This window comes from Eubacterium oxidoreducens (genome assembly GCF_900104415.1).
Lineage (GTDB): Bacteria > Bacillota > Clostridia > Lachnospirales > Lachnospiraceae > Eubacterium_C > Eubacterium_C oxidoreducens.
This window is the reverse complement of the sequence record NZ_FMXR01000015.1, coordinates 57,672-99,271: the sequence shown is the minus strand read 5'-3', so window position 1 is coordinate 99,271 and position 41,600 is coordinate 57,672. Positions and strand designations below refer to the sequence as shown.

Annotated in this window: 40 protein-coding genes and 2 pseudogenes (1 of these 42 only partly in view); 38 read left to right on the top strand and 4 right to left on the bottom strand. The window is 38.5% G+C overall.

What is annotated here, in order from left to right; translation table 11 throughout:
• Window positions 1–743 precede the first annotated feature (743 nt).
• The 12 genes and pseudogenes from BLS20_RS10505 to BLS20_RS10460 all read left to right on the top strand — a co-directional run bounded on the left by BLS20_RS10505 (window position 744) and on the right by BLS20_RS10460 (window position 7,913).
• On the top strand, window positions 744–2,021 hold the full coding sequence (locus BLS20_RS10505) for an AAA family ATPase (protein ID WP_090174328.1): 1,278 nt from the start codon (window positions 744–746) through the stop codon (window positions 2,019–2,021).
• Complete coding sequence (locus tag BLS20_RS14045) at window positions 2,012–2,332, top strand: RloB domain-containing protein (RefSeq protein ID WP_090174327.1); 321 nt, start codon at window positions 2,012–2,014, stop codon at window positions 2,330–2,332. Before BLS20_RS10505 ends, BLS20_RS14045 begins: the two co-directional genes overlap by 10 nt.
• Before the next feature lie 14 nt (window positions 2,333–2,346).
• The gene (locus BLS20_RS14040; protein ID WP_090174326.1) at window positions 2,347–2,649 is read left to right on the top strand and encodes an RloB domain-containing protein; all 303 of its coding nucleotides are present in this window, start codon (window positions 2,347–2,349) and stop codon (window positions 2,647–2,649) included.
• Between the two features lie 11 nt (window positions 2,650–2,660).
• A pseudogene (locus tag BLS20_RS10490) lies at window positions 2,661–2,756 on the top strand (DNA cytosine methyltransferase); the annotation flags it as partial.
• A gap of 116 nt (window positions 2,757–2,872) precedes the next feature.
• The gene (locus BLS20_RS10485; protein ID WP_090174325.1) at window positions 2,873–3,055 is read left to right on the top strand and encodes a hypothetical protein; all 183 of its coding nucleotides are present in this window, start codon (window positions 2,873–2,875) and stop codon (window positions 3,053–3,055) included.
• Window positions 3,056–3,115: 60 nt separating this feature from the next.
• Window positions 3,116–3,625, top strand: coding sequence for a YkgJ family cysteine cluster protein (locus BLS20_RS10480; RefSeq protein WP_090174324.1), 510 nt, complete (start codon window positions 3,116–3,118; stop codon window positions 3,623–3,625).
• Between the two features lie 51 nt (window positions 3,626–3,676).
• Window positions 3,677–5,356 carry an SWIM zinc finger family protein gene (locus BLS20_RS10475; protein ID WP_176762376.1) on the top strand — a complete coding sequence of 560 codons (1,680 nt, stop codon included), beginning with the start codon at window positions 3,677–3,679 and terminating at the stop codon, window positions 5,354–5,356.
• Between the two features lie 14 nt (window positions 5,357–5,370).
• The gene (locus BLS20_RS13800; protein ID WP_176762375.1) at window positions 5,371–5,526 is read left to right on the top strand and encodes a hypothetical protein; all 156 of its coding nucleotides are present in this window, start codon (window positions 5,371–5,373) and stop codon (window positions 5,524–5,526) included.
• Window positions 5,526–5,678, top strand: coding sequence for a hypothetical protein (locus tag BLS20_RS13795; RefSeq protein ID WP_176762374.1), 153 nt, complete (start codon window positions 5,526–5,528; stop codon window positions 5,676–5,678). The genes BLS20_RS13800 and BLS20_RS13795 overlap by 1 nt, the downstream gene beginning before the upstream one ends.
• A 35-nt stretch (window positions 5,679–5,713) precedes the next feature.
• Window positions 5,714–5,866, top strand: coding sequence for a hypothetical protein (locus BLS20_RS13790; RefSeq protein ID WP_176762373.1), 153 nt, complete (start codon window positions 5,714–5,716; stop codon window positions 5,864–5,866).
• A 435-nt stretch (window positions 5,867–6,301) separates the two neighbouring features.
• On the top strand, window positions 6,302–6,919 hold the full coding sequence (locus BLS20_RS10465) for a hypothetical protein (protein ID WP_090174321.1): 618 nt from the start codon (window positions 6,302–6,304) through the stop codon (window positions 6,917–6,919).
• Complete coding sequence (locus BLS20_RS10460; protein ID WP_090174320.1) at window positions 6,906–7,913, top strand: virulence RhuM family protein; 1,008 nt, start codon at window positions 6,906–6,908, stop codon at window positions 7,911–7,913. The genes BLS20_RS10465 and BLS20_RS10460 overlap by 14 nt, the downstream gene beginning before the upstream one ends.
• A gap of 393 nt (window positions 7,914–8,306) precedes the next feature.
• Here the strand turns inward: BLS20_RS10460 and BLS20_RS10455 are convergent, their stop codons facing one another.
• Window positions 8,307–10,355 (bottom strand): AAA family ATPase, encoded by a 2,049-nt coding sequence (locus tag BLS20_RS10455; RefSeq protein WP_090174319.1) that lies wholly within the window; start codon window positions 10,353–10,355, stop codon window positions 8,307–8,309.
• Between the two features lie 246 nt (window positions 10,356–10,601).
• On the opposite strand from BLS20_RS10455, the gene BLS20_RS10450 reads away from it, so the two are divergent.
• The 7 genes from BLS20_RS10450 to BLS20_RS10420 all read left to right on the top strand — a co-directional run bounded on the left by BLS20_RS10450 (window position 10,602) and on the right by BLS20_RS10420 (window position 17,944).
• A complete protein-coding gene (locus BLS20_RS10450; RefSeq protein ID WP_090174318.1) occupies window positions 10,602–11,669 on the top strand; it encodes a restriction endonuclease in 1,068 nt (355 codons plus the stop codon).
• 41 nt (window positions 11,670–11,710) lie between these two features.
• On the top strand, window positions 11,711–12,694 hold the full coding sequence (locus BLS20_RS10445) for a helix-turn-helix transcriptional regulator (RefSeq protein WP_090174317.1): 984 nt from the start codon (window positions 11,711–11,713) through the stop codon (window positions 12,692–12,694).
• Between the two features lie 220 nt (window positions 12,695–12,914).
• Window positions 12,915–13,568, top strand: coding sequence for a DUF6088 family protein (locus tag BLS20_RS10440; RefSeq protein ID WP_090174316.1), 654 nt, complete (start codon window positions 12,915–12,917; stop codon window positions 13,566–13,568).
• Window positions 13,569–13,804: 236 nt separating this feature from the next.
• Entirely contained in the window at window positions 13,805–14,860 is a 1,056-nt protein-coding gene (locus BLS20_RS10435; protein WP_090174315.1) for a Fic family protein, read from the top strand.
• Window positions 14,861–14,948: 88 nt separating this feature from the next.
• Window positions 14,949–15,476, top strand: coding sequence for a transposase (locus BLS20_RS10430; protein WP_479723612.1), 528 nt, complete (start codon window positions 14,949–14,951; stop codon window positions 15,474–15,476).
• A 554-nt stretch (window positions 15,477–16,030) separates the two neighbouring features.
• Window positions 16,031–17,293: an AAA family ATPase gene (locus tag BLS20_RS10425; RefSeq protein ID WP_090174314.1), complete on the top strand. Its 1,263-nt coding sequence runs from the start codon at window positions 16,031–16,033 to the stop codon at window positions 17,291–17,293.
• Window positions 17,294–17,296: 3 nt separating this feature from the next.
• Window positions 17,297–17,944 (top strand): RloB family protein, encoded by a 648-nt coding sequence (locus tag BLS20_RS10420; RefSeq protein WP_090174313.1) that lies wholly within the window; start codon window positions 17,297–17,299, stop codon window positions 17,942–17,944.
• Between the two features lie 196 nt (window positions 17,945–18,140).
• On the opposite strand, the pseudogene BLS20_RS10415 reads toward BLS20_RS10420, so the two are convergent.
• Together BLS20_RS10415 and BLS20_RS14035 are read right to left on the bottom strand one after the other, a co-directional pair.
• Window positions 18,141–18,377 (bottom strand): annotated as a pseudogene (locus BLS20_RS10415) (transposase); the annotation flags it as partial.
• A gap of 268 nt (window positions 18,378–18,645) precedes the next feature.
• The gene (locus tag BLS20_RS14035) at window positions 18,646–18,768 is read right to left on the bottom strand and encodes a hypothetical protein (RefSeq protein WP_278286167.1); all 123 of its coding nucleotides are present in this window, start codon (window positions 18,766–18,768) and stop codon (window positions 18,646–18,648) included.
• Between the two features lie 189 nt (window positions 18,769–18,957).
• On the opposite strand from BLS20_RS14035, the gene BLS20_RS10410 reads away from it, so the two are divergent.
• The 11 genes from BLS20_RS10410 (at window position 18,958) to BLS20_RS10355 (ending at window position 27,572) form a co-directional block, all read left to right on the top strand.
• Complete coding sequence (locus BLS20_RS10410) at window positions 18,958–19,209, top strand: nucleotide-binding protein (RefSeq protein ID WP_278286166.1); 252 nt, start codon at window positions 18,958–18,960, stop codon at window positions 19,207–19,209.
• Window positions 19,210–19,653: 444 nt separating this feature from the next.
• Window positions 19,654–20,754: a redox-regulated ATPase YchF gene (gene ychF, locus BLS20_RS10400; protein WP_090174311.1), complete on the top strand. Its 1,101-nt coding sequence runs from the start codon at window positions 19,654–19,656 to the stop codon at window positions 20,752–20,754.
• Between the two features lie 117 nt (window positions 20,755–20,871).
• The gene (rplS, locus tag BLS20_RS10395; protein WP_090174310.1) at window positions 20,872–21,222 is read left to right on the top strand and encodes a 50S ribosomal protein L19; all 351 of its coding nucleotides are present in this window, start codon (window positions 20,872–20,874) and stop codon (window positions 21,220–21,222) included.
• Window positions 21,223–21,345: 123 nt separating this feature from the next.
• A complete protein-coding gene (lepB, locus tag BLS20_RS10390; RefSeq protein WP_090174309.1) occupies window positions 21,346–21,933 on the top strand; it encodes a signal peptidase I in 588 nt (195 codons plus the stop codon).
• A gap of 13 nt (window positions 21,934–21,946) precedes the next feature.
• The gene (gene ylqF, locus BLS20_RS10385) at window positions 21,947–22,810 is read left to right on the top strand and encodes a ribosome biogenesis GTPase YlqF (protein WP_090174308.1); all 864 of its coding nucleotides are present in this window, start codon (window positions 21,947–21,949) and stop codon (window positions 22,808–22,810) included.
• Complete coding sequence (locus tag BLS20_RS10380) at window positions 22,803–23,558, top strand: ribonuclease HII (protein WP_090174331.1); 756 nt, start codon at window positions 22,803–22,805, stop codon at window positions 23,556–23,558. The genes ylqF and BLS20_RS10380 overlap by 8 nt, the downstream gene beginning before the upstream one ends.
• Before the next feature lie 23 nt (window positions 23,559–23,581).
• Window positions 23,582–25,471: a flagellar hook-length control protein FliK gene (locus BLS20_RS10375; protein ID WP_176762372.1), complete on the top strand. Its 1,890-nt coding sequence runs from the start codon at window positions 23,582–23,584 to the stop codon at window positions 25,469–25,471.
• 6 nt (window positions 25,472–25,477) lie between these two features.
• Entirely contained in the window at window positions 25,478–25,762 is a 285-nt protein-coding gene (locus tag BLS20_RS10370; RefSeq protein WP_090174306.1) for an EscU/YscU/HrcU family type III secretion system export apparatus switch protein, read from the top strand.
• Between the two features lie 22 nt (window positions 25,763–25,784).
• Complete coding sequence (locus BLS20_RS10365) at window positions 25,785–26,141, top strand: YraN family protein (RefSeq protein ID WP_090174305.1); 357 nt, start codon at window positions 25,785–25,787, stop codon at window positions 26,139–26,141.
• Between the two features lie 11 nt (window positions 26,142–26,152).
• Window positions 26,153–26,965 (top strand): peptidoglycan editing factor PgeF, encoded by an 813-nt coding sequence (gene pgeF, locus BLS20_RS10360; RefSeq protein ID WP_090174304.1) that lies wholly within the window; start codon window positions 26,153–26,155, stop codon window positions 26,963–26,965.
• Window positions 26,966–27,110: 145 nt separating this feature from the next.
• Window positions 27,111–27,572 carry a hypothetical protein gene (locus tag BLS20_RS10355; RefSeq protein ID WP_090174303.1) on the top strand — a complete coding sequence of 154 codons (462 nt, stop codon included), beginning with the start codon at window positions 27,111–27,113 and terminating at the stop codon, window positions 27,570–27,572.
• 107 nt (window positions 27,573–27,679) lie between these two features.
• Here BLS20_RS10355 and BLS20_RS10350 read toward each other — a convergent pair whose 3' ends face one another.
• Window positions 27,680–29,320, bottom strand: a complete 1,641-nt coding sequence (locus BLS20_RS10350; RefSeq protein WP_090174302.1) for an ABC-F family ATP-binding cassette domain-containing protein — start codon at window positions 29,318–29,320, stop codon at window positions 27,680–27,682.
• A 328-nt stretch (window positions 29,321–29,648) separates the two neighbouring features.
• On the opposite strand from BLS20_RS10350, the gene nifJ reads away from it, so the two are divergent.
• The 8 genes from nifJ to BLS20_RS10310 form a co-directional block, all read left to right on the top strand.
• Window positions 29,649–33,161, top strand: a complete 3,513-nt coding sequence (gene nifJ, locus BLS20_RS10345; RefSeq protein WP_090174301.1) for a pyruvate:ferredoxin (flavodoxin) oxidoreductase — start codon at window positions 29,649–29,651, stop codon at window positions 33,159–33,161.
• 102 nt (window positions 33,162–33,263) lie between these two features.
• On the top strand, window positions 33,264–34,589 hold the full coding sequence (locus BLS20_RS10340; protein ID WP_090174300.1) for a DUF512 domain-containing protein: 1,326 nt from the start codon (window positions 33,264–33,266) through the stop codon (window positions 34,587–34,589).
• 47 nt (window positions 34,590–34,636) lie between these two features.
• A complete protein-coding gene (gene der, locus BLS20_RS10335; RefSeq protein WP_090174299.1) occupies window positions 34,637–35,959 on the top strand; it encodes a ribosome biogenesis GTPase Der in 1,323 nt (440 codons plus the stop codon).
• Between the two features lie 2 nt (window positions 35,960–35,961).
• Window positions 35,962–36,621, top strand: a complete 660-nt coding sequence (plsY, locus tag BLS20_RS10330; protein ID WP_090174298.1) for a glycerol-3-phosphate 1-O-acyltransferase PlsY — start codon at window positions 35,962–35,964, stop codon at window positions 36,619–36,621.
• A 2-nt stretch (window positions 36,622–36,623) separates the two neighbouring features.
• Entirely contained in the window at window positions 36,624–37,640 is a 1,017-nt protein-coding gene (locus tag BLS20_RS10325) for an NAD(P)H-dependent glycerol-3-phosphate dehydrogenase (RefSeq protein WP_090174297.1), read from the top strand.
• A gap of 168 nt (window positions 37,641–37,808) precedes the next feature.
• Window positions 37,809–39,584 carry an EAL domain-containing protein gene (locus BLS20_RS10320; RefSeq protein ID WP_090174296.1) on the top strand — a complete coding sequence of 592 codons (1,776 nt, stop codon included), beginning with the start codon at window positions 37,809–37,811 and terminating at the stop codon, window positions 39,582–39,584.
• A 135-nt stretch (window positions 39,585–39,719) separates the two neighbouring features.
• Window positions 39,720–40,157 (top strand): dUTP diphosphatase, encoded by a 438-nt coding sequence (locus tag BLS20_RS10315; RefSeq protein ID WP_090174295.1) that lies wholly within the window; start codon window positions 39,720–39,722, stop codon window positions 40,155–40,157.
• A 20-nt stretch (window positions 40,158–40,177) separates the two neighbouring features.
• Window positions 40,178–41,600 carry the 5' portion of a DNA gyrase/topoisomerase IV subunit B gene (locus BLS20_RS10310; protein WP_090174294.1) on the top strand. The gene runs 500 nt beyond the window's last position, so only the first 1,423 of its 1,923 coding nucleotides appear in the window; the start codon lies at window positions 40,178–40,180; the stop codon falls past the right edge of the window.

Here is a 41,600-nt window from a genome sequence, read left to right as displayed (position 1 = left end):
ACACTTGTTGATAATCTCACCTACAGTTGTTTTTGATACATCGGTAGCTTCAGCAATCTCACGGTATGTAAGATGCATTTCCTTCAAGCGAAGGATTTCTGTAATTATCATTGGTTCTAGACACCTCATTTCATTACCTCCTTAGAATGTATATACATACATTCTAAGAAAGCGATTTTAAGATGTCATCTTGTCCGGATAATTTAGGAACGTTGTCCGTAAGTTATAGGAATGCTTGTCCGGATATTTTAAGAATGTTTGTCCGAGTGTTATAAGAATGCTGTCCGGATGTTGCAAGAATCATCAAGAACAATTTAATACTCAATTAAGTGCCTTGGAAATTATTAGGATAAATTTGGAAAAACCGTATTTGATATTTAAAAAGGCATCCTTTTCAAAAGAATCGGATGAAGAGCATGAGAAAATTGATTTTTCTTTTGAAAAGAAGGGTAGAGGTTGCAATGAATTTTCCAAATCCGATTATTTGCTGAGAAAATTGGTTTTAGTGACTTTCGTTACTAATAATCACCATCTTCGGAACTGGTTAAGTCGATTCGCTATTGTGATGGATTGTTTGACGGGGGATGAAGATGTTTTTTTATTGATAAATATTTTTGCTAACAACCGAATTCGAGGATGAAATGCTGAAAAATGGCAAAAATAGACAAAAAAGATGATTTGACATTGAAAACTCGCAACAACATGTTATAATATTGGTGTGTTTCAAATAAAGGAGGATTATTATGTTATTACAGTTTTCAGTGGAAAATTTTAGATCTTTCAAGGAAAGAACTGTTTTATCATTAGAGGGTTCGTCAGATAAAAATTTACCAAATAATGTGGTTGGATTTGATAAGGGTAAAATATTAAAAGTGGCAGTGGTTTTTGGCGCAAATGCAGCAGGGAAAAGTAATTTGTTTTTAGCATTAGCTGCAGCAATTATTACTGTAAAAAGATCGGATGCCAGACAGGTTGGAGAACCATTATTTTCAATTGTACCATATTTGTTTGATAATAAATCTGCGAATAAACCCACTTCTTTTGAATTCGTTTTTGTTGCGGAAGGGAAAAAATATGTTTATGGATATTCAGCTACTAATCAAAAAATATGTACTGAGTATTTATACGTATATAACTCTTCACGTCCTACAACTATTTTTGAAAGAGATGAGTCTGCTGAGGAAAAATATACATTTACAAATCAGGGGATAAAAGCAAAATTGAAACCTCTTACCGAGAGAAATACGGAAAATAAATTATTTCTTGCAACCGCAACGGCATGGAATGCAGAAGAAACCAAAATCCCTATGATGTGGATTGCAAATTCTATAAATACCTATGATTCAAATTATGAGAATGCATTAAATATTATAGGAGATATGTTTGAAAATGATACAGACAATTCACTAAGAAGATTTACAAATAATATTCTTAAGGAAGCTGATATAAATATTTGTGATTATGAGTTAGAAAGTAGAGATGTTCCTCTTGAAGGTATTCCATCAATTTTATTAGCCAAGCAACATGGTACAGTACCCGAAATACTAGGTAAAGAGTATAAAATAACTGCAAAACATATTATTGAAGATGAAAAAGGAAATAAAACCATATTTCCTTTGGGTATGCAGCTAGAGTCACTTGGAACTCAAAAGTTATTTTTCATGAGTCCAATTATAAAAAAGGCATTTGAGACAGGTGAGACGGTATTTATTGATGAATTTGATAAGAGTATACATCCAATGCTTGTTTGCTATTTAGTAGGATTGTTTAATAATCCAGAAGTAAATATGAAAAATGCACAATTGATCATTTCTACGCATGCCATGTCCTTGTTAAATCTTAATGACTTAAGACGAGATCAGATTTATTTTGTAGAAAAGGATCGAAAAACTGGAGTTTCTGAATTATATTCATTAGATGAATTTTCACCAAGAACAAGAGAAGATGTTAGAAAAGCATATTTGCTTGGAAGATATGGTTCTGTTCCAGACTTGGGAATGGGGGATGGACTATGGGATTAAATAAACATGGTTATACTCCTAAAAAACGTAATTCAAATAGTCGAAAACGAAAAAAGATTATTTTCATAGCCACTGAAGGTAAAAATAAAACTGAGAAGCTATATTTTAAAAAGTTTAATAGCGACAAGGTTCAGATTATATTTTCAAAAGGTGGAGCAACAGATCCTGTTAATATGGTGTCAGAATTATTGTCTGAGTGTAAAGAAAGAGGATTTGATTCTAAGGCTGGAGATGTGGCATATTGTGTTCTGGACTCGGATTTTGATGCTAATAAGAATAATCAATTGGCATTAGCTGAAAAAAAGCTGTAAAGAACAATTTGTCTATGATTGTTTCTGGACCTTGTTTTGAAATATGGTTTCTTTGCCATTATGGATATTCTACTAAGGTGTTTAGTAAAAACGAAGATGTAATCAATGAATTAAAAATGAAATTACCAGAATATGATAAGAATAAGGAAGATATGTATGAGTTACTTCAAAAAAAGCAGGATGAGGCTATTGTGAATGCAAAGAAGTTAGAAAAATATAATATGCAATGTGGAAAGATTCCGCATACGGTAGAATTTATGCCAAGTACAGATGTGTATCGTATTATCGAAACTATTAGAGAAGTAGAAAATGTATAGAGATGGAGGCTTGCTTCCGTGATGAAGGATATACAGTTGAGTGGCGTGTTATTAATGCTGCTGAATATGGATGTCAGCAGAGACGACGTAGAACATTCATCTTTGCATATTAGGCTTACAATAGCTAGTGCAGCTCCTTTTAGAGTTCGTGCTTTGATACATATTATAAATTAGGCTAGTTTTATGTAGATGTGAAAAATATTTGTGGGAGAATATATTTGCCATGGGGAAAAAGAAAAATAATATTTCAAATTCATATATAGAATCGGATGAGACATTTGCATTTGTTACAGGATATACAGAATGTGGATTTGCCTATGGTGTTACGTGGGAAGAGATAGGAGGCAAAGCAGGTATCCACGAAATAGATAGAGATGGTACGAAAGAAGATTTGCCATTTGATTAATGGATAAAATGTAAGCTGACTGGCTCAATATATACGTATTATTTAAAGGAGAAGAATACCATGATAACACCAGATAAGGTTCAGCAGGCAGCCGAATTAAAGGAAGAAGAGAACTATAGGTTCCGTACATTTTTAAAAGGCCATGCGGATGAGGAAAAATTGGATAAACAGTTCCTTGAGTTACATAATGAATTGTTTTCAGATTATGATTGCAGTAAATGTCGAAACTGCTGCAGGCTGTATAAAGGGAGTATACCAGCTGAGGATATTGAGAATGATGCGAGACATCTGGGAATATCAGAAGAACAGTTTATTGATTTTTTCTTAGAAAAGGATGAATATGGACTAGAGTATCAAACGAAGCATAAGCCTTGCGATTTCTTGAATGGGGATGGTGAGTGTAAGCTCGGAGAATGTAGACCGGAAAACTGTAAGAATTATCCATATACCAATCAACCGGAAAGATTACATAGCTTACTTGGATTTTTAGATATCATATCAATCTGCCCTGTTGCTTACGAAATATTTGAGAGATTAAAAAAGGAGTATGGTTTTAGGACAAAAAAATAAGTATTTGTACTTGAAATCTTGAGGGACAGGGCAGGAAAAAATATGAATTGGATGAATTTATTTGAAAACCATATATTAAACCGGGGTATGATGTATTGCGAAGACGGTAAAGTAATTGATTTTGAAGTCTTAGAGAATAGGATTGAGGCTGAGGTTGCTGGAAGTGATTATTATCACGTGTCTATTGATTTAGACGGAGAGGATATCATAGATATGACATGTGATTGTCCATATGCTGCAAAAGGGTATAATTGCAAGCATATGGCAGCAGTGCTTTGCGAATATGAGGGATATTTAGAGAGGAATGAGGATGAAGAGGAAAATGCTATATCTCCTATGTATACTTTGAGACAAGAAGTAGAGGCGTTGGTAGATAAAATTCCTGAGCAAGATGCCAAAGAACTATTGGTTCATCTTTTAATAAACGATGATGGCTTGAAAAATCGGTTGCAGTTAAAGTATGACTTTAAAATGACAGCGCAGCTAATGGCAGAATTGAAAAAGGAAATAAAGTCTATTTTATATCAATATAGTGGACGAGGCGGCTTTATCGATTGGAATAATGCATACGGTTTTTGTTGTGATTTAGGTCGATTTTTGGATGATAAAATACCCTTTTTGATGGAACATGGTTGTTATTTGCAGGCTTTTGAGTTGGTGAATATTGTTTTTTATGAAGTCGCAAATGCTGATATGGATGACTCGGATGGTGGGGCAGGAATGGTGGCTCAAACCTGTTATGATTATTGGAAAAGCTTGACATTAAATGCTCCAGAAGAGGAGGTATTAGCTATTAAAAAGTGGTTTCTAGTGAATAAGGAAACTGACTATGTAGTTGATTATATGCAGGAATATATTGATGAATTTTATGAACAGTTTTTCCTCTCGGAAGATGAAATCAAAGAGCGGATGGAAATCTTGGATGATATTATCCAAGAGCATAAAATGCAGAATGATGCTGGAGCTATTTATTCAGTAAGATATGGGTATCAGGATGTAGTACTGTTAAGGTTAGAATATATGAGACAACTACATTTGTCCGACGAAGAAATCTTGGAATTTAGAACCCAACATAGACATTTTTCTAGCGTGAGAGAGTTGGAGCTTGAAGAAGCACTTGAGGCTAATAATCAGCCTTTGGCATTGCAAATATTAGAAGAAAGTAAAAGGCTGGATAAGGACTGTGCAAAGAAGGTTAAGAGATATAGTGAACAACTTATTTCTTTATATGAAGAACTGAGAGATGAGGACAAATATACCAAAGAGCTGATTTTTCAGCTTCTTCACTGCTATCAGACAGATTTGACATATTATAATAAGTTGAAGAAGTGTATTGGCTCAAAAACAGAATGGAATAAGTTTATAGACTCGATATTGGAAGCAAGTGATAATATTTATTTTATATGTGATATATTAGCTCAGGAAAATAAATATGAGAAGCTTATGAAGATTGTGGAAGAAAAAAATAATGTAGCTTTGCTCGACAAATATGAGAAACAAATGAGGAAGGAGTTCCCAGAGAGAGTTATTCGTGTTTATGCTAATTATATTATACATGAAATGGAGCGAGCTAGTAGCCGTGGACGATATAGGGAGCTAGTACAATATCTTAGAAAGCTTGCTAAATGTGAAAATGGAAAAAGTGAGGCTGATAGAATCGTTCAAAAATGGAGAGTGGAGTACAAGCGCAGGACTGCGCTGATGGATGAATTAAGGAAAGTGGGATATTAGTGCTGGGAGTCAAAATGAGAGTTAAAGTTAAGCCAATTCAACCAACACCTGCTTTGTCTGGAATAGATGCAAAGAGAATTATTGCTGAAGTAAAGAAAGTCCCTTCTAAGGAGGCAATCGACAGGAATAAAAGAATGCTTGAAAAAGTTAGAAAGGCGATGAGTAAGTAATGCGTTACCTTACAGAAGATAAAGCAGATGAACTTTTAGATGCTGTGAAGATATTGCCTATATCTGATGAAGCGGTTGGTGATATCTCACAGTATTTTTTGACTCTGGAGAGGCAGAGGAATATGCATCATTTATACGAGATGATGCCTTAGCACTGGATGAATTGTGTGTTTTTAAAACCTATGTGATGGTTCATAGAAAAACAAATGAGCTTGTTGGTTTATTTACACTATCAGCAGATACAGTTCGCCTGACTGCTGATAAGAAAAGTGGAATCGAATTAGAAAATGTACAATTTATGTCGTTGCCAGCAATAAAAGTTGGAAAGCTTGCAATTTAACAAGAAACTAAGCTGTGAAGCACGGATTTTTGCATAAAGGAATTGTGTACCTTTATGCGTATCCTGTTACTTACTTTTTTAGTGAAGTAACGGATTATCCGCACATTGTTGGCAATTTGCAGATTTTTGACAGAATGCTGTATTTATGGGGCTTCAGAGTTACGAAGCTTCGTTTCGGAATATTCGTGAAGGGGTGTTTTGTGAACATTATGAAATGAAGTGGTCCAACGAGTGGTCGCCATGTGGTGGACAAGGTCGTTGAATAGCTGCGGAATACTGATTTTACAAAGAATTCTGGTTGTGCGAAGCTTCGTAAATTACCAAGAATTGACCAGGAGAGCTGTCCGGTCTGTAAGAATAAAAACTTGCAAATAGGGATAAATGATTGTATCATAAAGCTGAAATAAATGATTTCAGATTTGTGAGGTGAACCAAATGGTATATGATTATATAATTGAAAATTACAAAAATGGTGAGCCGATATTTTTGACTGAGTTGCCAGGCGATTCAAAAGATTATCTTCGTCAGGAGATGAAGAAGCTTGTGGATGAAGGTAAGTTGGAACGTTTATATAATGGTGTATATTTCTTGTCTTATGTTACAATTCTTGGAACAAAAGGAAAGGTTTCAGTAGATAAATATATCGAGAAGAAGTATCTTGGCTTAGAAGAAAAAGTGGAAGGCTATATAACGGGATTACAGCTTGCAAATAAATATGGATTTACAACGCAAAATCCTTCTTGTTATGAAGTTTGTAGTAATGTAGCATCTACCAAACAGCGTAAGCAGGAGATAGATGGAAATACTATTGTTGTATATAAACCGGTCGCAGAGGTGACGTCTAAAAATAAATCAGCATTACAGTTTTTGGATTTGATGTCTGTGATTGACAAGTATAGTGAGATTTCCGGACAAGAATTAACTTCAAAGTTAAAAGATTTTGTTAACTCAGTAGATGTAGATTTTTCGGTTGTAAAAGAATACCTATCATTATATCCGGATAAAGTTTATAGAAATATCTATGAAGGAGGCTTGATGAATGAACTTGTATAAAGACGATAAAGGTGAAGTTATTATATATCAGACTGAAGATGGGTTAAGTAAGCTAGAAGTTAATCTTAAAAATGAGACTGTGTGGTTATCTATAGATCAGATGGCGGAATTGTTTCAGCGTGACAAATCAACTATTTCAAGACATATTAAAAATGTATTTGAAGAAGGGGAATTGATTCGGGACTCAGTTGTTGCAAATTTTGCAACAACTGCCAGTGATGGTAAAACATACAATGTCGATTTCTACAATCTCGATGTGATTATATCTGTTGGTTATAGAGTAAAATCTCAACGTGGTACCCAATTCCGTATATGGGCGAATTCTGTTCTGAAGGAGTATATCATCAAAGGTTTTGCCATGGATGATGAGCGCTTAAAAGGCAATGGTGGTGGAAATTACTGGAAAGAGCTCTTGGATAGAATTAGAGATATCCGTTCGTCAGAAAAAGTTCTTTACAGACAGGTCTTGGATTTGTATGCAACTAGTGTAGATTATAATCCAAGAAGTGATGAGTCAATACAGTTCTTTAAAATTGTTCAAAATAAATTACATTATGCAGCCCATGGTCATACAGCAGCAGAGGTAATATATGAAAGAGTAGATGCAGAGAAGCCATTTATGGGACTTACCTCATTTGCCGGAGAATTGCCTGCACTTAAGGATATAGGAATTGCAAAGAACTATCTAAAGGAAGATGAATTGAAAATTCTTAATAATCTTGTCTCAGGTTACTTCGACTTGGCTGAAATTAATGCTATTGAGCATAAGCCTATGTATATGAGTGATTATGTAGAACAACTTGACTCGGTTCTTTCGTCTGGAAATAGAAAACTGCTTGATGGACCAGGTAATGTTAGTCACGCGGAGGCAATTGAAAAGGCTAAGAATGAATATCGAAAATACCAAGAGATTACACTTTCACCTGTGGAAGAGGAGTATTTGAATACCATAAAGGACGTAGCAAAAACAGCTAAAAAGAACGCACGGAAATAAACATGTTAATGTTTGACTTATGACTCAGGAACCCCGAAAAGTGAAACTAGATGTTATATCAAAATGAGCCCTAATACTTGAATGAAGTGACACTTAGCCTTAAGTGCCTTGATTAATATAAAACAAACCCGTCCGGGAATGTCAATGACAGAGAAGATTACTCTGGTGATTGACGTGCCTGAGCGGGTTTGTTACGTCTAGGAATCGAAGTTCGATAGTGTTTTCATAAAAATGGATGTATCTGATATAAAAGTCGATAAAACACTATATTTACTGGATAGGGAGAAAACTGATGCATTGTCTGTTTTTAAGGATCCGGTCATAATATCAGCTTCGGTAGCAAGCCGACGACCTATGATTGCTTCCAGGGACGTAAACGACGTCCCTCCACGCTCAGAATCCAATCCGCTTAGCAGGTTTAGCATATTGCTTTGTTGCATTAACATCGAAATCGGCTGCTATGAGCGTACTGAGGGATTTCTTGTTGATGCGTTTACCAGCTGAATCTCTGATAATCCTGTCAGATTGTCGAAGCATAGCTTGTTCAAGAAGGTTTCTTGCAAATCTTCCGTTACCAAACTCTGCATTCTTGCAGGCATTTGCGAAAATATCCAGACACTTCTCCTGAGTGTCATCATCGAGCGGAGAGAATCCTTTTTCTTTTACCATGAGCATAAGGATGTCCAATAGTGCTTTTTCGTTATAATCAGGAAAATTCAGATGAAAGGCGATTCGGCTTCTTAGACCTTCGTTCTTTTGCAGGAAGTTTTCCATTTTTTCAGGGTAACCGGCAAAAATAACAATTACATCTTCCCTGTGGTTTTCCATCTCTTGCACTATGGTGTTGATTGCCTCGTCACCAAAACTGTTAGAATCATCCACTAAAGAGTATGCTTCATCGATAAAGAGAATCCCTCCCTGAGCCTCTCTGAATTTTCTTCGAACTGTTTTTGCGGTCCAACCGACATATTTAGCGATTAAATCAGCCCTTCCGCACTCGACGAGATTACCGGATTCTAATACTTCCTCTTTCTTTAGAATCTGTGCCAGTAATCTAGCTACCGTGGTTTTAGCACTTCCGGGATTGCCAGTAAATATCATATGCCGAGAGGAACCATAGGTATCCAACCCCATTTTGCTACGTGCTTTTTGTACCTTGGCAGCATTTATTATCTGATCCACGATGCTCTTTATTTCTGTTAAACCGACCATGTTTTGGAGCTCTTCATAAGGAAAGTCAGATGCTTTCTTAAAATCAATAGAGACCTTTTCGCAATTCCGATATGACTGATAAATTTTGCTTTTGAGTCCATTGCTGAACCATTTGTTATAGGTTTCATAAACTTCGGAAGCAGTGTAATCCTTTTTCTTCGGTAAAGCCTTCTCCAATTCTTCCGCGGTCGCATCAAACATAGACTTTTTGGTTAATGCTTTTAAGTATTCCAGGGCTCTTTTCCTATCTCCGCGACCTTCTTTGATCTCAATGATATGCAGATCTTCCTGCATTGTTGCAATCATAGGCTTTGAAAAACCGGGCTTTTCAGTTATTTCAACGAAAACAAATAGGGTATTTAGCTGGCATCTGTTGATTTGTTCCTCAAAATACTGAATAACCTGGTGATAGGAAGAGGCATATACCCCGTGATCAGCATCAGAGCCGGTCATCTCTATTGCAATAGTGGCTCCGCGGCTTGAACTGATTAGATGTTCAAGATCAGTTTCGTGATGGCATCCTTCTTCTATATTGCATATATAATTTGCACGGGTTCCCAGTAACCTTTCATTAGACCGTAATGATCTGACCAGTAGTTTTAGCATATCTTTGGCAGCCTCAACATTTGCTGCGGCAATCTTATAATGCACGGGATGACCATAGAATTTTCTTTCATTCCTGTCAGCGTATATTCTCGCGAGCTCATCAAGAAAACTTTGGTCGGCCATCATCATAGTAGCGTTTTCAAAAGCTTCCTCCTTGATCAGAGGCGTTGTGTCATACATATATTCCTGAACACTGTATTGATAATTATCGAAGTAATCAAATTCCAGGTCGTTGTAAAGATATCCGCGATTGCAAAACCCCATTTTGTCAGCACTTCTAATGAAGCTTATAAATTCTTTTACGCTGATTTCTCTAGAATTGCTAACCGACACTTTTGTGATAGAGTAGTTCTCAGCAAAATGATTCCGGATCCAATCTTCGCATTCCTTCACAGAAACTTTATCCTGGTTGCAGACCATGATAACTTCCAATGTCCCCTTTCTTCCCGCAACTATTTGTACTGAAAGATTTCCGTCAAGGCCACATTCTGCACCAAGCCGATCATTTGCATCAGCAATGATCTCTTTCAGCTTTTTCTCATCTACTACCGGGTTTAGAGTGTCTTTGTCATCCTTTTTTGTTTTTCCTGAACAGTATTTCAAGGTTGTGTTATATATAATCATAAGCTTCCTCCTGATGTGATAACATTTGATTATCGTTTGATTATCGGGGTTTGATTATCGGTTCGTAAGAGGATGATAGCGCATGTATATGAACAAAATAATGCACATAAAATTGGATACGTCCCCAAAGCTGTGATTGATGTATAGTTGTAGCGGAAGTATAATGAAAATGTACATAATAATGCACCCCAACACTGGTAATCTGTAATCAGCAAGGGCAAATCTATCTGAAAGGAGTAGAGCAAAATGGAGAAACGATATTGGTTACATAGGATTTCATATAAAATGGAGGTTTCGTATCCACTTCTTGACATGGGATACTTATCTATTGGCTTTTCGGATTTCCTTCATAACGCGGATTTCTTAGGAAAAATGATTGGACAAACGGAAAACAAGTGGGAAACGTTTGAACAGGAAAACAAATTGCTTTGGGGAGATAAGCTTTATAGAACCAGATATAATCTGTGGCGATTTTTGTGTGACTTTTCAGAAAATGATTATGTGGTAGTTCCTTCTGGGGGAACATTTTCAGTATATAAAGTGGATGGAAAACCTCAATTTGTAGGTTCTGTAGTAGGAGAAGGTATCAAAGACTGGAACGGGAAAAAAGTGGTTGCCGGTGGAGAAGGTAATCGATACATTCTTGATGAAGAGGGCAAGGTTATAGATCTGGGTTTTGTTATTCCGGTTAAGGAAGTTGAAAAGGATATTCCGAGATCTGACTATGCCAAGAATGATCTTCTTTCCAGAATGAAAATCAGGCAGACAAATGCAGATATCACCGATCTTTCCGAACTTGTTGATATTGCCATAGATAGATTCCGTGAGAAGAAACCTTTCAATATATATTCTGAAACAATCAAGAGTCTCTCGGAACCACTTAAAGAAGTGATTGATAATATAGTTGATCATAATCAGTTTGAACAATTGATAAAATGCTATTTTGAAAAAGTTGGAGCTGATCATGTCTATATCCCGTCAAAAATGGATGGAGATGGTGAGGCAGATGGAGATATTGTTGCAAGATTTGATGCGTTAAAGCTGGTTGTTTATGTCCAGGCGAAACATCACAAAGGAAAAACCGGGGAGACAGCTGTAGTACAGATATCAGAGTATACAGATCAAAAACAGCAAGAAGTGTTTGATTTGGACTATAATTCCGTATCTTGGGTTATTTCTTCGGCTGATGATTTTTCTGAAAAAGCTCAATCCCTTGCAATTGAAAGAAACATACGACTTATCAACGGAACTGAGTTTAGAAAAATGCTCATTGATGCGGGGATGGCAAGAATAGCTTCAGAATTCTCAAAGTAATAGCGTGATCATGAGTGCAATTGGATTGAAAAGGAGCGTTTATGTACGGAACTGGCAATAAGAAAATGCTTAATATGCTCATATTAGAGATACTTCAGAAGTATTCCGATGAAAACCATGCATTAACACAGCAGGAGATTATAAGATTGCTTAAGCAGAATTACGCTATGGAGTGTGACCGGCGTTCTGTTAAGAACAATATACTTTCGCTGCAGGAAATGGGTTACGACATTTCTTTGGAGAAGGGATACAGACTTATGTCTCGTGACTTTGATGATTCGGAGCTTAGAATCCTTATAGACAGCGTCTTGTTTTCTAAATCCATCTCCACCAGGCAGGCGAAAGGGCTAATAGAAAAGCTTAGGGATCATGCCAGCAACTATTTTAATGCCAAAGTATCGCATGTATGCAACCTTCCAGATCTTCCCCGTACAGCTAATAAACAGGCTATGTATGCCCTAGATTCGATAAATGATGCTATTTCAGAGAAACGCAAGATAAGCTTTATATACAATGAGATGGGAACGGATTTTAAGCTACACCCCACCAGGGAGGAGCCTTATGTTGTAAATCCTTATCAGATAGTTGCCAATAACGGAAGATTTTATATTATCGCAAACTATGATAAATACGATAATATCATTCATTTCCGCGTAGATAAGATGACTAATGTTCGGATTCTTGATGAAAAAGCGAAACCCATGAAACAGATACCTGAACTTAAGGATGGTTTAAGTCTCCCTAAACATATGGCTGAGCACATGTACATGTTTAGCGGGGAGAGCGTTCCTGTAAAGTTGGAAACCACCGAAGATATGATGCAGGAGCTTGTTGACTGGTTCGGGAATGATTTTCGTGTGGAGAAGATTGGAAATGGCAAGATCCGTGCAAGAGTCAATTGCAATGCTAAAGCCATGAGGTTTTGGGCATTACAATACGGCCCTTATGTTGAGGTTTTGGAACCGAAGGAAGTTAGAGATAAAATATCGGAAGACGTTAAGGTAATGGCTGAGAAGTATAAATAAACGGAGGTACCTGTTTTGTTTTGCGGTTGATTTTGATGGAACATTAAGCTTTATCCGCGGAAAATATATGTATTTCTGATACTACGACGAGACCTCGTAGGGATAGATATCTGTAGACATCTTCATAACGCTTATTGACCTTGACGGTTAAAATGCGTTATTACAACCGTAACGGAAATGTACTAATGCGGTAAAAAAGCGTTGTGCAGGAGGTATATTTATGTTATACGGATATTTGATTGAAAATTTTAAACCATATGAACCGATCTTCACTGCGGATATTGATATAGATATGGTGGGAAATTCTCTTCGTCCAAAGCTGAAGGAATTATGTGATTCCGGAAAACTTTGCAGATATGAGGCAGGGGTTTATTATTTGCCTGGGAAAATGAAGCTGAAGGGTTTAACTCCGATATCTGCTAGTGTTGTTGCTAGAAGTAAGTTTATTAATCGAAGAGGAAAGGTACAGGGATACTATTCGGGCTATACTTTTGCTAATCAGATAGGTCTTTCATTACAGGTGCCTTATGTTCAGGAAATTGTTACGAATGAGGCTAGTGCCAAGGTAAGAGAGATTGATATTAAGGGACAGAAATTTATCATTCGAAAGCCTAAGGCTGAAGTTACAGAAGAAAATGTATATACATTACAGTTTTTGGATCTCCTTAGTGATATAGATAAATATCTGGATGGAAGTTCAGAGAATATTCTTGATAAGTTAGAGAAACTCATTAAGGATGAAAAGATTACAAAAGAACTTATTGATACATACATTAGTTTGTACCCGACGAAGGTATATAAGAATCTTTATGAGACAGGAGTAGTATATGCTATTGCGCCTAATAACGTCGTACTTCCAAAAAGAGAGAGTTGACTACGACGAGGAGATAGGAGTAATTGATAAAATAATTCATTCTAAGATGTTTGTATAAATATGTGACTTTTGGTTCCCAATGGACCACAAGTTGGATAAGATTGATAAATGTACCAAGGCTTAACGCCTAAACATGCTTTTATCGCCTAAAACAAGAAAAAAATAGGTGGATAATCGCCTAGACCATTGATTATCGCCTAATATGTGATATAATTTAGGTGAAAAGGAGTGGCGCTATGCGAGAATTTAATTACGGTAAGTATAAAGATTACAAATGGGATAGTGAAATTTTAGGTTTAGTCTCAGGTATACATGAATATAGAGGACGTCAGGAGCTGTATTTAACTCAGAAACCAGCTGTTTTAGATAAGCTAGTTGAAGTGGCTAAGGTTCAAAGTACTGAGAGTTCAAATGCGATTGAGGGAATTTTTACTTCAAATACAAGATTGAAACAATTGATGCAGTCAAAAACTACGCCAAAGAATCGTGATGAAGAGGAGATTGCTGGCTATCGATTTGTATTGGATATGATTCATGAAAGTTATGAGTATATTCCAATTTCTTCAAATTATATTCTTCAGTTACACCAGAATCTTTATCGTTTTACCAACAGAAGTATAGGCGGTCATTTTAAAAACAGTGATAACCATATTATTGCCAGGGATGAAAATGGCATTGAACATGTTATATTTGAACCACTTAGTCCCTTAGAGACACCTATTGCTATTGATAGAATATGTGAAGAGTTTAATAGAGTGTCTGCTACCGAAGAAGTAGATACATTACTTTTGATACCGATATTCATTCATGATTTTCTATGTGTGCATCCTTTTAATGATGGTAATGGACGAATGAGTAGATTGTTGACAACATTGCTACTTTATAGAGCTGGTTATGTTGTGGGTAGATATGTATCTTTGGAAAAAAAGATAGCTGACTTAAAAGATTTGTATTATGACTCGCTTAACATGAGTCAAAATGGTTGGCATGAAGGAGAAGATGATCCGACTCCTTTTATCAAATATATACTAAAGACCATAATTGCAGCTTATAAAGATTTTGAGGAGCGAATTGAAATTATTGATATAAAGGAACCTGCAATTGAACAGGTAAGAGCTGCCGTTTATAAAAAAATAGGCAAGTTTACAAAAAGTGAAATAATGGAAATGTGCCCAAAGCTAGGGCGTGCATCGGTGGAAAACTCGTTAACAGCACTTGTAAATGAGGATGTGCTTGAACGTCGAGGACGTGGCAGGGGCACTTATTACGTAAGAAAAGATGCACTTGTTTGATTATTGAACTTATTTTAATTGGAAGTAAGTCACTTGTGGTCAGATGGACCAGAAGTTTTTTTCTAAATTTTAGGATACGCCAGTAGCAATTAAGGTCATAGGCATAGAAATATCTATTCCATCTGATGATCCGGTACGCCTGGTAAGTGCATTTGTGGAGGAAATGAATCTTTCTGATCTTTATGAGACTTATGACAGAATCAGAAAGAATCAGGTCACACCACGTCAGATGCTTAAGATTGTAATCTACGCAGCAATGAACAGAGTCTATTCAAGTCGTGATATTGAGTCTGCCTGCAAGAGAGACATTAATTTCATGTGCCTTTTGGACGGAGCATCTGCTCCTGATCATTCCACCATAGCAAGATTTATATCAATTTATCTTTCACAATGCGCTAAGCAGATCATGGCACAGGTCGGAACCATATTGCTCGAACTTGGCGAGATTTCAGGTGAGAATATCTTTATTGACGGAACCAAGATAGAGTCAGTTGCCAATAAATATACCTTTGTATGGAAGAAAGCTGTATTAAAAAACATGATAAAGCTGACTGAAAAGAAATCGCGCAGATATGTGGTTGTAATGTGCTTGATGCAAAAAAGATTATTGAGGTAACCGGATTTGAGTTTAAGCCAATGGATGCATTAGAAACCCGGGCATTAAAGAGAAAAATTGAAAGGATAGGAATCAGTTATTCTATATCTCCAGAGTTTCGGTGGCAATAATGGTATTTAGAAAACTCCCCTAGATCATAGTAATAAGCTTGATTTAGGGGATTGTTTTTCTTGAAAAGTGTCGTCTATGGGCGGCAATTTTTAGTATGCACCTTTATGCGTATCCTGTTACTTACTTTTTAAGTGAAGTAACGGAGTATCCGCACATTGTTGGCAATTCGCAGATTTTTGACAGAACGCAGTATTTATGGGGCTTCAGAGTTACGAAGCTTCGTTTCGGAATATCCGTGAAGGGGTAGTTTGAAATCATTATGAAATGAAGTGGTCCAACGAGTGGTCGCTAAGTGTTGGACAAGGTCGTTGAATAGCTGCGGAATGAACGGTTTTGATAAAAGAATATGAAGAACATACACCCAAATGAGAGAAAATCACATTTAGGCGTTGAAAAAGTGATGAAAATGAAATATACTACAAGTGAAAGAGAGGATACATACTATGCTAATTCAATTCAATTTTAAGAATTTCAGATCGTTTAGGGATGATGCTACACTTGATCTTTCGGCAGCAAAGATGTCTGAGTTTAATGATAGAGTGGTTAGTGTTAGCAATGAGAAAATACTTCCTGTTGCAGCGATTTATGGTGCTAATGCAAGTGGTAAGTCCAATGTATATAGTGCATTTGAGTATATGGTGGAGTATGTAGTTAATTCCTTGCATTATGGTGATGATCCTGTAAAGTTCGAGGAGAATCGACCAACACCGTTTTTGTTTGATAGTGTCTCAGAAGATGCTGAATCGAGTTTTGAAGTATATTTTACAGTACCTGGAGATAAGTCAGAGAAGAGTTATAATTATGGATTCTGTATTGGCAAGGAAGGTGTTACTGAAGAATGGTTGAACTATAAGGCAAAGACAGCCAGAGGCTATAAGACTATTTTTTATAGATCAGATGAAGAGAATGAATTGGATTTATCTGGATTACCAAAGTCTACCAGAAATAATATAGAAGTTGCATTGGATAAGCAGGTACTGATTGTTTCTTTAGGGGCAAAACTGAAAGTTGATAAGTGCAAGTTGGTTCGAGATTGGTTTTTGGCAAATGAGTTTGCTGATTTTGGAAATGCGTATACGAACTTCTTTTTATCCAGAAGACTTCCAAAGGGATTCGTAGAGGATAAGGCTATTCAACAGAAAGTTGTACAGTATTTTTCATCATTTGATGAGAATATTAAGGGGTTTAATGTGGAGGAAGTTCCTGCAGAGGGTGATTCAAAGGAACTTACATATAAAATTAATTCGATTCATAAGAAGATAGATTCAGATGAGATTGCAGAAATACCTTTAGGAATGGAATCGGCAGGAACATTAAAAATGTTTGCGCTATATCCTGAATTGCAAGAAGTACTGCAGAATGGAAGTGTTTATTTTATTGATGAATTAAATGCTCGTTTGCATCCGCTTCTTGTGAGAAACTTTATCCTTATATTCTTGAATCCTGAGGTAAATGTAAATCATGCTCAGTTGATTTTTACTACACATGATACATGGCAATTGTCTAACCAGCTTTTAAGGAGAGATGAAATATGGTTTACAGAAAAGGATACAGATGGTGTTTCAACTTTGTACTCTTTGGCTGACTTTATAAATGAAGATGGCACGAAGATCCGCAAGGATGAGAGTTATGAGAAGAACTATCTGCTCGGAAAGTATGGTGCTATTCCAACTCTTAAGACGATTGACATACTTAAGGAGGATTAAGGAATGGCGAAAAAAGATAGAACAGGAAATCGAAAAACTAGGGATCAACGTAGGAACACAAGGGTTCCAGAATTAGGGTATTATCTGATTGTTACTGATACAGAAGGAACAGAACGTTGTTATTTTGATGGTCTTCATTCAGAATTACCTAAAGAGATTCAAGATAAACTTGTAGTCAAAGTGGTAGAGACAAAAACAACGAGATTGATTGATAAGTGTATTGAATTTACGGCATATGATCCACAGTATAGAAAATCATGGATTGTTTTTGATAGAGATCAGGTCAAGGATTTTGATGAGATAATAGCGGAAGCCAAAAAGAAGGATATAAATGTTGGGTGGTCCAATCCATGTTTTGAAATTTGGATGCATGCTTACTATGGTTCGATGCCAAATATTCAGGAATCATGGACGTGTTGTGATAGATTTGGACAATTGTTTAAATCAAAGACCGGTTATAATTATGATAAAGCTGATAAAAGCTTATATCGGAGATTAGCTCAGACGGGTGATGAAATAAAAGCTTTGAAGATTGCGGAGCAGAAGTATAAGCAGTGTATTGATAATGGCTATACAAAACCTTCTGAGATGTGCCCATGTACTACGGTACATGATTTGGTGGGAGAAATTAAAGGGAAGATAACAGAATAGTAGTTTTCTGATAAGACAGGAGAAATCCTGTCTTCAGACCGTAGACAAACCCCTTGAAGGATTTTTGCATCCAACAAGGGGTTTCTTCTATTCTTGTTCTGTTTTTTCTTTTTAAATTGTTATTTTCCAAAAACAAGTTGAGATATCCCCAGTTTATGCCGGTTGTAATCCCCATTCATTCTTTATCTTTGCCAATTCTTGTTACCACCTTTATATGATTTTTGCTGGCAGTACACTGTTCTAAGAATTTGCATTTCTCACAGATATAACCGCAGCTTTTGTATTCTCTATAACCGTCTCTATTTGTGGTGCTGTAGTTTAATATCTGATTGTTTGGACAAAGGTAACAGTCATTGTATTCATCATAAACATACTCATATTTTTTGAAAAAACCAACTTTGGTCATTGGGCGTTTATAAGGAAAAACAGGTTTTTATTTTTTCAAACGCTCCCCTTATTTATATTTGTCTTAATTTTTAGAGCCGATATGAAGCCATTGAACAATTGCATCTAATATTACATCTTACACTATCTGTATTTTATCTAAGTCAGATGTCTAAACTCCCATAAATAGCATCATCTTCTTTTCATTTTCTTTAAAAGCAATATTCCAAAAAAAATAATGCAAGCAAGAGCTATAACAAGAAGTCCAATCGCTATACTTCTCCACATATTTGCTGGCCAAAGATAAATTGCTCCGCTCAAAAAAATCCTGCACCCAGTAATAATAATGGTTCTAAAACTCTTTTATTCCTTATCCCATATACAATAGAAAGCACCACAAAAACAGCCAAAACAATTATCAAACCAATAAAACTATTCATAATATGTCACCTCATATATTAACTAATTTACGGATGGTTCACACTCAACACCCCCTGTAAAAATATTAAATCTCAGAAATCCAATATTTCTAATATTGGTAAACGTAAACCCTTTTTTATTGTACATTAACCCAAAATTATGAGTCAAATCCTAAATTTGGTGTAAATTGCCTTAGGCATAATATATAATTGCTTCTATGGGGCAATTTGGGCTCAGGAAAGACCTATATGGCGGCTGCCATAGCCAATGCTTTATTGGAGCAAGAGAAGAAGGTTTTGATGACGGATTTTGCTAGAATCTCCAACATCTCAAAATTCGATGCAGAGGAATATGTGAAGTCGTTGGATTCATACTCACTTCTTGTTATCGATGATTTAGGAGCAGAGCAGGATTCTGAATTTGCTTTGCAGAATATTGGCAACGTGATTAAACGGAGATGAACTTCGGGAAAGTCTCCTCCGCATGCCGAGATGCCCTTTTGTTTTGTATGTGGAAAAGAAGAAGCTGGTAAAGCGTAAGGAGTTTGAAAGGTTTATCTCAGAAAATATTGAAATCTAAATGGATGCCTGATATCAGCGGATTTCAGGCATGTCAAAAAATGAAACAACATTGTAAAGAGCCTCTGATTAGTGTATAATATACAAGCTGATTTTGGGCTTCTTTAGTAGAAGAAAGTATACAATATCGGAATCACAATGAATCTATACGTACATATTACGGAAGATGAAAAACACAGAGAAATTGATTTAGTGGCTGACGCGTTAAAAGTGGTATAAAGCTTAATGCGAAATAAAAACCGATGGTGCCCGATGTGGTGCCCGGTCGAAATCGCAAATCGCGGAAACCCCATAAAATAAAGGATTTTTAAGGAGATATAAAACATTATGAAATTAGGCATTGTAGGTTTACCAAACGTTGGAAAAAGTACATTATTTAATTCGTTAACAAAAGCAGGAGCAGAAAGTGCAAATTATCCATTCTGCACAATTGATCCGAATGTCGGTGTAGTAGCGGTGCCGGATGAACGAATAAAAAAGTTGGGTGAATTATATCATACGAAGAAAGTGACACCGGCGGTGATCGAATTCGTTGATATTGCAGGACTGGTAAAAGGAGCAAGTCATGGAGAAGGACTGGGGAATCAGTTCCTTGCCAATATTCGGGAAGTAGATGCAATCGTGCATGTAGTAAGATGCTTTGAAGATGCCAATGTGGTGCACGTAGATGGAAGTATAGATCCGGGAAGAGATATTGAAACTATTAATCTGGAATTGATTTTCTCTGATGTTGAGATCCTTGAAAGAAGAATCGCAAAAGTAGCAAAGCAGGCACGTATGGATAAAACGCTTGCAAAAGAGCTGGAAATGCTTGAAGCTTTGAAGGCACATCTTGAAGAAGGAAAGATGGCACGTACTTTTGAAGTGCCGGAAGATGAAGATTTGCAAAAAGCATATAAGGAATACAATTTACTAACCGGTAAGAAGACAATCTATGCTGCCAATGTAGCGGAAGATGATTTGGCAAATGATGGAGCGGACAATGCCAATGTTGCTGCGGTGAGAAAAATTGCTAGTAGTGAAGGCAGTGAAGTGTTTGTAATCTGTGCGCAGATAGAACAGGAAATTTCAGAGCTTGATGACGATGAAAAAGCGATGTTCTTAGAAGATTTGGGGCTTAGTGAATCAGGACTTGATAAACTAATCAAAGCAAGTTATAAATTGCTTGGACTAATTTCGTTCCTCACAGCAGGTGAAGATGAGTGTCGGGCGTGGACGATTAAAGAAGGTACAAAGGCACCACAGGCAGCAGGTAAGATTCATACCGACTTCGAAAGAGGCTTTATCAAGGCAGAAGTAGTAAATTATCAAGATCTTCTTGATAACGGTTCGCTTGCGGCAGCAAGAGAAAAAGGAATCGTAGGAATGGAAGGAAAAGATTACGTTGTAAAAGATGGAGATGTAATTTTATTCCGATTTAATGTGTAAAAATACTTGCTATTTATAAGAAACTATGATAATATATCAATCTGTGAGACAAAAAACGCGATGGTCCTCTGTTACGAAGAGTATTAAGAACATCAACATATTTTAGGAGGTCACAAGATGAACGCACAAGAAATTATTAAAAACATTGAGCAGGCAGAATTAAAAGAAAACGCACCGGAATTTCGTGTAGGTGACACAGTACGTGTTCACAACCTGATTAAAGAAGGAAACCGCGAAAGAATTCAGGTTTTCGAAGGTGTTGTTCTTAAGAAACAGGGCGGAAGCAACCGTGAGACATTTACAGTACGTAAGTTCTCGAATGGTGTAGGTGTTGAAAAGACATGGCCACTTCATTCTCCATTTATTGAGAAGGTTGAGGTTGTTCGTCAAGGTAAGGTTAGAAGAGCTAAGCTTAATTACCTTAGAGACCGTGTTGGTAAGAGAGCTAAAGTTAAAGAACGTAAATAATTTATGTAAAAGGAGAGGTCATCGCATAGGCGGTGACCTTTTTTTGTGATATAATCGAAAAGAATATTTTGACCTGCTAAAGCTGGATCAGCAAGTAGGTAAAGAGATGGAGACAGATAAAAGATGATATTTCAAAGCAGAAGTGCGGGACCGAATTTTGGACGCCGTAAAAGAGAAATCAATACCGAACTGGTGAAAAAGGTTGCATCCTGGGTAGTAGAGATTGCAATAGTGGTGTTGATTGCATTTGCAATAGTATATTTTGTAGGAATGAAAAGTAGCGTAGTCGGATCATCCATGTCACCAACCCTAGAGGAAGGTGATAATGTCCTGATTAATCGAGTGATTTATAAGCTGTCTGAGCCGGAGGCGAATGATATTATTGTATTTATGCCAAATGGAAATGAAAAATCGCATTATTATATCAAACGCGTTATTGCGGTACCGGGAGATACTGTGCAGATTATAGACGGGACGGTCTATGTGAATGGCGAGGAATTTGAAGAAGAAATCGATGCAGAAGAAATCGAAAATGCACAGCTTGCAGAAGAAGAAATCGAGCTGGGAGAAGATGAATATTTCGTGCTTGGCGATAATCGAAATAACAGCGAAGATAGCCGATATGCCAATATTGGAAATGTAAAAGCAGAATATATTGTAGGTAAAGTCTGGTTTTGCACAGCAAAAGGCAGATTCGGATTTATGAATTAGGAGGTTACATATTATGAATTATCAGTGGTATCCGGGACATATGACGAAGGCAAAGCGCCAGATGCAAGAAGATATAAAACTGATTGATCTGATTATAGAAATTACGGATGCGCGAGTGCCGATGAGCTCACGCAATCCGGATATAGATGATATAGGAAGAAACAAGTCAAGACTTATTTTGTTAAATAAATCAGATCTAGCGGATCCTAAAGCAAATGAAAGTTGGATTCAATATTTTAAAGACCAAGGTTATCACGCGGTCGGAATTGATGCTAGAAATAAAAGTGGAATTAAGAAAGTTCAAAATACAATCCTAGAAGCTTGTAAGGAAAAGATTGAACGGGATAGGAAAAAAGGAATTAAAAATCGTCCTGTCAGGGCAATGGTTGTAGGAATTCCGAATGTTGGAAAGTCGACGTTTATTAATACCTATGCAGGAAAAGCAGCGACAAAGACAGGTAATAAACCGGGTGTGACAAAAGGAAAACAGTGGGTGCGTCTAAATAAAAGCGTGGAACTACTTGATACTCCGGGAATCTTGTGGCCGAAGTTTGAAGACCAGACGGTTGGAGAACGTTTGGCGATGATAGGATCTATCAAAGATGATATCCTCAATATAGAGGAATTGTCATTGGTGATGATTGATTATCTTCGGGAACATTATGCCGGAGCAATTGAACATCGTTACGAAGTATCCGTGGAAGGACGACATGTAGAAGTGCTAGAAAGAATCGCAAGGAAGCGAGGCTGTATCAAGCAAAATCAGGAAATTGATTATGCGAAGGCAGCGGCGCTTGTGATGGATGAATTTCGAAGTGGAAGACTAGGAAGAGTGACACTAGAATATCCGGATGGATGTGGAGAAGAAGATGCTTAAAATTGGAGAAATCAAAGATGTATTAAAATATACACCGGATGAAGAGCTGCCGGTATTTATAAAAGAGTATGAAACAGATGAAAGAGACGGCGTAAAAAAGCTTATTATGCAGGCGAGGAAGCGCTATGACAGGTTGTTAAAGGAAAAAGAGCGAATCTACCAATTGCAAGAATATGAACGTCGTTATGCGAATTGTGATTATATATGCGGAATAGATGAGGTTGGAAGAGGTCCATTTGCCGGACCGGTGGTTACGGCGGCGGTGATTCTTCCAAAAGACTGTGAGATATTGTACATCAATGACTCGAAGAAGCTTAGTGAAAAGCGTCGCGAGGAATTGTTTGAAGTAATTAAAGAAAAGGCGATTGCTTACAGTATCGGGATAAATACTGCTGAGCGGATTGATGAGATTAATATTTTACAGGCAACGCTCGAAGCAATGCGCAAAGCTATAAATTCTCTGGAAGTAAAACCCGATATATTATTAAACGATGCAGTTACAATTCCGGGAGTGGATATCAGGCAGGAAGCTATCATAAAAGGAGATGCCAAAAGCATTTCTATCGGTGCGGCTTCTATTATTGCAAAAGTAACAAGAGATCATATGATGGTAGAGTATGACAAGCTCTATCCGCAGTATCATTTTGCAGAAAATAAAGGATATGGAACAGAGGAACACAGAAAGGCACTAAGGGAATTTGGTCCTTGTCCGATCCACCGAAGAAGCTTTATACACAATTATGTGTAGGGGCATAATGGGGGACGATGATTATGTTGTTTTCAAAAGTCAATGCGTATCAAAGCAATCAGGCGGCCGGAACACAAGCGCCAACACAAATCAAAGTAGCGCAGACCAAGATGGCTTCAACATTAAAAGATATGAAGCCGGGGCAGGTGTTTGAAGGTACCGTTAATGAAGTCAAAAATGGACAGGTTAAGATTGCGCTCAGTAATGGACAGACGATCAGTGCGTCTTTAGGAACGAAGGTATCTATGAATGAAGGGGATACCATGTTTTTTCAGGTAAAGTCTACATCCGACAATGCTATCTATATTAAGCCATATACATCAGCGGCCGGACAAAATATTAATCCGATTTTGTATAAGGCGCTTGAAGCTGCGAATCTTGCAATCACGGAAAAGAATTTACAACTGGTTGATGCTATGATGCAAGAAGGTATGGGGATTGACAAGCAGTCTTTGGGGCGGATGTCGCAGGTGGTGTCCGGATTTAATACAAATGATATTACGTCACTTGTTCAGATGCAAAAATTGGGATTGGAGCTTACGGAAAGTAACTTCAACCAGTTTGTGAATTATAAAAATAATGAACAGGCATTTTTGACAGAGCTAAATACCTTAACGGGGCAACTTGCCAATGTGTATGAATCAGGCGAAAATACGCCGCAGCAAATCCTACAGCTAAACGATAGGATTGTCGGTATGCTAGAAGAAACACCGGTTACGCTTCAGCAAACAGTAGAATCTAATGCACAAGGACAAGCGACAGCGGCTTTGGATCCTAAAATACCGGCACAAGAAGACGGTTTGTCGCAGATGGCGCAAGGGGCTGCCTTGCAGGCTAGTGCAGATACAGAAGAGATGCTGCTGCAATCTGTTCCCGGAAATGAGCCGCAGCTGGCAAATGCACAAAGCACGCAGGGGCAAGGGACGCAGCCTGTGACCATTTTTTTAGAACAGCTCGTTTCGCAGACAGAGCAAGGGGAAGAAAATGCAGAGACTGCGCAAATGCAGCGAGGAAGCCTGGCATCTGCTGACGCAGAGGAAGTTGCAGTGCAGCAGAGTGTAACATATCAGCCGAATTCGGCAGGCGCAGTTCTTGGGCAACAGGGAATCCTTAATCTATCATCGCAAATGATGCAAGTGCCACAGCTTGCAGCTGATGGTAAATTGTTTCAGGGAAATGTTCTAAATCCGAATCTTACCAAGGAACAGGTTCTGCAAGAGATTGCCAATATTTTGGGCAATTCTAATCTGTCTGAGGAAGAGCAAATGCTTGCTAGGCAGCTGCTGTCGGGAAAAGAATATCAGACACTTTTGAATCATGCTTTGATGGACCAGTGGACTTTGACACCAAAGCTTGTGGCGGAAAAGCAGAATATTGAGGGACTCTATGAACGCTTGCAGCAGCAGATGGAGCAGATTTCAGAAGCGGTAAAACTGGTGCAAGGGGAAAGCGCAGATAAGGCCTTTGCCGGAGCGAAGAGTGTTATGAGCAATCTTGAATTTATGAACCAGGTTAATCAGCTGTATAATTATGTACAGATTCCGCTCAAGATGCTAAACCAGAATGTACATAGTGATTTGTTTGTATATACCAATAAAAGAAATCTGGCAGATCGCGAAGGTGATTTAAGCTGCCTTCTTCATTTGGATATGGAGAATTTAGGGCCTACCGATGTTTATGTGAAGATGCATGGTACAAGCGTCCATACGGACTTTTCGCTGGCGGATGATAAGTCCTATGAGCTGATTATGAATAACATTCATATACTAGAAAGCAGGCTGAATGATCTTGGCTATTCTTGTGAAGTGAATGTAAAAAACACACAGGAAAAACAAGATTTTGTAAAAGATTTTTTGGAACAAGAAGAGCGTGTTGGAACCATTAAACGATATTCGTTTGATATGAAAGCGTAGAATGATATGGCAAATCAGGAAGAAAAGAAGGAATCTAAAACAGCGGTAGCGCTTAAATATGAGCCGGGTGATGTGGCACCGAAGATCCTTGCAACAGGAAAAGGTGCCGTTGCGGATAAAATTATCGAAAAAGGCAAGGAGTCTGATGTGCCTTTTTATAAAGATGATAAATTGGCAGAGACATTGTCACATCTTGATATCGGGGATATGATTCCGCCGGAGCTGTATGAAGTGGTGGCGCAAATCCTTGTGTTTGTAAGCGACATGGATACGATTCGTCAAAAATTATAGAAATAGACAGGGGAAGAGAGTTATGGGGGAGAATCATCGTGCCGTGGGCACGCATATGGAACGCCTTGCAGAGCGTTATCTGGTAGCGCTTGGATATCGAATACTTGAGCGTAATTACCGGTGTAAGCTTGGCGAGATTGATTTAATAGGTCTAGAAAAGAAGATTTTGGCATTTATTGAAGTGAAATATCGAAGCAGTGGTTGTTATGGAGATCCGACCTGTGCCGTCAATTATAAGAAACGCAGAACAATTTGCCGGGTTGCGTCTTATTTTCGAATGACCCATCCGTGGCTGTCTTCTTATCAATGCCGTTTTGATATTGTGGCGATTACACCTTCGCAAATTGTGCTATATAGAAATGCATTTGAAAGCTGCTAGAAAGGAAAATTATGAAATACAAAAATCAAATAGAAATACCATATCTTACCGGCAGTAGTCTGCCGGTTTTAAAATATCCGATGCTAGAGGAGATTTCATGTATTCGGCATCTGTTTACAACGCGTATGGGAGGCGTTAGTGAAGATATTTATGAAAGTCTGAATCTGAGTTTTGACCGGGGGGATGAAAGAGAGCGGGTTTTGGAAAATTATCGCCGTGTAGCCGAGTATCTGGGAGTGCGGCTTGAGGATATCGTAACTTCAAAGCAGACACATACGACGAATGTGAGAGTGGTATCTCATGATGACGGCGGAGCTGGCATTGTAAACGAACGAACGTATGAGGATGTGGATGGGCTTGTTACAAATGAAAAGGGACTTGTTTTGGCAACTTTTTATGCAGATTGTGTACCGCTTTATTTTGTCGATCCGGTTCGGGAAGTGATTGCCCTTAGCCATTCTGGATGGAGAGGAACAGCGGGCAAGATTGGTAAAGTGACAATTGAGACGATGACAAAGGAGTTTCAGACCGATCCGTGTGACGTTATTTGCGCCATTGGACCTTCAATTTGTCAGGAATGTTATGAGGTTTCAAGGGAGGTTGCAATTCAGTTTCCGAAGGAGGTATCTTATCAAAAAGCAAATGGAAAATATCAGCTTGATTTATGGAGGGCCAATGAACTCGTGTTATTGGAGGCGGGGGTATTGCCGGAACATATTGAGACAACGAAGCTATGCACCTGTTGCAACCAGAAGGAATTGTTTTCGCATCGGGCCAGTCATGGAAGGCGTGGTAATTTGGGGGCGTTTTTGATGCTGGTGTAAGAAAAAAATCTATTTTCGTAGGAAAAATGTTACAAATTTTCTAAAAAATGTAACAAAAATTTAAGTTGTATCAGATAACTTAAAGGGTATAATAAAAGTAGAACATATCGTGATGCTTGATTCTAAAAGAAGGGAGATGGAATCTATGAGGAAGACATTTAAGAAGATGATAGCAGTGATAGCACTTGGTCTGGTTGTATCATTGGTGGCACCAACAGCATTCCATACGATTGCGGGTCCGGTAAAAGTAGAAGCCGCAACAAAGAAATCAAGTAAGGAAGCGATATATTTTGGTGAATTATATGGGGATTATGCAAATGCGCGAGGATATAAGGAACCGACGATCGCAAAGGTCACAATGACAAAGGCATCCGTTACAATTAAGGGAAGTCTTATGGTGAATGGAGATTATAATAATGTGATTTCGAATTCAACGCGCACCTTCAAGCTTGCAAAAAAGTGTAAATATTATATTTATGGAATTGATGGTGAGAAGAAGATTACCAAAAAGAAATTTATGAAATTAGTGAAATGTTATAATGGATTGGGAATCTCCGTATATAAGAATAAGAGTGGTAAGATCTATCGGATGGATATCAGTTCTTAGCTTAAGGGTTGGCAATAGCCGAGCAAAAGCACGGTTATGACATATAAAAAATACTCCAAAAAAAGAATGTCGAGGCGTTTGTCTCGACATTCTTTTTTGAAAGATATTTATGCGTTTTCTTCTTCATCTTCTTCAACGGTATATACCTGACGTTTTCTTGCCATCTCATCATTTTCGAGATATTCGTCATAAGTTGTAGTCTTATCAACGGTGGTTCCGTCAGGAAGAATTTCGATGATTCGATTGGCAGTTGTCTGGACGACCTGATGGTCACGGGAAGCAAATAAGATAACGCCCGGGAACTTAATCATGCCGTTATTGAGTGCGGTAATCGATTCCATATCCAAGTGGTCAGTCGGTTCATCGAAGATTAATACGTTAGAGTTTTCAATCATCATACGAGAAAGAAGAACTCTGACTTTTTCTCCACCGGATAAGACGCGCATCTTCTTGACGCCGGCATCTCCAGGGAAAAGCATACGACCAAGGAAACCTCTTACATAGGTAGCATCTTTTATTTCCGAAAACTGTGTCAACCAATCTGCAATCTGTAAATCTGTATCAAAGATTGTAGTATTGTCTTTAGGAAAGTAAGATTGAGATGTGGTAACACCCCATTTGTAAGTACCTTCATCCGGTTCGAGTTCACCGGCAAGAATCTGGAAGAGAACAGTTTTCGCTCTTTCGTTACCGCCGACAAAAGCAATCTTGTCATCATGACCAACGATGAAAGAGATATTATTTAAAATCTTTTCGCCATCAATAGTCTTGGATAAACCTTCTACTTCAAGGACTTCATTTCCAATCTCGCGTTCCGGTCTAAAGTCGATATAAGGATATTTTCTTGAAGATGGCTTGATTTCGTCAAGTTCAATCTTTTCAAGAGCCTTCTTACGAGAAGTTGCCTGCTTGGACTTAGAAGCATTAGCAGAGAAACGGGAGATGAATTCCTGCAATTCTTTGATTTTTTCTTCTTTCTTTTTGTTGGCTTCTTTCATCTGCTTGATTAGAAGCTGGCTGGATTCGTACCAGAAATCATAGTTTCCGGCATACAGCTGAATCTTGCCATAATCAATATCTGCAATATGTGTGCATACTTTATTTAAGAAGTAACGGTCATGAGATACAACAATAACCGTATTTTCAAAATTGATCAAAAACTCTTCAAGCCAACCGATTGCATCTAGGTCTAAGTTATTGGTAGGCTCGTCTAAAAGAAGAATGTCAGGATTGCCGAACAAAGCCTGTGCAAGCAGAACCTTAACCTTTAAAGAACCATTCAAATCACCCATGATAGAGTAGTGCTCTTCGGTAGGGATACCAAGACCATTTAATAAGGTGGCAGCATCAGATTCTGCATTCCAACCATCCATTTCGGCGAATTCAGCTTCGAGTTCACTAGCGCGGATACCATCTTCGTCAGAGAAGTCTTCCTTCATATAAATAGCATCCTTTTCTTTCATGATTTCATACAGACGTTGATTTCCCATGATGACAGTATCCAGAACAGGATATTCATCATATTTAAAGTGATCTTGTTGTAAGAAAGAAAGACGCTGTCCCGGTGTAATGGTAACATCTCCGCTAGAAGGTTCAAGCTGTCCGTTTAAAATCTTTAAGAACGTAGATTTACCGGCACCGTTAGCACCGATGAGTCCATAGCAGTTGCCTTCTGTAAATTTGATATTAACATCTTCGAATAAAGCTTTCTTGCCGATTCGAAGCGTGACATTGTTTGCACTAATCATATTGAAAAACCTTTCTTTATAATAATGTACTTGTAAGCACTGCTTTCTATTGTAACAAAAATATATGGAAATACAAGTGGTTTTAAGTACCATACGCTTTAATTGCTTGATGAGTTATCCATTTTGGAATAGTATGTTCTAAAAAAAATACAAAAAATGCAAATTATAGTTGCATTATCATACAAAATGTTTTATTGTATTTTTGCTGATACAATTTCGGGGATGCGTGAAGTGTCCCTAAAATTATGATAGAATTTGAAGTAATTGGATGTTTATCCAGATGAAAAAGAGGAAAGAACAGTTACGAAATTTTAGGAGGACTACCAAAATGAAAAGACCAATGAAAACGATGGATGGTAATCATGCTGCAGCACATGTTTCATATGCATATTCTGATGTGGCAGCAATCTATCCAATCACCCCATCATCTGTAATGGCAGAAGCTTCTGATGAATGGGCAACACAAGGCCGTAAGAATCTCTTCGGTCAGGAAGTACAGATTACGGAGATGCAGTCTGAGGCCGGAGCAGCCGGAGCCGTACACGGATCACTGGCAGCTGGAGCGCTTACAACAACTTATACCGCATCACAGGGTCTGCTGCTTATGATTCCGAATCTTTATAAGATTGCGGCAGAAGGACTTCCGGGTGTGTTCAATGTGTCTGCTCGTACGATTTCTACACATGCACTTTGTATCTTTGGTGACCACTCTGATGTGTACGCCTGTCGTCAGACCGGTGTTGCTATGCTTTGTGAATCATCTGTTCAGGAAGTTATGGATTTGACACCTGTTGCACATTGTGCTGCTGTAAAGGGTAAGATGTCCTTTATCAATTTCTTTGATGGATTTAGAACATCTCATGAGATTCAGAAGATTGAGACATGGGATTACAAAGACTTAGAAGATATGATGGATATGGATGCTGTTCAGGAATTTAGAAATAATGCACTGAATCCAAATCATCCACAGGAGATGGGATCTGCACAAAATCCGGATATCTTCTTCCAGGCAAGAGAAGCTTGCAATAGCTCATACGATGCGCTTCCGCAGATTGTACAAAGCTATATGGATAAAGTAAATGAAAAGATTGGAACAGATTATAAGCTGTTCAATTACTATGGAGCGCCGGATGCAACACATATCATTATTGCTATGGGTTCTGTATGTGAGACAATTGATGAGACTATCGATTATCTGACAGCAAGAGGAGAAAAAGTAGGTCTTGTTAAAGTAAGACTGTATCGTCCATTCTCAAAAGAGGCATTGCTTGCAGCAATTCCGGATACGGTAAAGCAGATTTCAGTATTGGATCGTACAAAAGAGCCTGGAGCACTTGGAGATCCTTTATATCTTGATGTTGTTGCTGCATTAAAGGGAACAAAGTTCGAGACAACTCCAATTTATGCCGGACGTTATGGACTTGGCTCTAAGGATACAACTCCTGGACAGATTATAGCGGTTTATCATAATGATAAAAAAGAACATTTCACAATTGGTATCGTGGATGATGTAACGAATCTTTCACTTGAAATTGAAGAAAATCCTGTTACAACTCCGGAAGGAACCATTAACTGTAAGTTCTGGGGACTTGGAGCAGATGGTACGGTAGGTGCGAACAAGAACTCAATCAAGATTATCGGTGATAATACCGATATGTTTGCACAGGCATATTTTGATTATGATTCGAAAAAGTCAGGCGGTGTTACCATTTCACATCTTCGTTTTGGTAAGAAAGAAATCCGTTCTACATACCTGATTAGTAAGGCGAACTTTGTTGCGTGTCATAATCCTGCATACATTAGAAAATACAATATGGTTCAGGATCTTGTTCCGGGCGGAACTTTCCTTTTGAACTGCGCATGGGATGCACAGGGGCTTGAGGAACATCTTCCGGGTCAGGTTAAGAGATATATTGCAGAAAATAATATCCGTTTTTGTACAATTGACGGAATCAAGATTGGTAAGGAAATCGGACTTGGCGGACGTATCAATACGGTACTTCAGTCAGCTTTCTTCAAACTTGCCAATATCATTCCGGAAGAAGAAGCTATCAATCTTATGAAAGCAGCTGCTAAGGCTACATACGGTAAGAAGGGTGATAAGATTGTACAGATGAATTATGATGCAATCGACCGTGGTGCACAGGATGTGGTTGAAGTTCAGGTTCCGGAGAGCTGGAAGAATGCAACGGACGAGGATTTCTCTTCTAAGGCAACAGAAGGTAGAAAAGAAGTTGTAGATTTCGTTAATAATATTTTGATTCCAATCAATGCACAAGAAGGAAAGAACCTGCCGGTTTCAACATTTAAGAAATATGCAGATGGTTCAACACCTTCAGGCTCTGCAGCATATGAAAAACGTGGCGTTGCAGTAGACGTTCCTTCCTGGGATGCAACAAAATGTATTCAGTGTAATATCTGTTCTTATGTCTGCCCGCATGCAGCTATTCGGCCGGTAGCAATGACAGAAGAGGAAGCAGCTAAGGCACCGACAGATGCATTTGCAGCTTGTAATGGAATGCCGGATTATAAGTTTACAATGTCTGTATCCGTTCTTGACTGTACAGGATGTGGTTCTTGTGTAAATGTATGTCCTGCTAAGGAAAAAGCACTTACCATGCAGCCGCTTGAAAGTCAGCTTGATGAGCAGAAACTTTTCGACTATGCTGAAAAACTTCCGGAAAAGGAAGATGTTGTTGCAAAATTCAAATTAAATACCGTTAAGGGTAGCCAGTTTAAGAAGCCACTTCTTGAGTTCTCAGGAGCTTGTGCTGGTTGTGGAGAAACACCTTATGCTAAGCTTTTGACACAGCTGTTTGGTGATAGAATGTATGTTGCCAATGCAACCGGATGTTCTTCTATCTGGGGTAACTCTTCACCGGCGACACCTTATACAGTAAATCAGGCAGGCAAAGGACCGGCATGGTCTAACTCATTGTTTGAAGATGCAGCTGAATTTGGTCTTGGTATGTTATTGGCTCAGAACGCAGTTCGTAAGCGTTTGAAAGCGAAAGTAGAAGAAATCGCTGAAAATGGCGCATCAAAAGAAGAAGCAAAGGCTTATCTTGATACCTTTGGAAGTGGTGTTACTAACGGACCTGCAACAGATGCGCTCGTAGCAGCACTTGAGAAGAATGGTGAAGGTGAAGATATCCTGAAAGACAAGGATTTCCTTGCTAAGAAGTCACAGTGGATCTTCGGTGGTGACGGATGGGCATATGACATCGGATTTGGTGGACTTGACCATGTAATCGCTTCTGGACAGGATATCAACATTATGGTATTTGATACAGAGGTATATTCAAATACAGGTGGACAGTCTTCAAAGGCTACACCAACAGGAGCAACTGCGCAGTTCGCTGCCGGCGGTAAAGAAATCAAGAAGAAAGATCTTGCAGGAATTGCAATGAGTTATGGCTATGTATATACGGCTCATATTGCTATGGGTGCTGATTATAATCAGTGTGTAAAGGCAATTGCGGAAGCAGAAGCTTATCCGGGACCATCTATCATTATTGCTTATGCTCCATGTATCAACCATGGTATCAAGAAGGGAATGAGCAAGGCTCAGACGGAAGAAAAAGAAGCTGTAGCATGTGGATATTGGAACAACTTCCGTTACAATCCTGCTCTTGCAGCAGAAGGAAAGCCTGCATTTATTTTAGATAGCAAGGCTCCAACAGGAGATTATAAGGAATTCTTAAACGGAGAAGTTCGTTATAACGCTTTGGTACGTGCCAATCCGGAAAAGGCTGAGAAACTGTTTGATGCAAATGAAAAAGAAGCAAAAGCTCGTTATGAACATTTGCAGAAATTGGTTACATTGTACGGAAATAACTAATCTTTTGATACAAGTAAATGATAGATCCCCCGAGGGCACTTTGCTTTTGGGGGATTTCTTTGTTGCGAGTCATAAGAAGTATCGATTATAATAAACTGAAATATGAAACATTTGATTAATCGGGTAGAGCCCGGCAGTATTGCAGAAAAATTGAATATAGAAGGTGGAGATTATCTGGTTTCAATCAGTGGGCAGGAGATGGAAGATGTATTTGACTACCATTATCTTGCGAATGAAGAAGAACTTTCTTTAGAGATTGAAAAAGCGGACGGAACAATGCAGGTCTTTCAGATTGAGAAAGATTATGCGGATGATCTAGGATTTGTATTTGATAATGGTCTTATGGATGAATATCGAAGCTGTACAAATAAGTGCATTTTTTGCTTTATCGATCAGATGCCGCCGGGGATGCGCGATACGCTATACTTTAAGGATGATGATGCGAGACTTTCTTTTTTGCAAGGGAATTATATTACTCTTACGAACATGAAGGAAAAAGATATTGAGCGCGTTATTCGCTATCATATGGGACCGATTAATATTTCGGTACAGACCATGAACAAGGAACTTCGGTGCAAGATGCTGCATAATCGCTTTGCAGGAGATGCGTTAGATGCCATCGAGCGTTTTTATGAAGCCGGCATTGAGATGAATGGACAGATTGTGCTCTGCAAAGGTGTAAATGATGGACAGCAGCTGCGGTATTCGCTGGAAAAACTCTTGGCATATGCACCGGTTATGCAGAGTGTATCGGTTGTTCCGGCGGGGCTTTCGAAATATCGGGAAGGTTTATATCCGCTCGAAAACTTCACAAAAGAAGATGCAGGCGAAGTTATTGATTTGATAGAACATTTTCAAGAAAAGGCGATGGAGCTTTGGGGGATTCATTTCGTACATGCTTCTGATGAATGGTATCTGCAAGCAGATCGAAAGCTACCGGAAGAAGAGCGATATGACGGATATCTTCAGTTGGAAAATGGAGTCGGAATGCTGCGTCTTTTAAAAGAAGAATTTCATGAAGCACTAAAGCAATTGAAAAAGGCAAGAAGATTTCATCTGCGAAAGCCCAAAAAAAAGCATGTTACCATTGCGACAGGAATGCTGGCAGCTCCAACTTTGAAGGAATTGTGCGAGGAGTTTATGAAGGTAAAAGAGCATATACAAGTTGACGTAGTTCCGATTCGAAATGATTTTTTTGGCGAACTGATTACGGTTAGCGGCCTTCTTACCGGTGGAGATTTGCTGGCACAGCTTAAAGAAGTTGAACTTGGAGATAAGCTCTTGCTGCCTTGTAACGTGCTTAGAAGCGGAGAAGAAGTGTTTTTGGATGATGTGACTTTGGCCGATTTTCAAAAAACTTTACAAGTACCTGTCTGTATTGTAAAATCAAACGGGCGCGATTTGGTGGACGCGTTATTGGAAGAGTAGAAGTTAGAACCAATGCACATGTAATCTGTGCGAATGGAGGAGATATAGTGAGTAAACCGGTAGTTGCCATTGTTGGCAGACCTAATGTAGGAAAATCTACACTGTTTAATGTTCTTGCAGGTGAAAGAATTGCGATTGTTCAGGACACTCCGGGAGTGACCAGAGACCGTATCTATGCAGACGTTGAATGGTTGAAATATCAATTTACCATGATTGATACCGGCGGTATCGAACCGAATACAAAGGATATTATTTTGTCGCAGATGAGAGAGCAGGCTGAAATTGCAATTGCTTCGGCAGATGTGATTATATTTATCTGTGACGTGATGCAGGGGCTTACTGATGCGGATGCGAAAGTGGCAGATATGTTGCGTCGCTCAAAAAAGCCGGTTGTGCTTGTGGTGAATAAGGTTGACGATTTTCAGAAATATCAGGCAGATGTGTATGAATTCTATAATCTTGGGATTGGAGAACCGCATGCTGTATCAGCTGCGTCGCGACTTGGAATCGGAGACTTGTTAGATGATGTTGTGGCACTGTTTCCGGAGAATGCTTCCGAGCTAGAAGAAGATGACAGACCGAAAGTGGCGATTGTTGGAAAGCCGAATGTTGGGAAGTCTTCATTGATCAATAAACTGGCGAATGCAAATCGTGTAATTGTATCGGATATTGCCGGAACAACGAGAGATGCGATTGATACGGATATTAAGTATGATGGTCGCGAATATGTCTTTATTGATACAGCCGGTCTTCGACGTAAGAATAAGATAAAAGAAGAAATCGAACGCTATAGTATTATTCGTGCTGTAACTGCGGTTGAGCGTGCGGATGCGGTTATTGTAATGATTGATGCTACCGAAGGTGTAACGGAGCAGGATGCCAAAATTGCCGGAATTGCGCATGAACGTGGAAAAGGAATCATTGTGGCAGTTAATAAATGGGATGCCATTGAAAAAAATGATAAGACCATGTATGAGCATCAAAATAAGATTCGGGAAATCTTAAGCTTTATGCCGTATGCAGAGATTATGTTCATTTCGGCACAGACCGGTCAGCGTGTACAAAAGATTTTTGACATGATTGATATGGTAATTGAGAATAATTCCATGAGAATTGCAACGGGTGTGCTGAATGAAATTCTGGCAGAGGCGGTAGCGATGCAGCAACCACCTTCAGATAGAGGGCGACGTTTGAAGATTTATTATATGACGCAAGTGTTGGTGAAACCACCTACTTTTGTTATATTTGTAAATGATAAGAAGTTAATGCATTTTTCTTATACCAGATATCTTGAGAATCGAATTCGAGATGCATTTGGTTTTCGAGGAACATCGCTGAAATTTATTATACGTGAGCGAAAGGAAGAGTAGACTTGATAACGCTGAGAATAATCAGTATAGTAATTGGCTATGCGCTGGGGCTTTTTCCAACGGGATATATATTTGGAAAAGCCAATCATATAGATATCAGAGAACATGGGAGTGGAAATGTTGGTATGACGAACGCTCTTAGAACTCTCGGATTAAAGGCCGGAGCAATTACGTTTATCGGAGATGCAGGAAAAGCAATCATTGCCATCCTTATAATTTATCTGGCTTTTCGGGAATCACAGCCTGGCATGGTAAAGGATCTACAATTGTATGCCGGACTTGGAGCAGTACTGGGACATAATTTCCCGTTTTATTTTAAGTTTAAGGGCGGAAAGGGAATTGCCTGTACAGCAGGCGTGTTGATTGCTTTTTTCCCGCCAATGATACCGGTGTGTATAGGGTTGTTTTTTGTCATAGTAATCATTACGCGTTATGTATCAGTAGGGTCGATGGCAATCTTGATTTCATTTTTTGTTCAATTAATCATTTATGGACAACTTGGATTTTTTCATGTAGAATACGATTCTTTACTGATTGAAATGTATATCTTGGGAGCGATATTTATGATTTTGGGTATCGCTAGACATAAAGCGAATATAATTCGTCTAAAGAATGGAACTGAAAATAAATTTTCATTACATAAAAAGGATAAAGGAGAATAGATATGGCAGATCTTGGAATACTTGGGGCAGGAAGTTGGGGAATTGCACTTGCGACAGTCCTGGCATCGAACGGTCATAAGGTGAAAGTCTGGTCGATTATAGAAGATGAAGTGGAAATGCTTAGGACGCATCATGAGCATAAGACGAAACTGCCGGGCGTGAAGCTTTCGGATGATATTACATATACTTCGAATATAGAGGAAGCTATTGTAGGCAAAGAAATGGTTGTATTTGCAGTCCCATCATCATTTATCCGTTCTACCGCACATAGCGCAGCACCATATGTGGCAGAAGGTCAGTTGCTGGTTAATGTAGCAAAAGGAATAGAGGAAAGCACCTTGATGCCTATGGTTGATATTATAGAACAGGAAATCAATCAGGCTGTTGTTGGTGTATTATCTGGTCCGTCCCATGCAGAAGAAGTGGGACGAGCACTTCCGACAACTGTAGTTGCCGGAGCAAAGAAAAAGGCAACGGCGGAAAAGATACAATCTTATTTTATGAATGCAGTATTTCGTGTTTATACCAGTCCGGATGTGCTTGGAATTGAACTTGGTGGATCGCTTAAGAATGTAATAGCGTTAGCAGCGGGAATGGCTGATGGTATGGGATTTGGAGATAATACCAAGGCGGCGTTGATTACCAGGGGAATTGCGGAAATTACGGCATTAGGAATTAAGATGGGAGCGAAAGCGGAGACGTTATCGGGCTTGTCTGGTATTGGAGATTTGATTGTTACTTGTGCTAGTGTACATAGCCGAAATCGTAAGGCCGGCGTGCTTATGGGACAGGGCAAATCCAGACAGGAGGCCATGGACGAGGTGCAGATGGTAGTGGAAGGTGTGTACAGCGCAAAAGCGGCACTTGCACTTGGTAAGAAATATCAGGTAGAACTTCCAATCACGGAAGAAGTTAATCGGGTGTTGTTTGAAAATGTTTCTGCAAAAGATGGTGTGCAAAATTTAATGATGCGTGAAAAAAAGGCAGAAAGCGACAAATTGTGCTGGAAAAACGACTAAAATATGACAAAACATCCGGAAAAATAGAGAAGAAGTACTAAAAAGCCCGAAAGGCGTGAGTTAAATTCGCGAATTTTCGGACTTTTTTTATTGCATGAACATAAACGTTGTGTGATAATATTAAGTGAACTACGTGCCTCTTAGGGTACATTATTTTGGGGGCTAATATTGAATAACGAAAAAAAAGCACAATATTTTGACGGTATTTTCGGAATGCGGTCAAGTGTTAATGAAGGATTGTTTTCTTTCTGGATGGACTTTGAAGATGATGAAGTATATGTGTCAGAGGAAACGGCTGAGTATTTTGGCTTTCATCGTATTAACAAGAATACTAGAGTTGTTGAAGCGACAGCTGAATTTGAGGAACATATCTATCCGGATGACCTTGCTTATTATAAAAAAGCATTGGAGCAATTTCTTGAAGACGGAGAAGAATATTTTGATGTATTGTACCGGCTTAGAAATAAGAATGGTGAATATGAAACCTGTTCGACTAAGGCGGATATGATCTATGATGAAAAAGGCAGACCGTTGTTTATTGCTGGACATATTTTTAACCATGAGAGAAATGATGCGGTTGATCCGACAACCGGATTGTTTACGAGAAGTTCGTTGTTTGCAAAACTTCAATTGTATCAATCCATGAATCGACCATTTTTTCTGATGGTTATTGGAATTCGCAATTTCTTTTACGTGAATAATATGTATGGCGTAAAGGTTGGAAATCATGTGTTGAAATACATTGCAGATTATTGCAAGTCAATATGTGGTAATGAAAACACATTTCGTAATGCCGGAACGAAAATTGTGATGCTTTGGGATATGAAAAAGCATTCACAAAAGTCAATTAGTGATTTTTATTTTCGATTGAGGGAACATCTAAAGAGCGGAATTGAAATTGAATACAACAAGGTGACGCTTGAAATAAATGGTGGAATGGTTGTTGTAGATGATCCGACGATTGATGTGAACACGATTTTTATGAGTGCATTATATGCGCTTGCTAAGGCAAAGGAAGAATTTATTCCGGAGCTGAATGTCTTTAAGAATGAAAGTTTTACAACCAATCAAAGACTGTTAGGTCTTCTTAATGAGGTAAGAATCGGCGCAGAAAAGGGATGCGATGGATTTTATCTTTGTTACCAGCCGATTATTGATACGCAGACACAGGAAATATGCGGAGTTGAAACGCTCATTCGATGGCATGATGAGGGATATGGTGTCGTTGCACCGGGAATGTTTATCGATTGGTTGGAGCAAGATCCGGTATTCTTTGAACTGGGCAATTGGATCATCAAAACAGCGCTTCTTGATATGAAGGAGTTGGCACTTGAGAATCCGAATTTTATCGTAAATATCAATTTGACATACACGCAGCTTCAAAGAGACGAATTTAATGAGCGGTTATTAGGGATTTTAAAAGAAACCGGATTCCCGCCGGAACATCTTCGCTTAGAACTTACAGAACGCTGTAAAGTGCTGGATTTGAATTTCTTAAGAAATCAAATCATTTTTCTTAGATCTTATGGAATGCAGGTTTCGCTTGATGATTTCGGAACCGGATATGCGGCAATCAATTTGCTTTTTGAATTGCCAATCGATCAGGTGAAGATTGATCGCAGTTTTGTTGAGAATATTCAAAAAGAAGAAGCTAAGCAGATTTTGTTAAGGGCTTTAACGGAATGTGCTAGAGAGATGAAGATGGATGTGTGTATAGAAGGAATTGAAGCGAAAGCAGTTAGAGATTATGTGACTTCACATTTTTATACCACTTCATTGCAGGGATTTTTATATTCAGAGCCGATTGTGAAAGAGGAAATTCTTAAATGGATTGAGAAGTATAACAGACAGCTCAATAAGAAAAGATCAGAAATAAAGAAAAAAGAGACAGAGCGAAAGAAAACAAATACTGAAAAACGAAAAAATACAAAAAGGAAGGAATGATTTAGTCATTTCTTCTTTTTAATTGTGCGATACTTGACGGAAAAAAACTGAAATGGTACGATAGTGCGAGAACTCACACTAGATATGGTGTGCGAGTTGTCAGATAATTCAAGATATATGAATAGGAGTTTTTGGATGGAAAAAACAATACGGATTAAGTATTTTACGGATAAGATAGAAAAGTTGACTTACATTGATGGAAAGTCTGATTGGATTGATCTTCGTGCAAGCGAGGACGTGACACTAAAAAAAGGTGAATTTAAATTGATTTCGCTTGGAGTGGCGATGGAGCTTCCGGCAGGATATGAAGCACATTTGGTTCCGCGTAGTTCTACATTTAAGAATTTTGGAATCATTCAGACGAATAGCTGTGGAATTATTGATGGTTCTTATTGCGGTGATGAAGATATGTGGAGAATGCCGGTGTATGCTACGCGAGATGCGCAGATTCATGTAGGCGATCGAATTTGTCAGTTTAGAATCATTGAAAACCAGCCGAAAATTACATTTGACGAGGTGGAGCATCTTGGAAATGAAAACCGTGGCGGTTTTGGAAGTACAGGAAAGCAGTAGTATCGGAGGGTGAGTAGAAATTGGCAAAGAAAGTAACATATGATGAAAGCAGTATTTCGATACTTGAAGGCCTTGAAGCGGTTCGAAAACGTCCGGGAATGTATATCGGAAGCGTTTCGAGAAAAGGATTAAATCATTTGGTATATGAAATCGTAGATAACTCAGTGGATGAACATCTTGCCGGGGAGTGCGATTTGATTCAGGTAACGTTGAATGCTGATGGTTCTTGTACGGTGGAAGATAACGGACGAGGTATTCCGGTTGGAATGCATGAAAAAGGTGTGTCGGCTGCAAGAATTGTTTTTTCTACACTTCATGCAGGCGGCAAGTTTGATGATTCTGTATATAAAACGTCCGGTGGATTGCATGGCGTCGGTTCTTCTGTGGTAAATGCACTGTCTACATATATGGATGTTGAAATCAGCAGAGATGGTAAGATTCATCATGACAGATATGAGCAAGGCCATCCGACAGAGGAGCTTGTGAAAGGATTGTTGCCGGTAATCGGAAAGACGAAAAAGCATGGGACGAAAATAACATTTTTGCCGGATCCTACGATTTTTGAGAAAACAAGATTCAAAGAAGATGAGATTATCTCGCGTCTTCATGAGACCGCTTATTTGAATCCGCGTCTTACCATTCAGTATACGGATCTGCGGGGAGACGAACCGATTGAAATGACATTTCATGAAGAAGAAGGAATTGTCGGATTTGTAAAGGACGTAAATAAGAATTCGCATGTGCTTCATGATGTTATTTACTTTTCGGGAGAAGCAGATAACATTGGCGTAGAAGTTGCCTTTCAGTACACCGATGAATTTCATGAGAATGTCCTTGGTTTTTGTAATAACATCTACAATGCGGAAGGCGGGGCACATCTGACCGGATTTAAGACGACATTTACGAGTGTCATTAATGCGTATGCCAGAGAACTTGGAATCTTAAAAGAAAAGGATGCCAACTTTACCGGTGCTGATGTGCGAAATGGTATGACGGCGGTAATCTCTGTGAAGCATCCGGATCCCAGATTTGAAGGACAGACAAAGACAAAACTCGACAACCAGGATGCGGCCCGTGTGACCGGTAAGGTAACCGGAGATGAGATTCAGCTGTATTTTGACAAGCATTTAGAGCAGCTTAAGACGGTAATTGGCTGTGCTGAAAAAGCAGCCAAGATTCGTAAGACAGAAGAAAAAGCCAGAACAAATCTGCTTCAAAAGCAGAAATTTTCTTTTGATTCCAATGGAAAGCTTGCGAACTGTGAGAGCAGAGACGCTTCCAAGTGTGAGATATTCATTGTCGAGGGAGACTCGGCAGGAGGTTCTGCCAAGACGGCAAGAAATAGAAACTACCAGGCGATACTTCCAATTCGAGGTAAGATATTAAATGTAGAAAAGGCAAGTATCGATAAAGTCCTTGCAAATGCAGAGATTAAGACAATGA

Bases quoted from the DNA above. Each gene is read 5' to 3' on its own strand.
- BLS20_RS10505 (WP_090174328.1), top strand. From the start codon at position 744: ATGTTATTACAGTTTTCAGTGGAAAATTTTAGATCTTTCAAGGAAAGA.
- BLS20_RS14045 (WP_090174327.1), top strand. From the start codon at position 2,012: ATGGGATTAAATAAACATGGTTATACTCCTAAAAAACGTAATTCAAAT.
- BLS20_RS14040 (WP_090174326.1), top strand. From the start codon at position 2,347: ATGATTGTTTCTGGACCTTGTTTTGAAATATGGTTTCTTTGCCATTAT.
- BLS20_RS10485 (WP_090174325.1), top strand. From the start codon at position 2,873: ATGGGGAAAAAGAAAAATAATATTTCAAATTCATATATAGAATCGGAT.
- BLS20_RS10480 (WP_090174324.1), top strand. From the start codon at position 3,116: ATGATAACACCAGATAAGGTTCAGCAGGCAGCCGAATTAAAGGAAGAA.
- BLS20_RS10475 (WP_176762376.1), top strand. From the start codon at position 3,677: ATGAATTTATTTGAAAACCATATATTAAACCGGGGTATGATGTATTGC.
- BLS20_RS13800 (WP_176762375.1), top strand. From the start codon at position 5,371: ATGAGAGTTAAAGTTAAGCCAATTCAACCAACACCTGCTTTGTCTGGA.
- BLS20_RS13795 (WP_176762374.1), top strand. From the start codon at position 5,526: ATGCGTTACCTTACAGAAGATAAAGCAGATGAACTTTTAGATGCTGTG.
- BLS20_RS13790 (WP_176762373.1), top strand. From the start codon at position 5,714: ATGGTTCATAGAAAAACAAATGAGCTTGTTGGTTTATTTACACTATCA.
- BLS20_RS10465 (WP_090174321.1), top strand. From the start codon at position 6,302: ATGGTATATGATTATATAATTGAAAATTACAAAAATGGTGAGCCGATA.
- BLS20_RS10460 (WP_090174320.1), top strand. From the start codon at position 6,906: ATGAACTTGTATAAAGACGATAAAGGTGAAGTTATTATATATCAGACT.
- BLS20_RS10455 (WP_090174319.1), bottom strand. From the start codon at position 10,355: ATGATTATATATAACACAACCTTGAAATACTGTTCAGGAAAAACAAAA.
- BLS20_RS10450 (WP_090174318.1), top strand. From the start codon at position 10,602: ATGGAGAAACGATATTGGTTACATAGGATTTCATATAAAATGGAGGTT.
- BLS20_RS10445 (WP_090174317.1), top strand. From the start codon at position 11,711: ATGTACGGAACTGGCAATAAGAAAATGCTTAATATGCTCATATTAGAG.
- BLS20_RS10440 (WP_090174316.1), top strand. From the start codon at position 12,915: ATGTTATACGGATATTTGATTGAAAATTTTAAACCATATGAACCGATC.
- BLS20_RS10435 (WP_090174315.1), top strand. From the start codon at position 13,805: ATGCGAGAATTTAATTACGGTAAGTATAAAGATTACAAATGGGATAGT.
- BLS20_RS10425 (WP_090174314.1), top strand. From the start codon at position 16,031: ATGCTAATTCAATTCAATTTTAAGAATTTCAGATCGTTTAGGGATGAT.
- BLS20_RS10420 (WP_090174313.1), top strand. From the start codon at position 17,297: ATGGCGAAAAAAGATAGAACAGGAAATCGAAAAACTAGGGATCAACGT.
- BLS20_RS14035 (WP_278286167.1), bottom strand. From the start codon at position 18,768: ATGAATAGTTTTATTGGTTTGATAATTGTTTTGGCTGTTTTTGTGGTG.
- ychF (WP_090174311.1), top strand. From the start codon at position 19,654: ATGAAATTAGGCATTGTAGGTTTACCAAACGTTGGAAAAAGTACATTA.
- rplS (WP_090174310.1), top strand. From the start codon at position 20,872: ATGAACGCACAAGAAATTATTAAAAACATTGAGCAGGCAGAATTAAAA.
- lepB (WP_090174309.1), top strand. From the start codon at position 21,346: ATGATATTTCAAAGCAGAAGTGCGGGACCGAATTTTGGACGCCGTAAA.
- ylqF (WP_090174308.1), top strand. From the start codon at position 21,947: ATGAATTATCAGTGGTATCCGGGACATATGACGAAGGCAAAGCGCCAG.
- BLS20_RS10380 (WP_090174331.1), top strand. From the start codon at position 22,803: ATGCTTAAAATTGGAGAAATCAAAGATGTATTAAAATATACACCGGAT.
- BLS20_RS10375 (WP_176762372.1), top strand. From the start codon at position 23,582: ATGTTGTTTTCAAAAGTCAATGCGTATCAAAGCAATCAGGCGGCCGGA.
- BLS20_RS10370 (WP_090174306.1), top strand. From the start codon at position 25,478: ATGGCAAATCAGGAAGAAAAGAAGGAATCTAAAACAGCGGTAGCGCTT.
- BLS20_RS10365 (WP_090174305.1), top strand. From the start codon at position 25,785: ATGGGGGAGAATCATCGTGCCGTGGGCACGCATATGGAACGCCTTGCA.
- pgeF (WP_090174304.1), top strand. From the start codon at position 26,153: ATGAAATACAAAAATCAAATAGAAATACCATATCTTACCGGCAGTAGT.
- BLS20_RS10355 (WP_090174303.1), top strand. From the start codon at position 27,111: ATGAGGAAGACATTTAAGAAGATGATAGCAGTGATAGCACTTGGTCTG.
- BLS20_RS10350 (WP_090174302.1), bottom strand. From the start codon at position 29,320: ATGATTAGTGCAAACAATGTCACGCTTCGAATCGGCAAGAAAGCTTTA.
- nifJ (WP_090174301.1), top strand. From the start codon at position 29,649: ATGAAAAGACCAATGAAAACGATGGATGGTAATCATGCTGCAGCACAT.
- BLS20_RS10340 (WP_090174300.1), top strand. From the start codon at position 33,264: ATGAAACATTTGATTAATCGGGTAGAGCCCGGCAGTATTGCAGAAAAA.
- BLS20_RS10325 (WP_090174297.1), top strand. From the start codon at position 36,624: ATGGCAGATCTTGGAATACTTGGGGCAGGAAGTTGGGGAATTGCACTT.
- BLS20_RS10315 (WP_090174295.1), top strand. From the start codon at position 39,720: ATGGAAAAAACAATACGGATTAAGTATTTTACGGATAAGATAGAAAAG.